Here is a 57671-nt window from a genome sequence, read left to right as displayed (position 1 = left end):
TCCGGTTAACAAATTGGGGACGCAGGGTAAAAACGGAATAGAGATGATTGAAAGGGCCTATGCAGGAGATGATGCCTTGCTGGTGTTTCCTGCAGGACTGGTTTCCAGAAAGCAAAATGGAAAGATTATGGATCTGGAATGGAAAAAGAGTTTTATAAACAAAGCAAAAAAATATAAAAAGGATATTATTCCTGTGTATATTGAGGGAAAGAATTCCAACTTTTTTTATAATTTTGCTCTACTCAGACAGAAATTGGGTTTGAAAGTGAATCTGGAGATGCTGTATCTTCCGGATGAGATGTTTGCCCAACGTAATCACCGCGTAACTATCAAGATCGGAAAAAGAATTCCCTACACGCATTTTGATACATCAAATAGTGAGAAAGTGTGGGCAGAAGAAGTGAAACAGTTGGTCTATAAAATGGCTGAGTTAAAAAAATAATCTATGCAAGAAATTGTTGCTCCTGTTGACAAAGAATTGATAAAGGCTGAACTTACTAAGGAGGCTTTTGTACGCTTTACCAACAATGGAAATAATGAAGTCTATATAATCAATCATCATAATGCACCGAATGTTATGCGCGAAATTGGACGATTGCGTGAAGTAACGTTCAGAGCGGCAGGCGGAGGTACAGGTTTATCTATAGATATTGACGAAAATGATACAAGTGAGGATTGTTATGATCAATTGATTGCCTGGAATCCCGAAGAAGAAGAAATCATTGCCGGATATCGTCTTATTAAATGTTCGGATGCAAGCTGGAAGGATGGAGTGATCAATCTTTCGACAGCTCATTATTTTAATTTTTCTGAAAAATTTATTTCGGAGTATCTTCCGTATACAATAGAATTAGGGCGTTCCTTTGTGCAGCCACGTTTTCAGCCAGCAATTGATAATCGAAAAGGTATTTTTTCACTGGATAATCTCTGGGACGGACTTGGGGCTTTGGTCATGCTGAATCCGGAGATCAAGTATTTATTTGGTAAGGTAACCATGTATCCGCACTATAATGTGGAAGCAAGAGATTTGTTACTCTATTTTATGGAACACTACTTTCCGGATCCGGACAATTTAGTAACGCCTATTCGTGCTGTTGGTTATAAAACAGATATGAGCCAGTACGAGGGAATGTTTGACGGATTGGATTACAAAGAAGGGTATAAGTTGCTCAATTCTAAAGTGAGAGCTATGGGGGAAAATATTCCTCCATTGATCAATACCTATATGAATTTATCGCCGACAATGAAGTCATTCGGTACTGCCCGCAATGATGAGTTCGGAGAGGTGGAAGAAACAGGGATTCTGGTTACACTTGATGATATTTATCCGGTTAAAAAGGAAAGGCATATGTCTACCTTTGAAAGGGATAGTGAATATGGTAATCCCAAGAAAAAGAAATAAAAAGAAAAGCGCTTGTTAAAAGCGCTTTTCTTTTTTAGTGAGGTTTTCTCAGCATCTCAATATGTGGAATACCATCTTCCAGGTATTCTTCTGAGGCTTGCTGAAAACCAAAGCTTTCATAGAATGCTTTCAGATAAAGCTGTGCACCGATACGTATATCTACTGCTCCGTATTGATCCATGATATTATCTACTGCTCTCCGCATCAGCTCGCGGCCAATTTTCTGTTTTCTGTAGGCCGGATTAGACAATACCCGCCCGATGGATACCTCTTTAAAAGATACGCCTGCAGGCACTATGCGCGCATAGGCTGCGATATCATTGTTGATCATAGCCCACAGGTGGTCACATTTCTGATCTTTATTATCACAATCCAGATACGGGCAGTTTTGCTCCACCACAAAAACTTCGTTGCGAAGTTTCAGTATCTGATAGAGCTGATTGGTCGACAGTGCATCAAATGTTTTATAAAACCAGACTGTTGTCATATCTGAACTATTTTGGAATATTAAGAAAGTAAACTTTTGACGACTTCAGAAATCGTTCTTCCGTCTGCCTGACCGGCAAGTTTCTGATTGGCTGCGCCCATGACTTTACCCATATCTTTAACAGATGAAGCTCCCGTTTCCTGAATGATCTGCCTGATGATGGACTCTACTTCCGCACGATCCAGTTGTTTTGGCAGATACTCTTCGATTACGTTTTGTTCTTCTACTTCTATCTGATACAGATCTTCGCGATTTTGTGTTTTATATATTTCTGCAGATTCTTTACGCTGTTTTACGAGTTTCTGAAGTACTTTGATTTCGGTGTCTTCTGATAAATCCTCACTACCGCCTTTTTCAGTTTTGGCGAGTAGAATAGCAGCTTTTATTGCTCTAAGACCACGAAGTTTTGCATTGTCTTTCGCGATCATAGCAGCTTTGATATCCTGATTTATTTTTTCTTCTAATGCCATATTATGTATGTTTTATTTTTTTGTATTTGTTATTCTCCTCTGTGTACGATTGTACCTGTTGCCTGTGCTGCAGGCATGATCAGCAGATCATTGATATTGACATGTGCCGGGCGCGAAAGCACAAAAGCGATGGTCTCTGCTATATCTTTTCCGGAAAGCGGTGTGATATCTTTGTATACTGCAGCAGCACGGTCTGTATCTCCGTGGAATCTTACTTCTGAAAACTCGGTTTCTACCATTCCCGGATTTATTCCAGTCACTTTAATGCCTTTGGACAACAAATCTATTCGCATTGCTTTATTCAGTGCATCTACGGCATGTTTAGTCGCACAATATACATTTCCGTTAGGATAGACCTCTTTCCCGGCAATAGAACCTAAATTGACAATATGACCTTTTTTACGGGCCTCCATGAAAGGGACTACTGTACGTGTCACATATAGCAGACCTTTTATATTGGTGTCTATCATCCGATCCCAGTCTCCTATATCTCCATTTTGAATCGGATCAAGTCCCTGGCTGAGTCCTGCATTGTTGATCAGTACATCAATGTTTTTCCATTTCTCGGGCAGATTGTTGACAGATAACTGTACTTCTTCAGCGTTGCGGACATCTAATTTGAAAATATAGATGTTACAGTCCGGATATTGAGCGGAAATATGCTGTTTTAATTCCTCTAATCTTTCTATTCTTCTTGCACATAGCAGAAGGTGGTAGCCTTCTTTTGCTAATACTTCAGCACAGGCAGCGCCGATTCCGGAACTGGCTCCTGTAATAAAAGCGATTTTTTCCATTTTTATATTATTGAAAGATCAAACTAAAATATATGTTGCGGATCAATGTTTTGTCCAGCGGGCGCATAAATTTGTTATTTACGGCCAACGGATGGTTCTGATCAAGTACATTGCCAAAACTCTGGGCGAATTTAATCTCAGGAGACACTTTGAAGTGTGTAAAGAAAATATCTGCTCCTATGCCGGCTTCCCATGAAAGATAATCCGGTTTGATGATAATAGGGTCGGGTGATTGCTGATTGCTGGCCATCAATGCATCATAATCGTTGCTGAGCTGACTCCATTTTGTCCATTTCACACCGGCTATCATATATCCTCTGTATCTGTTGAACTTATTTTTCAGAATTTTCTCATCTGACCGGAATTTGAGACTTAACGGGAATTCAAATGAATTAAAATTTGTCCCTCCCTCTGATCGTGTGGTATGTCTTGTTCTTCGGGTCAGGCTTTTCTGTGTAGTACCGTCGTCATTTGTTCCGGTATAAATGATACTTGAATTGTTTATGAAAACAAATGTCGGACTTAGGGTGGTATAGAGGTTGTCTGTGATTCTGAGATGAATCGGAATTCCTACACCCATACCGTGGCCTACTCCGGATTTGATGGATCGAAGATCTTTGATTTCATTAATGTTTCCCTCAGGATAATCTAACGGGTACCCGGACCAATCTTTTTTTAATCCCATGACATATCGTGAATTGACGTAGGAGTATTGTATACCAAACAGGAGTGTGGCATCCTCATCATATCGGGATGAAAAAGGCAATGAGATGGATTGTGCACTTACTAAAAAGGGCAGGGTAACCAGACCAATTATAAAACCGAGCTTTTTTATCATTTTGTAGAAACATAAATGGTACATACACCAAATGTCTGCGGACGTATGATTGTTTCAGAAAATCCTACTTCTTTCATGATGGTCGCAAACCTGTTTCCATCCGGAAACTTAGCCACAGATTCAGGAAGATAAGAATATGCACTGTTATCTTTCGAGAATAATTTGCCTATTAATGGTGTGACATTATGGAAATAAAAATTGTACAGCTGTTTAATCGGGAAGGATTTGGGGTTTGAAAATTCAAGAATGACCGCTTTTCCTCCCGGTTTGAGTACCCGACAAATGTCTGCAAGCCCCTGTTCCAGGTTTTCAAAGTTACGTACTCCGAAAGCGACTGTTACTGCATCAAAAGTATTGTCTTCGAAAAGCAGTTTTTCTGAATCTCCAAGTTGAACTTCAAATTGTTGCTGCAGACCTTTGCTTTTGATCTTTTCCTGCGCTACCTGTAACATTCCTTCCGAAATATCTACACCTATGATTTTTTTTGGATTTAATATCTTGATGGATTCCAATGCAAAATCTCCGGTTCCGGTTGCTACATCCAGCATGATTTGAGGTTGGATAGATCTGAGAGAACGGATGGCTTTTTTACGCCAGATAATATCAATACCTAAGGACATAAAGTGGTTCAGAAAATCGTAAGTCTTGGATATATTGTTGAACATATCTGCAACTTGTGTTTTTTTGTCGCCTTCTGCGTTTTTATATGGCTTTAAAGTGGATGATTCATTTGTCATAGTTTACAAAGATACAATATTATCTTGCAGCTAGTAAGGTCCTGTTTTAGAAATATTTTTTCATTAGTATTCTATAAGTCATTGACTGTTAATCGCTACAGAGATTAGCTGTATATGGTGCTTTAATTAGGCGAAATCGGTTTGTGTAATTTTATGTTGTTAACAAACGCTAAAGTTATCCACATTTACATAACAATTTGATAATTTAGCAGTTATAATAGTAACTCACATTTTATTCACACTTGCTGTTGATAACTAAGTCGCCTTAAGCGGTCTGTACCAACAGTTTTTAGTATGATTGTTGAGGCAACTTTTAAGGCTGTGTACAACTCTTTGTTTGGACCAAAAGTATTTTTTATACTTTTGTTATCCCCAATGCGAGAGTAACTGAAATTCTCAACAAAGGAATTCAAAATATTTAATCATCGACAAACAAACGTAGGTCCTCAACATGAGCAACGAAAACGAATTTTCAGGCAATAAATTTGACAGCAATAAGCGGGCAAATTACGGAGAGCGTCGGACGCGTCTCAATAATCTGGTCAGTGGGTTGGGCAAGTTGCCTCCGCAGGCAATTGATCTGGAAGAAGCTGTTTTGGGAGCTCTTATGCTGGAGAAGAATGCGTTGAGTGAGATCATTGATATTCTGAAAGCGGAATCCTTCTACAAGGAGGCGCATCAGAAAATTTTTGAAGCGATCTTCAATCTGTTTCAGAAAACTTCACCTATTGATATTTTGACAGTGATCACGGAATTGCGTAAAATGGGTGCTCTGGAGATGGTCGGTGGTGCGTACTACATTACGTCGCTTACGGATCGTGTGGTATCTGCTGCAAATATTGAATACCATGCCCGTATTATATCCCAAAAGTATATTCAGAGAGAGCTGATAAAAGTTTCTACTGAGATTATCAATAGCTCTTACGATGAGACGGCTGATATTTTTGATCTTCTGGATCATGCGGAGAAGAGTTTGTTTGATATCGCACAAAACAATTTAAGAAGAGACTCCCGTAAGATGGATGACATTATGCGTGAGGCGATTTCTTCTTTAGAGCTGTTAAGAGATAAGACTGACGGTCTGACGGGTGTTCCTTCGGGTCTGACGGCTTTAGACCGTATGACCTCAGGGTGGCAGCCTTCGGATCTTGTTATTATTGCGGCTCGACCGGCGATGGGAAAGACGGCATTCGTCCTTTCTGTAGCGCGTAATGCTGCTGTGGATCATAATAAACCTGTGGCGGTATTTTCACTGGAGATGTCTTCTGTTCAACTGGTGAATCGTCTTATCGCAGGTGAAACTGAAATTGAACAGGAAAAACTTAAAAAGGGTAATCTTGCGGATCATGAGTGGCAACAGTTACATTCCCGAATCGGGCGTTTGACAGAAGCTCCTCTTATTATCGATGATACACCTGCCCTTAACGTTTTTGAATTCCGTGCTAAATGTCGTCGTCTGAAAGCGCAACACGATATTCAGATGGTTATTGTCGATTATCTGCAGCTGATGCATGGTAAATCTGAAGGTAAGGGTGGAGGTAACCGTGAGCAGGAGATCGGTAGTATCTCCCGGGCACTGAAGTCTGTCGCCAAGGAGTTGAATATTCCTGTGTTGGCTCTTTCGCAGCTAAGTCGTGCGGTAGAGTCCCGTCCGGGAAACAGTAAACGTCCAATGCTCTCCGATTTGCGTGAATCGGGATCTATCGAGCAGGATGCGGATATGGTACTCTTCCTGTATCGTCCGGAATACTATGGTCTTACAGAAGATGAGGAAGGGCGTCCTACAGCGGGTGTAGGTGAGGTTATCATTGCCAAACACCGGAATGGTGAAACCGGTATTGTGCCTTTGCGTTTCGTTGGTAAATTCGTAAAGTTCGTCGATCTTGAAGACGAATTCTCGGGTATGGGAGATGCTGGTGGTTTCGGTGCTGAACCAACTTCGTTTTCTTCATCAGCCATGAATCCTTCAACTTCATTTGAAGGTTTTGGCGGCGGCGGTATCACAATGCCTTCACGTATGAATGATATGCCGGATGACGCTCCGTTTTAATCCTTTTTGATTGTACTGAAATTTTAATTCCTCAGGCAGACTGAATTTTAATATTAATTGTTCGGTATGATGATTTATGATTAAGGCTGCTCAGCAACTTCTTTCGCTTTTTGTAGTGCCTGAGGGAACGTCTTATTCATACTTTCTGTATATTCAGTCAGTGTATCTACTTTCACTATAAGCGTAGTCTTTTGTCCTTGCGGATGAAGTTCGTATATTTCGTATAACTCTCCCCATTCCGGATCGTGATTGGGTACTTCTTCAAAATTGACTATTTCACCGAGATGCTGAAAGGATATATAGTCCGGATACTCAAGCTTGTTGATCAGACTGTACATCCCGTCTCCGCGCGGAGTCAGAAAATGAATGGTATTTCCTTCTTTAAAATCTGAAATCTTATAATAACTTCCCTGGCTGAATACATTTGTCCAGACCTTGTAGTTTTCCTGATCCCAAAGTGTTTGCCAGATTTTTTCTGGAGTTGCATTGATTTCAATGCTGTAAGTCAGTGTTGTCATAGCGAAATGTGTTTTTCAATTTGATCTATTCTACCGGAAAGTTGAAGTATTCATTTGGATAAGGTTCATCTTTAAGGGTATAATGCCACCATTCTTTCTGGTAAGATTTAAAACCGTACTTTTCCATTATTGTTTTGAGAATCTGGCGATTTTCTTTCTGGCTGCCTGTGAGATCATCATAATCGTGATGGGAAGGTGTGCCGAAATAGTCAAACGGGCTTCCCATATCCAGTTCGATTTTGCTTTTGATATAGATAAGTGTAAGGTCTACGGTGCTGCCTCTGCTATGTCCTGATTTTTCGGCGATATATCCTGATTTAAAGAGGTCTCTTTTGTCGATATCCGGATAGAACTCCTGCTTTGCAAGGGTATCTTCTATCATCAAGGCCCACTCTTTGAAATTATCTACTGCTGTCTGAGGACGGTAGGCATCGAATATTTTGAGTCCCAATCCTTTTCTGTTCAGTTCCCGCTGAACATTCTTCAGCGCCCGGGCTGCGGGCTTCGAAAGAATCGCTACTTCTTTATTATAGCTGTTGATCTTTTTTCCTGTAAAGTTGTGGTTGCCGGCATAGCGAATGTCATACTGAATATTGGGAATCAGTTTATGGATATACACAAAACCCTCCGGAAGCTTTTGAACAGGATGTATGGAGGCGAAGGAAAGGGTGCCCAAAAGAAGCAGACTAAGTATAATGATCTTTTTCATTTTGATATCGGTGAACATAAATTTAAGAACTTAATGGTGAAAATATCTTATTTATAAACAAACAAAGGCTCCGTCCACAAGTGACGAAGCCTCTGTATTATGCTGTATGAAGAATATTAGCCTAGATTAGCGAGACTTTCTTCCAGGATTTTGATTTTCGCTTGTGCATCATCCTTTTTGTTTTGTTCATTCTGAACAACTTCAGGTTTTGCATTTTGGACAAAACGTTCGTTAGAAAGTTTTTTGTCTACTGAGATCAGGAAGCCTCTAAGGTATTCGATTTCTTTGCTTATACGTTCACGTTCTGTATCCACATCGATATTGTTCTCCATTGTAATATAACATTCATCACGTCCTGCAAGGAAACTCACAGCACCAGCGATCTTTTCTTTTACAAATGTCAGTTCCGATATATTAGCAAGTTTGATAATGCTGTCCTGATATTTTCTGAAATCAATATCATTTGCATTTATTGCCAGTGGCAGTGCTACCTTCGGTGAGATCTGTTTGGTATTCCGCACATTTCTTACTTCAGATATAACTTGTTTTACTGTATTGAATTCTTTGATAAGCGTTTCATCAAAAGCTGCAGTTTTAGGGTATTCCGCTACGATACAGCAGTCTTTAGCCTCGCGCGTGCCGAATAGTTCGTCGTGCCATAGCTCTTCAGTGAGGAATGGCATAAACGGATGTGCCAGTGTCAATACGCGCTGGAAGAATGTCTTGACCGTTTCAAATGTCCCGGCAGGGATCGGAGATCCGTAAGCCGGTTTGATCAATTCCAGGTACCATGCACAGAAATCATCCCAGATGAGTTTGTATGTCGCCATCAAGGCGTCTGATAATCTGTAGCTTGCAAAGTGTTCTTCGATTTCTACCAGTGCCTGGTTAAATCTGGATTCAAACCATGCTGCAGAAGTTTTGTCTGCTTCCGGTGCCGGTTCATTTGATATTTCCCAACCTTTTACCAGACGGAATGCATTCCAGATCTTATTAGCAAAGTTACGTCCTTGTTCGCAGTAGGACACATCAAACATAAGGTCATTTCCGGCAGGGGAGGACAGCAGCATACCTACACGTACTCCATCAGTACCATATTGTTCCATCAGTTCGATAGGATCCGGAGAATTTCCCAGTGATTTAGACATTTTACGGCCCAGTTTGTCGCGTACGATTCCGGTCAGATATACATTCTTGAAAGGAGCTTTTCCAGTATAATTATGTCCCATGATCATCATACGTGCTACCCAGAAGAATAGAATTTCGGGAGCCGTCACCAGATCGTTGGTCGGGTAATAATAGTTGAAATCTTGGTTTTCAGGATTACGTACACCATCAAATACAGACATTGGCCATAGACCAGAAGAGAACCAGGTATCCAATACATCATCTTCCTGACGTATGCCAGCCGCCGATTTGCCGTGGCTTGTGAATTCCTGAATGGCTTCTTCTTCCGTTTTTGCAACAACCCATTCGTTTTTATCATTATACCAGGCCGGAATACGTTGTCCCCACCATAGCTGACGGGAGATACACCAGTCTTTGACATTTTCCATCCAGTGTTTATAGCTGGCTGTAAATTTGTCCGGTATCAGGTTGACTTCACCGCTGAGTACATAATCCAGTGCCGGTTTGGCCAGTTCATCCATTTTGCAGAACCATTGCATTGACAGCTTAGGTTCGATGGCTGCATCTGTACGTTCGGAGAATCCGACCTGGGATTTATAATCATCTATTTTTTCGATCTGATCTGCTTCTTCCAGTAGTTTTGCTACTTTTTTACGGGCGATAAAGCGATCTTCACCAATAAGGATAATGGCTTTCTCGTTTAGCGTACCGTCATCATGGAGGATGTCTATTACTTCGAGATTGTGTTTTTGTCCCAGTTCGTAATCATTAAGGTCGTGTGCAGGTGTTACTTTTAAACATCCTGTACCGAATTCCATATCTACGTATTCGTCTTCGATGATTGGTATCTCACGGTTTACCAGAGGTACAAGAATTGTTTTTCCTTTTAAATGCTGGTAACGTTCATCATTCGGATTGATACATATTGCTGAATCTGCCATGATAGTTTCAGGACGTGTGGTCGCAATGACAACGTATTGGTCTGAATCTTTTACCTGATAGCGGATGTAGTATAATTTTTGGTTAACCTCTTTACGGATTACTTCTTCGTCGGACAAGGCTGTCTTTCCCTGAGGGTCCCAGTTGACCATACGTACTCCACGGTAGATATATCCTTCTTTATAGAATTTGATAAAGGTATCCAATACCGCTTCAGAAAGATCCGGATCCATTGTGAATTTAGTGCGTTCCCAATCACATGATGCCCCTAATTTTTCCAGCTGCTTCAGGATGATGCCTCCGTATTTTTCTTTCCATTCCCAGGCATATTTCAGGAAATCTTCTCTGCTGATCGATTTTTTATCAATACCCTGTTCTTTAAGCATAGCGACGACTTTAGCCTCCGTAGCAATAGATGCATGATCTGTTCCGGGTACCCAGCATGCATTTTTACCCTGCATACGTGCACGACGGATCAATACATCCTGAATCGTATTGTTCAACATATGACCCATGTGTAAAACTCCGGTGACATTAGGAGGAGGCATTACTATTGTATACGGTTCACGTTCATCTGGAGTCGAACGGAAAAATCCGTTATTCATCCAATAGCTGTACCATTTCTCTTCAGCTTCTTTAGGATTGTAAGTTTTCGCTATACTCATTTTTGTAAGTAAAAAATAAAAGAATACAAAAATAAGCATTTGTCCTTACTTATTTGAAGATTCCGTTTGTAAAAGAGTCATCATACTTTGATAATATTTTGTTAATACAGAATTAACTCACTGAATTTAGTGTACTTTTGCACCATTATTTTTATTTGACATTAACAATGAATGATATAACTAATGAGGTAAGGGCTCTGGTTCAATATTTTTTGTTTTGGCTTCTTATCACTTTTGTGGATCGCCTGTTATTCATCTGCTCTTTTTTTGAGAAGATAGGCTTTAATCATTTCGCTGATATTTTCCGGATTTATTATAACGGACTTTCATTAGATCTGTCTGCAGTATCCTATATTGTAGCGCTTCCTTTTTTGTTCTATAGTGTACTTTCTTTTTTTCCTAAAGTGCGCTTTTCGAGAAGATGGATAGATATCTATACCGTCAGTGTACTGACTATATATGCTATAGTAACCTTTATTAATATTAATATTTACAGGGAGTGGGGAGATAAAATTTCGCGGAGAGCTATTGATGCTTTCTGGGCATCTCCATCAGGAGCAGTTGCATCTGCTGAATCTACTCCTGTTTTTGTCCCTATTCTGGGGATGGTCGTTTTTATTTTTGTAGGATGGAAATTGTATCGGTGGATGCTGGGTAAGGTCCATTATTTTAACCTGAAGAAAGTATTACCCAATGTATTAAAATTTGTTGTCTGTGTTTTTATTCTGTTTACGTTTATACGCGGTGGATACGGACGAGCGACCTTAAATCCAAGTAAGGCTTATTTTTCGGAAACAACATTTTACAATCATGCGGCAGTGAATACGCAATGGGCACTTTTGCGGGATTATTTCAAAAGGAGTACTAAACTGAAGAATCCGTATAGTTTCTACGCGGACACGAATTCCCTGACGAAAGCATTGGAACCTGCTTTCGTTGCAAATCCGGATTCTACGGTGGAAATACTGACCAATAAGAGGCCTAATGTGGTGCTTATTCTTCTGGAAGGTTACGTTGGTGATCTGGTTGCTTCTATGGGCGGGGAGAAGGGTATTTCTCCAAATTTTGAAAAACTTATCCGCGAAGGGATATTCTTCGATCACATCTATTCTGCTTCGGATCGGTCCGATAAGGGGATGGTGGGTACGCTGAGTGCTTTCCCTGCTCAGGGACCTGAAAGCATTATCAAATATATAGATAAGCATGAGAATATGCCGGCTATAGGGCAGGAGCTGGATTCTGCGGGTTATCATACCTCTTTCTATCACGGAGGTCAGAGTGAGTTTTATAATTTCAAATCTTACATGTATATGCATGGGATTGCTAAGATTGTGGATAATGCCAATTTTGATAATCATGTTGACCGCGCTTCCTGGGGAGCGTATGATCATGAGGTGTTCAAACGTATGCTGTCTGATTTTGATAAAGAAAAAAGACCTTTCTTTTCGACGATCTTTACACTGATCAATCACGAGCCGTTTGAACTGAAGAACGGATATAAGTTTGGCAATAAGACGAATGCTGATAAATTCAGAAGTACCGCCTACTATACGGATTCGGTGATGTACGATTTTATTACAAAAGCTAAGCAGAAAGAGTGGTATAAGAACACACTTTTTGTGGTGATCGCAGATCACGGACACCGTTTGCCATCTGAGAAATGGGATCTTTCGCATCCTAATCGTTTTCATATCCCATTATTGTTTTTCGGAGATGTCATAAAACCGGAGTATAGGGGTAAAATTTACTCCCGCATAGGTAATCAGACTGATCTCGTAGCGACTTTATTGCAACAGATGGGGATATCCTCTCATCGCTATCACTGGAGCAGGGACTTGTTTAATAAGACTACTCCGCAGATTGCGTTTTATAATTCTAAGGATGCCTTTGGGGTAATTACTCCGGAGCAGGTCTTAAGTTTTGACAACATTGGTAAGATCATCAATTACAATCAAAACAGATCTTATCCTGTTGCGAAAAATGATAGTTTGTTAAATATAGCTAAAGCGTACTATCAAAAGGTTTACGATGAATTTTTGAAGTATTAGGTATGAAAGTATTGACATTAAAGCATCCGATAGCTCCTTTTATAGCTGTAGCGCTCCGTTTTTTACTGCTTTTATTTATTTATACATTATTGCGGATTGGTTTTTACTGGATTAACATTGGTTTGTTTCCTAATGTAAGCGCAGGTGAACTTTTTACCATGATGAAAGGTGGTGTCAAGTTTGATGTTGCTGCTTTGCTTTATCTCAATATTCTTTATATTCTACTCTATATTATTCCTGTTTCTTTCAAGTATAACAGTACTTACCAGCGGATAGCGAAATGGATATTTGTTATTACAAACAGTATCGGGATAGCGCTTAACCTGATCGACTATGCCTATTATCCTTTCACATTAAAGAGAACTACAGGTACTGTAATTGATCAGTTTGCCAATGAAAGTAATCTGCTGAAACTTACTTTTGATTTTTTGCTGGGCTACTGGTATCTGGTTGTGTTATTTGTCGGACTGGTTTATCTTCTGGCGAAGACGTATGACCTTATCAAGGTTGAAAAGCCTCAGGTGTTCAGCTGGAAAACAGCAGGTATTCACCTTATACTGATGTTGTTTTATGCTTTTCTGTTTATCGGGGGAGTACGTGGCGGATGGGCACACAGCACACGGCCTATAACCCTGAGCAATGCCGGAGATTATGTCAAAGTGCCTGAGGAAATGAATATTGTGCTGAATACACCTTTTTCAATATTGAAGACACTTAAGGCTGTCAATTTAAAGCCTGTTCATTACTTTGCAGATGAGGAACTGGATAAGATTTATCCGACTATTCATCAGCCTGCAGATACGGCTTCATTCCGTAATCTTAATGTAGTTTTCCTGATTTTGGAGAGTTATGCAAAGGAGCATATTGGCGCTTTGAACAGAGATATTCAGAACGGACAATACAAAGGATATACTCCGTTTCTGGATTCGCTGATCGGACAGGCTTATACTTTTGATCATTCTTATGCAAACGGGCGTAAATCTATAGATGCTTTGCCTTCTGTGATTACGGGCATTCCTTCGGTTGGGGAACCTTTTGTACTCTCTATCTATTCGGGTAATGAAACAACGAGTATTGCAAAACTGCTGGGTGATAAGGGCTATGAAACAGCATTTTTCCATGGTGCTCCCAATGGAAGTATGGGCTTTTCAGCATATACCCGACTGGCTGGGATCAAGAATTATTTCGGTAAGAACGAATATAATAATGATGCGGATTTTGACGGAATATGGGGAATCTGGGATGAACCGTTTATGCAGTTTATGGCAAATAAGATAAACACCTTCAAACAGCCTTTTTTTGCCAGTTTCTTTTCTTTGTCCTCACACCATCCTTTTAAGGTTCCGGAGAAGTATAAAGGTGTTTTTCCAAAAGGACCTTTAGAAGTACAGGAGCCTGTGGGATATACGGATCATGCCTTGAAGGAATTTTTTACTACAGCATCAAAAATGCCCTGGTACAAAAATACATTGTTTGTAATCTGTGCCGATCATGCTACTGTAAGTTACCTTCCGGAATATAAGACATTGCCAAATGCATATGCAATCCCGATTATATTCTATTATCCGGGCGGAAATCTCAAGGGGCGCTCATCAAAGCTCATTCAGCAAACGGATATTATGCCAACGGTACTAAGTTACCTTCATTATGATAAACCTTATTTTTCATTTGGTTTTAACGGATTTGATGAACAGCAGCATGACAACTTTGTGGTCAATAACAATTCGGGATCTTTTAATTTCTATTACAAGGATTACTTTATGACCTATGACAGCAAAGGTCCGCTGACGTTATTTAATCTGAAAGAGGACCGGTTTATGAAAACCGATCTGTTTAAGCAACATCCTCCTGTTCTGGATACAATGGAAACCAAAATGAAAGCCTTTATACAGCAATACAACAATCGTATGATCGGGAATAAGCTGACATATAAGAAGTAAATTACTGTTTGTTTACTTTTTATTTACACGAATAGCTCTGTTCAAAAGATAACGCAGTGTAAACATTTGCTGGTTGTCTATCCGGCCGGGAGTAAAATGCAAAGCGAGTTTGAGTGTACCCTGAATATTGGCCGATTGAATTGGAGACCATCCCACATCAAGCCGGTCATATGTACTGTATCTGTAATAACTGTCTGCATAAGGTGTATTTTGACTTCCTCCTTTATAGAATGTATTTTCTAATGAAAAGGACTTAAAAGCCATATAGACATTAGCAATGAACCCTTTCTTTACTCTAAAATCATATTGGGATCTTATCCGGTCTATACCCATCATTATACCGGCATCTATTATTAAAGAATCTAAAGGAGTTTTGTTTGTCAGATTGCTTCCCAGTTTGAATATGCCGACGCCATTATCCTGAATGTGTTCATCAATATTACTATTCGCGGAAAGAGCATTATGCCATAAAATGAGATCGTCCGAAAAGTAAAAATCGCCAACTGTTACTTTTCCATTCATACCGACCAAAAATTCTTCACGGTATTTGTCAGATTGTTTGCTGGTCCAGTCTATAAATAGCCTTTGCTGAAAATGATCGTTTCTGTACGCCAGCATCATTCCTTCAATATTGGGTCTGAAGTAGATGAGGGTGTCATTGAGAATAGCGCGTGGGGTATTCTTCATCAGATCGTAACGTGGAATATGGCCTATGGAGAAATCAAAGTTTTCATTTTTGTAATTATAGTAAATAATGGGTCTCAACATGGGGTTTTTATGCTCTCTTTCTCCGAATTCCTGAGCTACATGTATTCCTCCATGTACAGTATGATTGTCGCTCAGTTTGAAGTAGAGTTCAGGCGATATACGCGTTCCGAAGATTGTTTTGGATTCTGTATATGGAGCTTTAAATTCTCTGTTATCAGCGTATCCCAGAAAATCTATTTGATAACCAACATTCTGCGCATTGGAATTTGTATATAATAATAACAAGAGGAGTGACGTAATTAATCTTCTAACCATAAGTGTAGAGATTTTAGCAAGTAAGAAAATAAGGAACGGAAACAGGCTATAGTGTTAGTATAGCCTGTAGTATTGTTTTATGGAATGTGACTAAAGAACTATACTTCTAATAGTAATCTAGCAGGATCTTCCAGTAATTGTTTTACACGTACCAGGAAGCTAACAGACTCACGTCCGTCAATAATACGGTGATCATATGATAATGCGATATACATCATCGGACGGATTACTACCTGTCCGTTTTCCGCAACAGGGCGTTGGATGATATTGTGCATTCCCAGGATTGCAGATTGAGGAGCGTTGATAATAGGAGTGGACATCATAGATCCGAATACACCACCATTTGTAATGGTAAATGTTCCTCCTGTCATTTCTTCAATAGTCAATTTGTTGTCGCGGGCTTTACCTGCTAATTCTCCGATTTTTTTCTCGATTTCATGTAGAGAAAGAGATTCTGCATTACGGATGATCGGTACAACTAATCCTTTTGGTGCTGATACAGCGATAGAGATATCTGCAAAGTCAGAGTATACCAGTTCGTTTTCTTCGATACGGGCATTTACTGCAGGCCACTCTTTTAGTGCTGTTGTAACTGCTTTTGTAAAGAATGACATAAATCCAAGACCTACACCATGTTTCTCTTTGAATGTATCTTTGTATTTAGCGCGCAGATCCATGATCGGCTGCATGTTGACTTCATTGAATGTAGTCAGCATAGCTGTCTCGTTCTTCACTGCTACCAGACGTTTAGCAATGGTTTTACGTAAAGAAGTCATTTTCTCACGACGCTCGTTGCGTGCACCGGCAACCGCAGGAGCTGGTGTAGCAGCAGGAGCAGAAGTTGTTGACTGAGCTGCTGCAGGTTTAGCACCGGCCTGCGCTTTTTCAGCATCTTCTTTTGTGATACGGCCATCTTTTCCTGTACCTTTTACAGCAGCAGGATCGATTCCTTTTTCTCTTAATATCTTAGCAGCAGCGGGAGATGCAGTACCTGCAGCATATGAATTTTGATCTTCATCGTCTGAAGCCGCTGGCGCAGATGTAGATGCAGCAGGCTGTGCAGCAGCTTTGGTTTCTTCTGCTTTAGGGGCAGCATCACCACCGGCAGGTGCAGATCCTTCTTCGATTGTACATACTACAGCACCAATTTCTAAAGTATCTCCTTCTTGTGCAATTATTTTCAAGATACCGGCTTTCTCTGCAGGTAATTCGAATGTTGCTTTATCAGATTCCAATTCGGCGATGTTTTCATCCATTTCTACATAATCGCCATCTTGTTTCAACCATTGTGCTAAGGTTACTTCCGTAATCGATTCACCTACGGCTGGTACTTTGATTTCTAAGCTCATATATTCTCTTTTTGTGAACAACAGCTGATGCCAGGATCAGCTGCTGTTTATGTTTTATTTTTTTAATTCGAATGCTTTATTAATAATGGCAGCCTGCTGCGTAGCGTGTTGCTTCATATACCCCGTTGCTGTACTTCCGCTTTCTTCTCTTGCGATAACAGTCAGATTGAGATCTGAACCATTGAATTTACGCAAATAGAATGGCCATGCCCCCATATTTTCGTTTTCTTCCTGTACCCAGATAAATTCTGCTTTCGCATATTTTTTACGCAATGCTGCGATCTGATCAAAGGCCACAGGGAAGAGTTGTTCTATTCTAACAATCGCCACGTCATTTCGTTTGTCTGCTTCTTGTTTTTCCAATAATTCGTAGTAGATCTTACCTGAACAAAGGATAACACGTTTTACAGATTTCGCTGTTACGTTTGGATCGTCGATTACTTCCTGGAAAGCTCCTTCAGTGAAATCTTCTAATGTTGATACCGCTTTTGGATGACGAAGCAGACTTTTAGGGGTAGCTTCTACCAATGGTTTGCGGAAGTCTCTGTGTAACTGACGACGCAACAGATGGAAATAGTTTGCAGGAGTTGTACAGTTCGCTACGATGATATTATTGTTGGCACACAGCTCCAGATAACGTTCAATACGTGCTGAAGAGTGTTCAGGTCCTTGTCCTTCATAACCGTGAGGCAATAACATAATAAGGCCATTAGAACGTCTCCATTTTGTCTCTGCACTGGAAATATACTGGTCAAAGATAATCTGAGCACCATTTGCAAAGTCACCGAACTGTGCTTCCCAGATGGTCAGTGAATGTGGATTGACAGAAGCATATCCATACTCAAATCCTAATACGCCGTATTCTGAAAGGTGCGAGTTGTAGATGTTGAATTTGTCACCACCTTCGATATTTGCTAAAGGCACATATTTTTCTTCCGAATCTTCCAGTGTCACTACGGCATGACGGTGCGAGAATGTACCACGTTGTACGTCCTGACCCGAAATACGGACACGGTTTCCTTCATTCAGAAGTGTAGCATAGGCCATCAGTTCTCCCATTGCCCAGTCATAATTGTTATTTTCAATCATTTTGAGACGATCTTCAAACACTTTCGTGATTTTACGGAAGAATTTTTTATCGGATGGAAGTGTGCTGATTTGTTTGGCAAGTTCCAGAAATTTCTTCTTGTCTACTTTTGTATTTGCAACTTTGAAGATATCATTGGCTTTTGCCTGACGAAGTCCTTTCCATGCTCCTGAGAACATCGGTGTTTCATCATTTAATTTCTGAGATTCCTTAGCTTCATCCAGACGACTCTGTAGCAGGCTGCGGAATTCTTTTTCCATTTCTTTTGCCAGATTGGCATCTACACTGCCCTGATCCAGTAATTTTTGTGCATAGATCTCACGCGGATTGGCGTGTTTTTCTATCGCTTTATAAAGCAAGGGTTGTGTAAATTTAGGCTCATCAGCTTCGTTATGACCGAATCTTCTGTAGCACAACAGATCTATAAATACATCTGTTTTATATTTTTGACGGTATTCTACTGCCAGATTGATAGCGTATACCAATGCTTCTACATCATCTCCGTTCACATGGAATACAGGAGATAATGTTACTTTAGCAATATCGGTACAGTATGTTGATGAACGTGCATCTTTAAAGTTGGTTGTAAAACCTACCTGGTTGTTGATAACAATGTGGATCGTTCCCCCGGTTTTGTAACCATCCAGTTTGGACATCTGGATGACTTCGTATACGATACCTTGTCCCGCTACAGCTGCATCTCCATGAATCATAATCGGAGCGATCTTAGATGAATCGCCTTCATATTTCATATCGATCTTGGAGCGTACCATACCTTCGATGATAGCATCTACTGTTTCTAAGTGAGAAGGGTTTGGAGCAAGGCTTAAGTGTACGGATTTACCGTCATCAGTTTTTACATCGGATGAGAATCCCAAGTGGTATTTCACATCACCTCCAAAGTGGATTTCAGGATCCTCCTCTAACATCTTGCCTTCGAATTCAGAGAAAATCGTTTTGTACGATTTACCCATGATATTGGCCAGTACATTCAGACGGCCACGGTGAGCCATACCTAATACAAATTCCTGTATTCCGATTTCTGAACCTTTTTCAATGATAGAATCCAGTGCAGGTATCAGACTCTCTGCTCCTTCAAGAGAAAAACGTTTCTGACCCAAAAATTTGGTTCCCAGAAAATTCTCAAAAATTACAGCTTCATTTAATTTTTTAAGGATACGTTTTTTCTTATCCAAAGAGAAGTTTGGCGTACTGCGTTCTACTTCCATTTTGTCCTGAAGAAACTTGATTTTCTCCGGGTTACGGATATAACGAAATTCGGCACCGATAGATCGACAATAAGTGTCTTCGATCAGCTGACGGATATCTCTGAGTTTCGCAGGGCCTAAACCTACTTCTACACCGGCATTGAATACAGTATCCATATCAGCCTCTGAGAGACCAAATGTTTCTAATTCTTTACCTGGAAAATATTTACGACGTTCACGGACAGGATTAGTTTCGGTAAACAGGTGACCACGGTCTCTGTATCCGTTGATCATGTTCAGTACATTGATTTCTTTTAAGAAATGTTCCGGTGCAGCACCTGCTTCTCCTGAGATAGCACCTTTTTCTTCTGTCAATCCAAAATCAAATCCTTCAAAAAACTTTTGCCAACCAAAATCAACGGATTGCGGATCTTGTTTATAAGCTTGGTACATACCGTCAATATAGCTTGAATCGGCGTTGCTCAAATATGTTAAATTGTCCATTTAGAAACGTAAAAGTATAATTTTGCCAAAGTTAGGAATTATAAAAGAGTTTTGGCTAATCATTTGTCAGAAAATAGTATGTTTTTAAAGTTCATAATGAGAGTATTGACCTTTTCAACGCATGTTTTCGAAAAACTGTATTGCTCCGGTCAAATACTTTTTAAATCTGTCGGTTTTGACTCTTTTGACTTTTAGTTTATTTGTTTAAGCCACAATATTTTGATCAAAGAAAGGGATTTCCAGTCCGTTCGGATAACTATTCTTCATTTGAACTTCCCAGGATGCCGGAGTATTGTTTTTAATGCTCGTTCCTACGCCTGCATAATGTGCCCAATATCCGTATGTGGTAGCAGGAGCATAGTCTATGAGCATATCCTCAAAATAGGAAGCACCTTTTCTCCAGTCTCCCTGATATTCCTGAACAAAAAACAGGCTGACTATTTTTTTGATGTCTGACGGCAGATTGCCTGTTTGTGACAGAAACTGCATGGCTTTATCAATAAATTCATAGCCTGTCTGGCCGGATTGCCACTTTTTCAGATCTTCCGGGTTGGTTTCGACATTTGAATATTCACTCTTGCCTGTTCCGTTTTTCTTAAAGAATACATTCGGATATTTTTTAAGCATAAAACGGAAGTAGTCTCTCCACAGTAGCTGTGCAGTCAATTTTTCTGTTCTTTTTTTATTCAGGACAAGTTTTGCATCTTTTATTTTATGATAAAGATATATAGGGGATAGTGCACCTGCAGCAATGTAAGGTGACAGCATCATATAGTCCAACTGCTCATTGAATTGTCCTGATAGTACTTCTTCAACTTTTTTGAGGGCTTCATCTTCTCCTCCGCGCAGATGGATGGGGTTATTATTTGCAGTTTGTATTTCCTCGGTCGTATATCCCAGTTCCTCCAGTGTCGGTATAGTCGTTTTTTCCAGATGTGGGTGCGTTACCATTACTTCCGGAGTCGGGAAGGGTTGCCTTACTGTACTTTCTCTTTCTATTTTCTTTTTGAATACCATGAAATCATTGGGGATATCACGGATAGGAAAAGGAAGGTCTTCTTTGTGGTATAAGGTGTGTCCGATAAAATGTTTTAGATTGATCTTGAGTTTCCAGAGTGCGGTTTCTACGTTTTCAGAAATTATGGTTTCACGTGATGCGACCTCGCGATGGTGAAAAACTTCATTGACTTCGTATTTGGCAGCGAGTCTGGGGATGATTTCTTCAGGATAGCCGACAAAGCTCATTAAATCACAACCCATCGCCACAAATTTTTCCTTCAACTCTCTTACCGCATCCAGAATAAAGCGTGCTCTGTGAACCCCTGTCTTCCGATGACCACTTGATTTTTTGGAAAAATAACGGGGATCAAAGCAATAAACAGGAATAATAATAGGACTTTTACTGACTGTTTCAAAAAGAATCTCATTGTCATGAAAACGAAGGTCGTTTCTAAACCAAATAAGAGTCACTTTACTTTCCATAAAACTTTTCTTAAACACTCCAACAAGTTATGTTGAATCTTTCTAAATAACTACAAATATACATTATTTATTAGGTTATAGAGGCCAGTTTTAATTCAATTGTGCTATAATTGACAATATTCGGACATTTTTTTGTACGGGTAGTTTTTGAAGGAGTTTTGTAACATTTAAAGTTTTCCTAAACATAAATAGCCTACAGATGTTCCTTCTTTAACAAAAACTGATTGAGGAACATTCAACTAAACAAATTCAAACCGGAATGAAAGAAGTGCTGATATGCGGATTGAACAATTATCTGGGAAAGAGAGCTGCTGCACATCTTGCTAACCAAGAGCTGCATGTGACAGCTATAACCCGTAATACGGAACTCTTTTATTCCCGAACACCTGAGCCGGTGACGGCAGAATTGTATCCTGTAGACCTGATACGCAGAACAGGGGATTATGATCATTTCCAGATCAAACATCTGGATGCTGCAATTTATTTTGCTCAGGTCCCAACCTTGAACGACGCTGTCAATATAAAAATGGAAATGGTAGCCCTGCGTAATTTTATAGAACTGGTCAGAAGGCAGAGTTGTTGGCGTATTACGTATGTAGCACGTCTGATGGACAAAAAACATCTTCGTCCAATAATAGATCTTTTCAATGCACAACATATACAATATACTATTGTGCTGAATAACTGTGCGGTAGGAATGGGGTCTATGCTGGATAATATATTCAAAGTACTGGAACAACAGAAAGTGGTTGCTTACGTCGGCCGGATTGCTAAAATCCGCTTTCAGCCTATTGCCGCTTTAGACGTAATCCGTTGGTTGCAAAAAATGTTGAAAATGGATGTGTTTACAGATAAAGTAATCGAACTGGGAGGCCCTTCCGTTGTCAGCTTCCGTGACTTTTTTAATCTTTATGCACGCTTTAGCCCGGATAAGGCTCCTCCTCGAACGTTGATACTTCCCAAGCCTTTGGTCAAAGCGATATTTACAAAATTATATGATATCAACGGGGAAGATTTTGAGGAATTCAGGCAGGTTATCCGCTATGAAGATATTGTCGATAATCAGCATTGGCAGCAGTTGATGCCGCTGGAACTCACTCCGCTGGAACAAGCGATCGAACAGGATTGCTAAGTTGTCACTGTTATTTTGATAATTCTGTCAAAATAAGCCTTTACTTGGTATATTCTGCTATTTTTGTAATCTTCAAGATACGACAGTTATGGGATATAAAAGTTTAGCGGAATGTGTGCTAGATCTGGAAAGACATGGCCACCTGATACGAATAAAAGAAGAAGTAGATCCTCATCTGGAGATGGCAGCTATTCACATGCGTGTGTTTGACAAGGAAGGACCAGCTTTATTTTTTGAACGGATTAAAGGTTCTGAATTTCCTGCCGTTTCCAATCTTTTCGGTACACTGGAACGTTCAAAGTTTATGTTCCGGGATTCTTTGGATCACCTCAAAAAGCTTGTGGACGTCAAAATGAATCCTGCTGCTGTACTTAAAAATCCTTTTCAATATGTAGGTTCCTCTATGACTGCACTGGGTGCTCTCCCCTGGAAACGCAAGAGCGGAGCCCCGATTCTGTATGGTAAAACGCAGATCAGCAAGTTGCCGCAAATAGTGAACTGGCCAATGGATGGAGGTGCTTTTGTCACGATGCCTCAGGTATATACCGAAGATGTAAGCAAACCTGGTATTATGAATGCTAATCTGGGTATGTATCGCATACAATTATCCGGAAATGAATATGTACCGGACAGGGAGATTGGTTTGCATTATCAGTTGCACAGGGGAATAGGTGTACATCAGACTAAGGCAAATGAACTTGGGATACCTCTGAAAGTAAGTATCTTTGTAGGCGGACCGCCGTCTCATCCTTTATCTGCCGTAATGCCGCTTCCCGAAGGATTATCTGAGATGATTTTTGCCGGTGCCCTGGGTAACAGAAGATTCCGATATTTCTATGATGAAGAAGGCTTTTGTATCTCTGCTGATGCAGATTTTGTGATCACAGGTACAGTATATCCTAATGAAAACAAACCTGAAGGTCCGTTTGGAGATCACATTGGTTATTATAGTCTGACACATCCTTTTCCGTTGATGCGTGTACATAATGTATACCACAAAAAAAATCCGATATGGTCGTTTACTGTGGTAGGAAGACCTCCTCAGGAAGATACAAGTTTTGGAGCGTTGATCCATGAGATCACCGGTTCTGCAATTCCGCAGGAGATCAATGGATTGCATGCGGTGAATGCTGTGGATCCGGCAGGGGTACATCCTTTGCTGTTTGCTATAGGTTCTGAACGGTATACCCCTTATCAGCAAGTGGATCGCCCGCAGGAAATCCTTACTATTGCTAATCAGATACTGGGAAAGAATCAATTGAGCCTTGCTAAATATCTTTTTATTTCTGCTTATGAAGATAATCCGAAGCTGGATATCCACAATATCCCTCAGTTTTTCGGACATATATTAGAGCGTATAGACCTTACACGTGATATTCATTTTCAGACGAATACGACGATTGATACGCTGGATTATTCGGGAGATGGGCTGAATGCCGGGTCAAAGGTGGTATTTGCCGCTGCCGGAACAAAGAAAAGAACGCTGGCTACTGAGCTTCCGGCCGGATTTGAGCTGGCAAGACCTTTTCAACATGCACGTATGGCGATACCGGGAGTGCTGATGGTGGAAGGCAGTGCATTTACAAATTATGAACAGGAGCAATCCGTTATAGAGGAGTGGTGTAATCAGGTCACTCATCTGGACTGGACTGGTATACCGATGATCGTATTGACAGATGATGCCGGCTTCGCTGCAGAGACAGTCAATAACTTTGTGTGGGTAACTTTCACTCGTAGCAATCCTGCCTATGATATTTATGGTATCGGTAGTTTTACCAGATTCAAGCACTGGGGCTGTGAAGGTCCGTTTATTATTGATGCGCGAAGTAAACCTCATCATGCTCCTGCACTGATCAAAGATGAAGCGTTAGAACGCAGAGTCGATACATTGGGTGAAAAGGGAGGATCGCTGTACGGTATTATTTAAATTAGAGATATCTGTTAAGGATATGTAGAACATTAATATTTAAGAACTGTGAAACGTGTACTCTTAATCGATGACGAGCATAAATTGCGGACACTGCTTGCCCGTATTATAGGGCTTGAAGGTGAAGGCTATGAAGTGACTGAGGTGGATAGTCTCAAACCTGCACTCAAACAACTGAATAAAACAGATTATGATGTGGTGCTGTGCGATGTCAAATTGCCGGATGGGGATGGCGTAAGTTTTATTCCGCAGATCAAAGCTGTGCAGCCATTTGCAGAGGTAATTCTGCTGACTGCATATGGTAATATTCCCGATGGTGTGAAAGCGATTAAAAACGGTGCATTTGATTATATTACCAAAGGGGATGATAATCACCGGATCATTCCGTTGCTGAATAAAGCATATGATAAGGCGTCTCTGGCAAAACGTGTTCATCAACTGGAGCTTAAGATTGAGAAGAAGTATTCTTTTGAAAGTATTATCGGAAAATCCAAAGCTGTATTACAGGCGGTGTCTTTAGGAAAGAAAGTAGCTCCTATGGACACGACGGTCTTGCTGCTGGGAGAGACCGGGACCGGAAAGGAAGTATTTGCGCAGGCTATCCATTATGAGAGCAACCGAAAGAACAAGCCTTTTGTGGCTATTAACTGTTCTGCATTTGGAAGAGAGATTCTGGAAAGCGAACTGTTTGGTCATAAAGAAGGATCTTTTACAGGTGCAACCAAAGATAAAAAAGGTCTTTTTGAAGAGGCAAATACCGGCACTATATTTCTGGATGAAATAGGAGAGATGTCTGTAGATTTGCAGGCAAAGCTGTTGCGTGTGCTGGAATCCGGAGAGTTTTTGAAAGTCGGAGATACTAAACCTACACGAGTAGATGTGCGTGTACTGGCTGCTACTAATCGTAATCTGGAAGAGGAGATAGCAAAAGAACATTTCCGAAGCGATCTTTACTATCGGCTGTCTGTATTTACGATTACGCTACCTCCTTTGCGGGAACGACAAGAAGATATAGCATTACTGGCGAAGTATTATATGCAGATATATGCCCTTAAAGCCAATTTAAGTACGATGACATGTACACCGGATTACTTAGCTGCGCTGAAGAATTATTCGTGGAAAGGCAATATCAGAGAATTAAAAAATATTATCGAACGGAGCGTGATCGTATCAGATGGAAATGTGCTGGATATGACCTGTCTGCCGGATGAATTTAATAGAATAGACAGACAATTGCATCAACAGTCGCCCTTCTCTATGGCATTGGCGGAGCAGGCACATATCCAAAATGTATTACTCCATACACATGGAAATAAGGCTGAAGCTGCCCGGCTAATGGGGATCGGTATTGCTACGCTCTATCGTAAAATAGACGAGTATAAAATCAGTATATAAGATCTGTTCCGGAATATATAACCCATTTATGAAGCGTCTGTTGGGCTTTCAAATACTTACTGATCTGGGACAGTAATAACAGAAGATCAGCATACTTCCTGTACAGGAAGAAATAAATTAATCCTTCCATTTTAATAATGAGCCTATCATTTTGATAGGCTTTTTTATGTCTTAAATTTTGACAAACTCATTTTTTTAATTGATTTTCAATTGGTTGTATTTTTTATTGTTCGGTTGGTCTCTCTTTTGGCATAAGGGATTTCAAATCAGATAACATAAAATATAAATTTTATACCGATGAAAATTATTCACAAATCAGATCTGCTTCCTCTTATTTCGGCCGAGATCCCCGAAGTCAGTGAGGAAGTTAACAGACTTAGTTCGAGGGAGAATATCGCAGGTGCTATTCAGATCGTAGTCACTTTTATGAAAGATATGCTTCAGCATCATAATCTGCCTCGTGTGCGCTGGAGCATGATGTTTATGGGATGGCTTTACGGGAGAAGTGATGCTGCGGTGAAAGAGATTATCGAAAATCTCTTTGTACGTTCATTCAATGGAATGAAACGTATCTGTAATCCGCAGGAATGGCAATCGGTAGAGACTAAGATCCCTTATTCATTGCGTTCAGTTTATATCCGTCAACTTTCATCATTATAATCATGAAATCCGCATGTACTTATCAGGATAAGAGAAAGATTGTTGGCAGATGGAGCAAGGTCAGACCCTTCCGTCTGTTGATCTATCTTTTTATTTACATAATCCTGGTCGGTTCATCTTACAGATTTATGTGTCAATATCTACACTTACCCATGCTTACAGTCTTATTAATTATAGCAGGCATTATATGTTTTGCGCTGTTCTATAAATCCATCAATTTTTTTGATAAAATCTAATTATTCATTCGCGATATGGAAACTAAAGTTATTAAAACAATCCGTGAATGGCTTCCACAGGTTATCCATGAGCAGATCTGCGATGATTACACTGCTTTGCAATCACTGGCAGGTTATTTTTTGCAGCATATTCATGGTGATGAAGACCAACAGGCAATGGCTATTGAAGCCGCCCAGATTGTCAATATTCTATATCTGAACGGAAAGCTGCACGATAAAAATGCTATTGAAAATGAGTTTCTAAGCATTATAGCAAATGAGGAAACTCCAAAAAGTCTGAAGAAACACCTGGCATTTTTTCCAAAAGAACTGAGACAGGTGTATTTGAAAACAATAATTGAAAATTAACATGGCCGCATTATTTATTATCTCGATTCTGGTATTTGTATACATCTGTTATGTGTTACTCAAACCAGAAAAATTTTAAGTCAGTATTTACAGTTTGTATGTCTTATTACGCAGCAACAAATAATCTAAAACAATAATATGAACACAGAAATTTTAGGTATAGTCTTTATGTTTGCCCTGACGGTCATTCTGGCTATACCTTTTGGAAAATATATCGCTAAAGTTTTTGGAAATGAAAAAACATGGCTTGACCCTGTTTTCAATCCGCTGGAGAGATTAATATTCCGTACCAGCGGTATTGATCAGCATCAGGAAATGAACTGGAAACAGCATATGGCTGCATTGCTGACCATTAATATGCTTTGGTTTTTGGTGGGTATGCTTATCCTTATGACACAGCAGTGGTTACCTTTAAATCCGGATAACAATCCCAATATGTCAGCACATCTGGCTTTTAATACCACTATCTCTTTTGTCGTCAATTGTAATCTTCAGCATTATTCGGGAGAGACTGGTGTGAGTTATCTGAGTCAATTCTGGCTGATGTTTCTGCAATTTGTAAGTTCAGGTACAGGTATGGCTGCCGGGGTTGTCCTTTTCAAAGCATTCCGCGAAAAGAGAAGTGATACACTGGGTAATTTCTACAACTTTTTTGTTAAATCCTGTACGCGTATTCTACTTCCGCTATCGATTGTCGTGGCATTGATCCTGGTCTTTAACGGTACGCCAATGACATTCAACGGAAAAGACAGTATGACTACGCTGGAGGGCAAGACTGTAGAGGTGTCTACGGGTCCGGCTGCGGGTTTTATTGCTATCAAACATGTGGGAACTAACGGAGGTGGTTTTTTTGGTGTCAATTCTAATCATCCGTTTGAAAATCCGAATTATCTGACCAATATCACAGAGATGTTTGCACAGATGATCATTCCGTTAGCGATGATCTTTGCCTTTGGCTATTTTATACGACGGAAAAAACTTTCCTGGATGATTTTCGGGGTTATGACTATAGGATTCTTACTGCTGGTCATTCCGAATATTATAATGGAAGCAAAAGGTAACCCGGCAATAAGCGGAATGGGTATTGATATTTCTTCCGGTAATACGGAAGGAAAAGAAACCCGGTTTGGGGCCATTGCTTCCGGTTACTGGAGTATTGCGACCACGGTGATCTCTACCGGATCTATCAATGCTATGCATGACAGTACTATGCCTCTCAGTGGTATGAATGAATTGTTGGCAATGATGATTAATGCCTTCTATGGCGGAAACGGAGTGGGACTGCTGAACTTCTTTATTTTTATTATTCTGGGTGTGTTTATCAGCGGTCTGATGGTCGGAAGGACTCCGGAATTTCTGGGTAAGAAAATTGAAGCCCGTGAAATGAAGATTGCTATGATTATTGCGCTTTTGCATCCTTTCCTGATTCTGGTGGGAACAGCCCTTGCAAGTGCATTCCCTGCTTACGGATTAGCAACATTGAACAATCCGGGTTTTCATGGTTTCAGTGAAATGCTCTATGAATATACGTCTTCAGCCGCGAATAACGGTAGTGGATTTGAAGGATTGGGTGACAACACGTTGTGGTGGAATGTCAGCACCGGGTTTGTATTGATTCTGAGCCGTTTCCTGCCCATTATAGGACCTGTAGCAATTGCAGGACTGCTGGCCTCTAAAAATTATATTCCTGAGGGTTCCGGAACATTAAAAACAGATACTGCGACATTCGGACTGATGGTTTTTGCGGTAATCGTTATTGTCGCAGCCCTTGCTTTCTTTCCGGCATTGACACTGGGGCCTATCGCCGAACATTTTTCACTAAACTAAGCTATGGCTCATTTATAAATATGAATAACAATATGAACTCAACTAATAAATCTTTGTTTCAAAAAGATCTGATGAAAGAAGCTTTTGCTCAATCTTTTGTCAAGCTCAATCCTAAGCTTATGTTTCGAAATCCGGTGATGTTCACTGTAGAAGTCGGTACGCTGGTGATGCTGGTTGTCACGGCCTGGACATTGAGCGGAGACCGTTCACAGGGTAGTTTTGGATATAATGCAACGGTGTTTGTGGTCTTATTTTTTACGCTTTTGTTTGCCAATTTTGCTGAAGCTATCGCTGAAGCAAGAGGAAAGGCACAGGCGGACAGTCTTCGCAAAACCCGTGAGGAGACTCCTGCAAAGCTGGATAATGGAACTACTGTCTCTTCTTCTTCACTGAGAAAGGGTGATATTTTTATCTGCGTGGCCGGAGACGTGATTCCGACCGACGGGGAGATTATTGAAGGACTTGCGACTATTGATGAAAGTGCTATCACCGGAGAATCTGCCCCTGTTATCCGGGAAGCTGGTGGTGATAAAAGCTCTGTAACCGGAGGTACCAAAGTCCTGTCGGATCATATCAAAGTACAGGTCACTACACAGCCCGGAGAAAGTTTTCTGGATAAAATGATCGCTTTGGTAGAAGGTGCAAGTCGCCAAAAGACACCGAATGAAATTGCACTGACGATATTGCTTGCAGGATTCACACTTGTATTTATTATTGTAACGGTGACATTGAAACCTTTTGCAGATTATGCAAATGTATCTATCACTATAGCTTCTTTTATTGCCCTGTTTGTGTGTCTTATCCCGACTACCATCGGAGGACTATTATCCGCCATCGGTATAGCCGGAATGGACAGAGCACTTCGTGCGAATGTCATCACCAAATCGGGTAAAGCGGTAGAAACTGCCGGAGATATTGATGTCCTGTTATTAGACAAAACAGGGACTATTACGATCGGTAACCGGAAAGCTACTCAGTTCTATGCAGCGGATGGAATAGAAGAGAAACAACTTATCCGGGCTGCGGTTCTCAGCTCTATGGCCGATGATACGCCTGAAGGAAAGTCTATTCTAGAACTGGCTAATCCGGATCCGTTGACACTGCAGATAAAAGATCCGCATTATATCAATTTTACTGCTGAAACAAGGACTTCGGGTGTGGATTTTACAGACACACGTATCCGTAAAGGTTCTACCGATGCGATCCGCAATATTGTGCTGAAAGCCGGCCATACCTTTCCTCAGGAAATTGAAGCACGCGTCACACAGATTTCCAGTAACGGAGGCACACCGCTGGTCGTATCCCAAAATGAAAAAGTAATGGGTGTAATAGAATTGCAGGATATCATAAAACCGGGAATACAGGAGCGCTTTGAGCGGCTGAGAAAGATGGGTATAAAGACTGTAATGGTGACCGGTGATAATCCGCTTACCGCAAAATTCATAGCAGAGAAAGCAGGCGTGGATGATTTTATCGCTGAAGCTAAGCCTGAGGATAAGATGAATTACATCAAACAGGAACAAGCTGAAGGACGGTTGGTCGCCATGATGGGAGACGGTACAAATGATGCTCCGGCTTTGGCACAGGCGGATGTCGGTGTAGCTATGAATAGCGGAACACAAGCTGCTAAGGAAGCCGGTAATATGGTTGATCTGGATAATGATCCCACCAAACTGATTGAGGTTGTGGAGATCGGTAAACAACTCCTGATGACGCGTGGTACATTGACAACGTTCTCCATTGCAAATGATGTGGCCAAATATTTTGCGATTATTCCGGCATTGTTTATCACCGCTATTCCGGCCTTACAGGGACTGAATATTATGCATTTGGGAAGCCCTCAGAGTGCTATTCTGTCTGCCGTGATCTTTAATGCAATCATTATTCCGGTATTGATCCCGTTGGCATTAAAAGGAGTGACTTATAAACCTATCGGAGCCTCAGCCTTATTGCGACGCAATCTGTTTCTGTATGGTTTTGGCGGGGTGCTTATTCCTTTCGTAGCCATCAAACTCATAGACCTGGTTGTATCTCTATTTATATAATATTGAGGTTCTATCATCATCGTTTCATAATACATTGATAAAGTTAATCATCATGAAAACACATATTCTACCAGCGATTAAGCTGACTTTAGGAACACTTATTCTATTCACTGTCCTTTATCCTGCACTTATCTGGGCTTTTGCTCAGGTCAGTCCTAATCAAGGTAAGGGTGAGATTATCAACTATAATGGCCATACCTATTACAGCAATATCGGCCAGTCATTCACGGAAGACCAGTATTTCTGGTCCCGTCCTTCTGCTGTTGATTATAATGCTTCCGGATCTGGAGCCAGCAACAAGGGGCCATCTAATAAAGAATATCTGCAGGTTGTCCAGACGCGTATAGATACTTTTATGCAACACAATCCCGGTATTAAAAAATCGGATATCCCGGTAGACCTGGTTACCGCAAGCGGAAGTGGTCTTGATCCGAATATGTCTGTACAGGCTGCTAAAGTACAGATTCAGCGGATAGCTGCAGTCAGAAATCTGGCGCTATCCGAAGTGGAACAGCTGGTGGATCAACAGACCGAAAAACCTTTGTGGGGACTATTCGGTCCGGAGAAAATCAATGTTCTAAAACTGAATATAGCTTTAGATCAACTGAGTAAAAAATAACTCTACCAACTGTTCTGACATAATACATCTATAACATATGAATACAACTCTAAAATTAATAGTTATGCTGACGGGCATTTGTCTCTCGGGGATAAGTGAGATGGTCTTTGCACAGACTAATGCGCAAACAAATCCACTGCGTTTCGGGGGGTACGCGGAAGTTTACTATACACAGGATTTTAACAAACCTGGTAATCATATCCGACCCGGGTTTTTATATAGTCACAACCGGTCTGATGAGATCAATCTGAATCTTGCCTATGTGAAAGCTTCTTATTCTGCAGATCGTGTACGGTCCAATCTGGCATTGGCTGCCGGGACGTATATGAGTGCAAACTATGCTGCAGAAAATGATGTTATGAAAAATGTATATGAAGCTAATGTGGGAGTGAGGCTTTCTGCAAAGCATGACCTGTGGATAGATGCCGGTATAATGCCTTCTCATCTGGGCTTTGAAAGTGCAGTGGGTAAAGATAACTGGGCATTGACTAGAAGTCTGTTTGCCGAGAATTCTCCTTACTTTGAAACAGGAGCGAAGATTACGTACACTACAGCAGACGGACGGTGGATGATGAGTGCGCTCATCCTGAACGGATGGCAGCGGATCAGACGGGTTGACGGAAATAACACGCTCTCTTTCGGACATCAGCTGACGTTCAAACCTATGGAGAGGTTGACTTTGAATAGCGGTTCATTTGTCGGAAATGATCAGGCTGACAGCATACGGCAGATGCGTTATTTTCATAATCTATATGCTATCTATCAGGTCAGCGAACGATTTGGGCTGACTGCCGGATTTGATATAGGTGCGCAACAGCAGAAGAAAGGATCAAAGGATTATGATGTGTGGTATACTCCTGTTTTGCTCGCGCGCTATGCTGCATCAGATAAGGTAAGTCTGACAGCAAGAGGTGAATATTATCAGGATAAGAAAACTGTGATCATTGCATCGGATTCCCCAAATGGATTTCAGACCTTTGGATATTCTGCCAATATAGATTATCATATTTTGTCTGATGTGATCTGGCGTACGGAGCTCAGAAATCTGAACAGTAAAGATGCTGTTTTTACAGACCGGAATCAGCGTATGACAGACAATAGCTTTACGGCAACCACTGCTTTGGCTATTAGTTTTTAACATATTTTGCAATAAAGTATATCAACTACCGGACATGGAAAGTGAAAGAATGAATGCAGAACATTTTCTCTCTCTGATCAGGAAATCAAAACAAGGGAAGTTTAAAATCTACATCGGTATGAGTGCCGGTGTAGGTAAGACTTACCGGATGTTGCAGGAAGCACATTCGCTGCTGCGAAATGGGATTGATGTAAAGATCGGCTATGTAGAAACACACAACAGGGTGGAAACGGTAGAACAATTAAAAGGTTTGCCAGTCATTGCACGACGTACTTCTTTCTATAAAGGCAAGGAACTTGAAGAAATGGATGTTCAGGCTGTTATTAATCTTCATCCGGAGGTCGTGATTGTAGATGAGCTGGCACATTCTAATATTGAAGGGAGTAAGAATGAAAAACGCTGGCAGGACGTGTTGGAAATCCTGGAGGTCGGCATTAGTGTGATCAGTGCAGTCAATATACAACATATTGAAAGTCTGAATGAGGAAATAAAGATGATAACTGGAATAGAGGTGAGAGAGCGCATACCCGACCGGATTATTGCACTGGCGGACGAAGTCGTTAATATTGATCTCACTGCGGAGGATCTGATCGCACGCCTGAAGGAAGGGAAAATATATCCATCTGATAAGATACAGGCTGCATTGAATAATTTTTTTCAAAGTGATCACATTCTTCAGCTCCGGCAGCTTGCACTGAAAGAAGTTGCAGGACATGTGGTGAGACAGGTAGACCATGTGCTGCATAAAGGGATGATGGTCAGACATGATCGTTTTCTGGCATGTATAGGGAGTGATGCGAAGAAAGCAAAGAATGTGATCCGGAAGACGGCACGTCTGGCAAGCTATTACGGCGGAGAGTGGTATGTCTTGTATGTGCAGACTCCCCGGGAAAGTGTGGATAAAATCGCTTTGGATAAACAGCGTTTGCTGATCAATAATTTTAAATTAGCAACCGAATTGGGCGGGCAGGTATTGCAGGTGAAAAGTAAACAAATCCCCAATGCTATTCTGGAGCAGGTGAGTAAAATGAATATTACGACCGTCTGTATAGGTAAGCCGAAGTTGACCTTATTTGGGATTATTCTGGCAACAGGAGTGTTCAATGAGTTGTTAAAAAAACTGTCATCAGCAGATATTGATTTAATTATTTTATCTTGACATCTGTTATGTCAGGGACTGAAAATATTTACAGGATATGAGAACTAAAGAAAAACTGACGTTTGGAGTAGGTGTTTTATTTCTTCTGATTGTGTTGCTTGCGGGAGTAAGTACCTATTATGTGAATAGCCTGAAGAAGGATACCAAGAATATTCTGCTCGCCAATTACAATACATTGGAATATGGGCGCAATATGTTGCTTGCGTTGGATAAACTGGATTCAGATCCGCAGGCTTTAACAGATTTTGAGAAAAACCTGCGGCTACAGCGGGCTAATGAAACTGAAAAAGGGGAGAAGGAAGCCACGGAACAAATCGTAGTTCATCTGGATGAATTGAAAAAAAATCCGCAAACTGCTAACCTTAAGGACTTGATCCGCGAAGATATTGCAGAGGTCATGCGTTTAAATATGGAAGCTATAGGACGTAAGAGTGATATTGCGAATGAAACGGCCGCTTCTGCTATCATCTGGATATCCGTGACGGGAGCGCTTTGTTTTCTGATTGCCTTTGTGCTGTTTGTAAATTTGCCTGGCAATATTGCCGATCCTATACGCGAACTCACCGGTAGTATCAGGCAGATAGCCGCTCAGAATTACAGCGAACGGGTACACTTCGAAGGGCATAGCGAATTCGGTGAGCTGGCCAGATCTTTCAATACCATGGCGCAGAAACTGGAGGAATATTCAAACAGTAAACTGGCCACTATCCTTAAAGAAAAAACAAGAATCGAAACACTTATCAATAATATGCACGATCCTGTCATTGGCATTGATGAACAGAAAAAAATATTATTTGCCAATCATGAGGCTCTTAAGGTTACAGGATTGGAATGGACTGCTATACAAGGCAGGCAAATACAGGATATTGCTGTGAGTAATGATCTTGTAAGACTGTTGATCAGAGATATGATGAATCCGGGACAGGGTTCTGCCGAACCGGTCAAAATAGCTGCTGACGGAAAACAACAATACTTCGAAAAGGAAATCATTGATATAAATGTTGTTCCGACAGGAGAACAGAATTCAGAGCTGATCGGCTATGTCATTATGCTGAAGAATATTACTCCTTTTAAAGAACTTGATTTTGCAAAGACCAATTTTATTGCTACTGTTTCACATGAGCTCAAAACGCCTATTTCTTCTATCAAAATGAGCCTTAATATTCTGGCACATGAACGTACCGGTACGCTGACAAATGAACAGCAGCAATTACTGGAAAGTATCGGAGATGATAGCGAAAGATTGCTGAAGATTACGTCCGAACTGTTAAATATGTCTCAGGTTGAAACAGGGAATATTCAGTTGAATATGCAGGCTAATGACCCTGTGGAAATTCTGAAATATGCGGTAGATACGACACGTATTCCGGCAGAACAGAAAGGATTGTCAATTATACAGCAGGTGCAGCCTGACCTTCCCTTTATACAGGTAGATGCCGAAAAAACGGCATGGGTGCTGACTAATTTTATTACCAATGCTATTCGCTATTCTTCGGACCATAACGAAATCATTGTGTCACTATACAAAGAGCAGGACAGGTTGGTCTTTGCTGTACAGGATTTTGGTCGCGGAATTGATTCCAGATATCAGGAGCGTATATTCGAACGTTACTTTCAGATTCCGGGAAGCGCCAAATCGGGTACGGGACTAGGGTTGGCTATCAGCAAGGATTTTATAGAAAATCAGTCCGGAAAAATAGGAGTGGAGAGTAAGCCGGGTTTAGGAAGTACATTCTATTTCTCATTTCCTGTCGAAAGTTAGTTTGTGAGCAGGTGTCACAGATCATTAATCCGTCTTCCTGTCAGCGCAGAGAATCTTTTGTTTTTAGGTTCACCTATCATCTGCTTTCCGTAAATACTTGTGTTTCCGGAAAACAGGTAGGCCAGTATGCAGGCAATGGCGATATAGACTGCAGCCTGAGCGCCGAACAGTTCTATTCCCATGATACTGCAGGCCAGTGGCGTATTAGTGGCACCGGAAAATACAGCAACAAATCCCATTCCGGCTAATAAACCTAAGGGCAGCGGAATAAATAAAGATAGAGCACTTCCCAGAGTTGCTCCGATAAAGAAGAGTGGAGTAACTTCACCTCCTTTGAATCCTGCAGCTAATGTGAGGATCGTAAAAACCATTTTCAATGCGAAATCATAGGGTTGAGCTGTTTGCTGAAAAGAGGCCTCTATGCCCGGGATACCAAGTCCTATGTAGGCTGTAGTGCCGATACACCAGACAGCTGCCGCTACTATTATCCCACCGATAAAAGGGCGTAATGGCGGGTAACTGATATAAGATTTGAAAAGCTGGGCAGTTCGCTTCAATGTCCGACTGAATACAGTTGCACATAGCCCGAAAAGAATCCCGGCAAATACGGCTAGTGTAATGTGCCAGAATGTAAGTTCCGGAACGATGTCTATATGGTAATGGGTATGATGTGCATTCCACAGTTTAGTAATAAGATCAGCACAGATCGCAGAAGCAAATGCCGGAAAAATAGCATTATAACGAAGTCGTCCGATAAGGAAAAATTCCATTCCGAATATTGCTCCGGCGAGCGGAGTACCGAATACAGAACCAAACCCTGCTGCAACAGCTGCAATAATTAATATTTTTCGTTCTTCGGCGTTGAGTCTGAATCGTTTGCTGAACTGATCAGCAATGGCTCCTGCCATTTGCAGTGCTGTACCTTCTCTGCCTGCTGATCCACCGAATAAATGTGTAATAATGGTACCTAAATAGACAAAAGGAGCCATTTTAAAAGGGATAGTTTGTTCCGGTTTATGAATGGTATCAATCAATAGATTATTACCGGCTTCTACATCTTTACCCCAATAATAGTACAGTAATCCTACAGACAAGCCACCGACAGGAAGCAGGGCGATGATCCATTTGTGCTCCTCCCGATAATTAGTCACCCATTCCAGTGAAATAAGAAACCCTGCGGAAGCGGATCCTATGCATATCCCCAGAATAAGACTGATAAATACCCATTTAAGAATATAAGGCATTGTCGGATAGTTCCGAAAGAATAATCGGGTCCGGATCTGAGTTTTTTGACGAATGGATTTTGGTTGTTTCGTAAGCATAATTATTCCTGATTAAATAGTTTAACATTTATCAATCAGGCGTCATCAGCTTGCTAAAGCGGTTTGGTTAAGGAAGAACACCATTTCCTTTTTAATTGTCTGTGAGCAAATCTAAGAACTATCTTTCAGGAATACAAGATATGTATTTGTTTTTACAGGTAATAAGATGGTATAGTACCTGCAGACTAAACTCTCCTCCTGATAAAATCGGGATTTCTCCTTAAAAAGGAGAGAAAAAGGCCTTGCATTCTAGTTTTCTCTCCCTTTCAGAAAGTGCGGTTAATTTGGGATACATAGACAGTGAAAAAGTCTTTGCTTCAATGTTGCTGCTCAGGACAGCAGCAAATGTGTAATCAATACTGATACAAATACGGCATAACAACTCCTGCGTCAGTTGGCGTCCCCGCCAACTGTTATCCAGCCGCTCTGTATTAAAATAATACGTCTTTTATCTCCGGTGACTTGTCAAATACCGATTTGGCAAATGGACACAAGGGTAATATTTTGATATGGTTGGTACGGGCAAAATCAACTATTTCCAACACAATTTTTTTCCCAATAGATTGCCCTCTGTATTCATCGTTTACATCTGTATGATCAATAATGATTTTGGTTTCACCGGCATAGGTATAAGTGATTCGTCCTGCTTCGATATCCTGATCCATCATTGAAAAGTATCCTTTTTGTCCTTCCTGTACGTGTTTGATTTCCATTTTTTTTATGTTTTTATAAGTTACTGATCTGTATTGCAAACCTTCTACTGATAACAACCATCAGTTTTTGGTTTTGTTTTGTAGGACAAAGCTATTGCTTCAGGAAGAAGTAAACATTGATGCATGATAAGAAAATCACAAAGGTTTGAAATTTCGGGTAGCCAGATCTTTCCGTACGCGACTCAGACTTTCAGGCGTTATTCCGAGGTAGGAAGCAATGAGCGTCTGTGGAACGCGAAGTGTAAGGCTGGGATATATTTTGATAAAATCAAGATACCTTTCCTCTGCAGTAGCGCTAAGTAATAGTGTAATCCTCTTTTGTAAATGACGGATATGATTATGCAGATTCTTATTGTTGAATTCCAGAAATGAGGGGTTATCCTGTGAAAGTTTTATAATAAATTCTTCCTCTATAAGCATGACCTTGCTGTCTTCAAGTGCCTGGATGTAATAATGGGATGGAAGACCGAAATATACACTTCCTCTGTCCGATACAAACCAATTTTCCGGAGCAAACTGAAGGATGTGTTCTTTGCCTTTTTCATCTATGGAATATTGTTTAAGCAGCCCCTGTTCTACAAAATAGGTGTATTTACCAACCTCACCTTCCCGAAGAAGATAATTTCCTTTTTTGACGGCTACAGTGCGGCAATGGGATACCAGTTGTTCGACACTTGCTGTATCTATTTCAATGTTAGAAGTCAGGTAGCTTACAAAAGAAAAATTGTTCATGCGTCAATAGATGTTTATGATTTAAACTTAGACATTTTTTTTAGATCTTAATAAACCTGATAAGAGTTTAGTGAAAAATGGATGTTTAAATAGATATACATTTATCTATAAATATAGTCTGTTTAAAAACTAAATGTTACAGGTTTAGACAAGTTATACTTAAAATTGATTCTATTTTTTAATATGAATGTTTGATTTCTATTTTTTGTTTCAAAGGGATGTTTATATTGATTTTTTTTAAGGTGTTTATTTTCAGTTATTTATTATCTTTTGCTGTATTGTCTTAATGAATTGTATAAAACAGAAAGATTTAAAAAAATAAAAGTATGTTTACAACCTATTATTATTTAATTTTGAGTACTATAATTTAGCAAATAATGTCTATGATACCTAAGAACTTGTTGATTCAGGTCATCGATCAACTGGATGAATATTGTGCACAATATCCTGAAGATCTTACATATGAAGGATTTGCATCTTTTGTACATGTGAACCGTCTTTCTCAAAATACAGTTACCCGACAGGTGGGGGGGGACTATGTGCCCATTATGGAACGTGATATGCCAGCTGAAGATATCGGAAAACTATTGGTCATGTTGTACAGATATGCCAAAAATTATATAAAAATAGCATTTGCGGGTACGCCCTTGCAGACTCCTGAAGAATTCACCTATCTGATGGTTCTGTTTACCTATGACAAATTACCGCAATCGGAATTGATCCGTAAGAATATTATGGAAAAAGCCTCCGGTAATGAAGTGATCAAGAGACTGATGCGGATGGGAATGATCATGGAAGCTGAGCGATCCGGTGATAAGCGATCCAAACCGATTTCGATTTCTCCTATGGGACGGAAAGTGCTTATTGATATGCTGCCTAAGATGAGAATGGTGGGAAATGTCGTGTCCGGGAATCTTAATCAAACAGAACGCCAGCTGCTGATTTATCTGCTGGCCAAACTGGATCATTATCACCATGATCAGTACGGACATAAAGACAAGCAGGAGCTTGAAGATTATCTACACAAAGACAAGTAACTATGCTTTTACTCCAAAAAGCTCTTTAAGAGCATACAGTGAAAAAAGGAAAATCGGCAACTTGACGAAAAGTTTTAATTCTTCCAAAAAGGAAGTGTCGTTATTAAGAAAGCGAAAAACCCGGGCGGCATCATTTCGCTGAAACATACTGAATAAAATACGATGGCCTTTTTCAGGCTGATCTTTTAGGATACGTAATAATATGCAGTCATAAAAATGGAACCTGTCAAACGTTGAAGATAAAGCGTATTGATCCAGGGTTTCATTTTTGAGATGTTTAAGTATCTGCCCGATCTGCTTCTGTATAAAGTAAAAAGTATAACCAGTAGAAGCCTTACTGCATCCTGCAGCAGTACCGAGATATATAATATTTCCCTTACGTTTGGGAAAACGATATGAAGTCATCGGGATTTTGCCTTCTTCCGTTTTCGTTATTTCATAGTGATTACGGCCAATGTGCTGATCCAGATATTGTCTTAAATTTCTTTCAAAATACTCAGGAGGTTGTAAAATAGGTGTAAATAAGGTGTATTCTATCAGAGCGTTATTCGTAGCGGAAGGTAATGTATAAAAAAAAGCAACATGATTCTTTTGTTCGCCTCTGAAATCCATAATATCTGCTACCTCCTCATCGAAAGCCGCGAAATCAGTTTTAACAAAATAACCCTGAAATTGTTGCCAGAGTGTATTGACATTTGATTGCTTTAGCATATCCGGATCAAAGCGGCTGTCAAATACATAGTTGGTCATGAATCTGCCGGATTTTGTTATTACTATAAGCTCTTCTGCTTTAGATTGCATAATATCGGTTACATCATCCGTGTGCATTGTGATTTGAGGATGCGACTGAATGATATTAAAACAATAGGATCTGAAATCTTCTGAGGATACAGACTTGTATGTAAAGGGATTTGTAGGACTGATAATCTGTTTTTCATCCACATATAACCTTAGTTTCTGCCAGCGTGTATTACATAAGAAGTCAAAATTACCATGATGTTCCTCCCAGAATGACCATGTTCTGTTGGCGTAATCTTCAAAGCTGCGGTCTATCAGTAATAATTTTTTACCTGTGGAAATGAGGTAATCCTTTAGCGCTGTGACAAGACTAAGGCCGGAGAGACCGGCACCTATCACAATATAATCAAAGCTATTTTTGTGGGCTTCGGTTTCTTTCATCATCTGCCTTAATCTTATTTCTATACTTTTTTTCTACCCACAAAAATCCAAATGATTCACCGGGATCAGCATTTAAGTGCTTATGATGCATCTTGTGTCCCCATCTCATCGCTCTAATATAACTGTTTTTGGAATTTCTGAGCCATTTGATACGTTGATGGATAATAATATCATGTACGAGAAAATAAGCAATCCCATATAATAGAATTCCTGCAGCCACATAACTCAGCCACGGAGTATCAGTTGAATTTCCGCGTTCAAAGAGGATAATACAGGGTACGGCAAAGATCACCGCAAACCAGTCATTCTTTTCTAATGCTCCGGGAGTCGTCTGGTGATGGTCTTTGTGAAGGAACCATAAGAAACCGTGCATTACATAGCGATGTGTCAGCCAGGTAATGACTTCCATTAGACAGAATGTAAAGAGTGTAAGAAGAATACCCAGAATCCAGTGCATGATGTTAAGATTTAGTATTTAAATGATCCATATAATGCTGGAAAATAATTTTGAACCAGATTGTAAACGATTGAGGTTCCTGTTGTATACGGGAAGAAATGTCATCCAGAGTCAGGTAGGTGTAGGAAGATACTTCATAGGGATCAGGAGTGATAGTGCCGTCATAGATGCCCATGAATATATGATCCATTTCATGTTCTATCATGTCGTTGTCAAGATTGGCAAAATATTGGAATTTATAGAGGTAAGTTAATGGACAATTGAATCCAAGTTCTTCCTGAAGTCTTCGATGTGCAGCGTCTATAGTGGTTTCATTCGGACGTGGATGACTGCAGCAGGCATTTGTCCACAGCCCCCCGCTATGATATTTTTGATCTGCTCTTTTCTGTAAGAGCATTTTTCCTTCTGTGTCAAAGATTAATACCGAAAAAGCACGATGCAATATTCCCAGACGATGTGCTTCAGATTTGGATATTGTTCCTGTCTCTTCATCGTTGTTATTGACCGTTATTAGTTCTTGTTCCATAGGTGTTATCATGATTCTATCATATAGCTATGCCAGATTAGTGGCTAATCTGCTCCCCAGACTTATTCTAAGTAAAAGCAATAATTTTTGATAATCAGGTACTCTGATTCTCTTATTTAAAATGTTTTCGGGAGGTAATCGTTTTATTTTTTCGAACAGACACAGGTAGTAACGATAGGCCAGTAATACCCCATATCTGGATTTGGCAGGTAGTTGCATCAATCCGTCGAAGGCTTGTTCAAAATCTTTTGTGATCTGTTGTTCAATTTTGATTTTGGTATCCTTATCGAATTGGTCCATCTGTATATCATGAAAATATCTTCTCCCCAGATCGTAGGTGTCTTCCCGAAGATCCCGCATAAAATTTACTTTTTGAAAAGCTGCTCCCAATGCCTGTGCCGAAGGGGTTAGTTTTTTGATAAGTTCCTGATCTCCCTCACAGAAAATATGCAGACACATAAGGCCCACCACCTCTGCTGACCCGTAAATATAAGCATTTAGTTCATTTTGATCTTTCCAGACCTTCTTGTCCAGATCTGCATACATACTTTCAAAAAAGGCATGTATATAATGATGGTCAATATGGTATGTATTGACTACCCACTGAAAGCTGTGCAGTACAGGATTTATACTTACTCCGGACTGTATCGCCCCAAATGTATCCCTTTTGAAATCGTCCAGCAAACTCTTTTTATTATATCCGTGAAAGCTGTCCACAATCTCATCCGCCAATCTCACAAATCCATAGATGCTGTAAATTGGTCTGTGCAGATCAGCGTGTAACACAGATATCGCACTGCTAAAGGATGTGCTGTAAAGTTGGGTAACCTTTTTGCTGCACAGGCGGGATAGTTCATTGAAGATTTTGAGATTGTCCATGGGTAGATTTTTATTAGATTTTGGGGGATGATGTCTTGCTTAAATATCGGGCAACTTGATCTGCAACTATTTTTCCGGAAAGTAAAGCCGGAGGCACGCCCGGCCCGGGGACAGATAGCTGGCCACAGTATAACATATTGTCCACTTTTCGGTTTTTAAGGCTTGGTTTACCAAATGCAGTCTGGCCAAGTGTATTTGCCAGGCCGTAGGCATTCCCCTTAAAGGCATGATAATCGTCTTTGAAATCTTTAATGCTGTATTTTTTTTGATAACAGATATGCGACATAATATCGGTCTGTAGTCTTGTTTCCATTCTCCTGATTACATTTTCAAAGTAAAAGGATGCAATTTCTTCAATACCTTCCTCTAATCCTGATGCCAGAGGAATTAATACAAAAAGGTTCTCATGTCCTTCAGGTGCTACAGAAGGATCCGTAACAGAAGGAGCGCAGACATAAAACATAGGCTCTTTTGGCCACTCTTCCTTATCATACAAAGAGCGTGCATGAGCATTAAAATCACTGTCAAAAAATAAGGTGTGGTGGGTAAGGGGCAGTTTTTTGTTGATTCCCAGATAAAAGATAAGACAGGTAGGAGCCATTTGACGCTTACTCCAATAGGCCTCATTATAATTGCGGAGATGTGCAGGAAGCAACTGTTCCATGTAATGGTAGTCACCACTGGCGATGACAAAGTCAGAATGAATGATCTTATTATTAACTTTTAATCCTTTTACATGTCTTTCTTCTACATGCAACTCATTGATGTCATGATCGAAATAAAAAGATACACCCAGTTCTTTTGCTAATTTATATTGCGCTTCTATAATATTATACATTCCTCCTTTAGGATACCATGTACCAAGAGAAGCATCAGCATAATTCATCAGACTGTACATGGCCGGGATTTTATCCGGCATAGCTCCCAGGAAAAGCACCGGAAATTTCATGAGCTTCTGTAAATACGGATTTTTGAAATACTTATTGACATGAGTATCCATGTTGGAAAGCAGATCAAGACGCATCAATGCTTTGAAAATATCCGGTTGAACGTACTCCATGACACTTAAAGAAGGAAATGTAGCGTATTTCTTAAGGCCCATCTCATATTTGACAGCTGCATTTTGCATAAACTGTCTTAGTTTTTGTTTACTGCCCGGCTCTATAGATTCGAATAGATTTTCCAGTTCAGTCATATCAGCCGGTACAGGTAACTCCATGTCATCAAAGATGATCGTATAGGACGGATCTAAGCGTTGTAATTCATAGTAATCTGAAACTTCGTGACCAAAATCCTGAAAGAATGAAGCAATGATATCCGGCATCCAATACCAGCTCGGGCCCATATCGAATACAAATCCTTCTTCCCGAAATTGACGGGCACGGCCTCCCGCTGTGCTGTTCTTCTCAAAAACGGAAACCGTGTGACCTTGCTTTGCCAGATAGCAGGCTGCAGCCAGACCTGATATTCCTGATCCTATTACTGAAACATTCATATAGTTTGATAAAATTCAAATCTTATCAAATATAGTATTTTTTAATTCTATTTTTATTGATATTTTAATTTAAAAAGTTTTAAAACAAACATATTTTAATAAATTTAGTTTGTTATCATATATTTGGTTTTTATGTAATGGAGTGTTTAGAAGAAGTTAGATGCTTTTTAATAGGGTTTGTGTAGATAGAAGAATGATGACAGAGTAGAACAATGAGATACAAACAGGACAAGATGTATTTTTCTATATGGAATCAGCGTTGATTCAGAGAAAATAGATGGGTTGAAATCCGGATGATATTGATTATCGTAAATAAGGAAAAACAGAAGAAATTAAACTATGTGCTGCATCGCCTTTTTATGGCTTTAACTTATAATGAAACCTTTATTTAATATAGTTTATAGTTAGTGTAGTGGAGTGGTAAACGTAAGTTTACCACCCATTCTTATTCAACGGAATAGTTCCATTCTTCTTTTAGCATAGAAAACACCACCAGATCCAGGAATATACCATTTACAAGTTCGGATTGCCGTAAAATGCCTTCCCTTTGAAAACCAAGTCTCTGAGGTATAGCCTGACTTTTGGTATTTTCTACGGCTGCTTTTATTTCTATGCGGTTTAATCCAAGTTCGTTAAATGCAAGATCAATAATCTGCCTGCAGGATCTGCTGATTATCCCTTCTCCTTCCATATCTCTGTTCAGCCAATATCCGATAGCAGCACTTTTGTTCTGTTGATTTATATGATGTAGTCCGATTCTGCCTACGATCGTCTGGCCGTAGAGAATAACGAAACTTATCTCTTGTCGTTGATCGTACAGATCCATACAATATTGTATATACTGATCAAAGTCTGCCACTTCCTGCATATTGCCTACCCATGGTAAAAATCTGGAGAGATGATCCCGGTTCCGATCGACAGCTTCAAGGAGTCCCTCCGCATGTTCGGGAGATGTTTGTTGCAGTTTGATATGTTCATCTATTCTAATTTCCATTTTTGGCTAATTTTTTCAGTTGTGTTTGTCTTATATTTTTATGGAATTTATATAATTTTATTCGGTTTATTAGAAAAATATATTACTTTTCGATCAGGAATTATTATCTGCAGCAGGATCTTATTTTGATGTTATTAACATAAAGAAATGAAGAAAAGAAATTTTTGGATTTGTAGTGTTGTTTTGCTTCTTTTAACGTCTTGTGCTTCGAGTCGTTCAAAGACTATAAACAGCAATATTCTGACATTGAGAGACAGCTACTGTAAGTCCCCTTTTATCTATGATTATAAGAATGTAGTACCGTCTTATAACTCAGATTCTATTCTGAATGCCAATATTTCGCTGCGTAAATCATTCTCTGATCAGAGTATCTTAATATTAAATGCCTTAGGGAATTTAGATGAAGTGGAAGCCATTATAAAACTGAAAAGTGATTCGACAATGGCATCTCAGTTGAAAATTCTTCAGCTCAAAAATGTAATTAACAATAAGATTAGTATTTCATTGACAGAACTCGATGCTGTTGCTGCTGAATATGACTGTGAAGGAGAACGTGTGGCGCAGATGGGAAATTTTGTAGATAATATAAATGCCGGTAAATCCAATAAACTGATATTATATTCCATCGTAGCAGGAGCTGCAACCTCTATTGCAGGCGGAATAGTCAAAAATGATATGTGGAGTGATATTATAGGTATTGGCGGTGGCGTGTTGGGAGCGGGGTTTGGATTGGCAACCTTCAATCCTAAGGGTAGAAAAGTGGAATTTATACATGGAAGAAATCTGCTTCGTGATGTATGGCATGAAAAGCTGGAATCCCCTAATTTTCCTCCTTTTATCTGGTATATGTTTACGGAAAAGAAATTTTCCAACAGGGGTGAAAAATCGTTGATTCAGAATATGAAAGACCGTTGGTTGAAATATCAGTTTGCCGGCGATACAGAATCTGCAGATAAATCAGTTATCTTTAGTGACGGAGGTCAATACCTTGCGGAAGACTTACACAACAGAGCGACGATGCTTAATCAAATGCAATCAGCTACACGTACAATTAATCAGAATATTAGTTATCTATTGCTGGAACTGGACAAACTGATTATTTAGAATAGTTGTATATGACAAGAAAATTTGTTTTCTTGTCATATGAAAAGCAAATCAGACAGGGATGCCATTATATTTGGTTACTGTTAACAATAGAAATTAATCTAATATAGATAAATAACACATATGTCCTTTCAAGCTTATATAGAAAATATTGAGACCAAAACGGGGAAAAGTCCGGAAGATCTGCAAGCCTTAGCCACAGGAAAGGGTTTCGTAGAAAATGGAAAACTAAAATCTGATGTGAAAGCTGCACAGATAATAGAATGGCTCAAAGCAGACTTTGATCTTGGACATGGACATGCGATGTCTATATACGCTTATTTTAAAGGAAAGAGATCTTAATCTAACTTAGGTTAGGGAGGTGCAGGTTTTCCCAAAAAACCTGCTTATTAAGGAGATATTATACTCCTATGAAAAACAAAAAAACCGGCAGTAGCATCGTAAATCGGATGAAGCTGTCGGTTTTGATTTTAATAGAGTTTGTTGTTCATATAAACTGTAATTTTGCTTCGATATTTTAAATGTGATTCCAGCTATGTACAGTTTTAAAAATGATTACTCAGAAGGTGCGCATCCCCATATTATTGATCAGCTTGTCCGGACCAATCTTATTCAGCAGAACGGCTACAGTGGAGATGATTATTGTATCGAAGCTAAAGAAATTTTAAGACGTGAACTGGATAATCCAGGTGCTGCTATTTATTTTGTATCCGGCGGTACACAGGCAAACCTTATTTCTATAGCTTCCTTATTACGTACTCATGAGGCTGTCATCAGTGCGACTACCGGACATATCTTTGCTAATGAAACAGGAGCAATAGAATCTACAGGACATAAGGTAATTGCTGTAGATAAATCGGATGGAAAGCTAGAGCCTGCGGATATAGAGCGGGTGCTATCCGCACATTCGCTTGCTCCGCATATGGTCAAACCCAGACTGGTTTATATCTCTAATTCAACAGAAATAGGAACACACTACACGAAAACAGAATTACAGCAACTATCGGTATGCTGTCGCAAAAATAGTTTACTTCTATATATGGACGGAGCCCGGCTGGGTCATGCACTTACTGCAGCTGAAAATGATCTGACACTGGCGGATATTTCCCGTCTTGCAGACATATTCTACATCGGCGCCACTAAAAACGGCGGATTGCTGGGAGAAGCGATAGTGTTGCCGGATCCTACTCTTCATCCGGATTTTGACTTTGTGATCAAGCAAAAGGGAGGGCTGCTTTCCAAAGGCAGGTTGCTGGGAATTCAATTTAGGGAACTGTTCAGGGACGGGCTATACTTTAGGCTGGCGCAGCATGCTAATGCTATGGCAATGAAAATAGCTCATGCGGTGAAAGAATGTAAATATGATATGCTTACGGTATCATTCACCAATCAGATTTTTCCTATTCTTCCTTTACATGTAATCGAAGAACTTAGTACGAAGTATGATTTTTATGTATGGAAGCAGATCGATGAATCACAGTCGGCTGTCCGACTGATTACCTCGTGGGCTACAGAAGAATATTATGTAGACGAATTTATCAAAGACCTGAAGCGTATATCATCATAATACCAGAAGAATGATATAATACGGATATTCTTGATGTGTCCGGAACTTGTTTTCGGACAGCACTACAACTTGTAACTTCTTTTTCCTTGGTTAGCGCAAATGATACCAGAAATGGAGTTGATTTTCATAATCAAAAATCTCTTTTGCTTCAAAGCCCAGTTTTTCCAGCACTTTTTTTGAATCCAGATTATTAATGTCTGATATGGCGTGGATAGAATAGTTTGTCAGGTGCGTTTTGGCATATTGCAAACAGGCTTTTCCGCTTTCTGTGGCATATCCTTGGCCCCAGGCTTCCTGAACAAAACGGTAACCGATATCCAGATAGTCAATATGATTATTCGTCATTACTTTGATCAGTTTAAAACCAGACCATCCGATAAATTCATTTGATTCTTTTTGAATCACAGCCCATCTTCCGATTCCATGTTCCTGATATTGCTTTCGTATGAAGGCAATAACTTCAGATGCCTGTTTTTCGGTCGTCAGTGGCTTCCCTCCGAGGTACCTGTGAACTTCCGGATTGGAATCTAATCTGAAAATACCTCTGCAATCAGAATCCTCCAGTTCCCTGATTATTAACCTTTCCGTTTCAATTATTACTTTTTCCATGTTAGTTATGTCCTAAATTAAAAAAAGTCTCGCTTTACTGCAATACACAGATTTCAAAAAATGAAAGATTAATGTGAGTTTTCTTAAATATGGGAGTAATAGTCTGTAAATAAAGGTGGAAACGTTGTTAACATACCTGTTGCTGAAGAAATATGTTACGCTTAGCTGACAATTTTTTGCATTTTCCATTGTCAGAAGATAATATAATCTGTTAGTGTCTGGGAGAGGGCATGATTTGATGAAAACAGGTGGGATTAAAGACAGCTATGGCTTATAATCACCCTTGTTCCATAGCTTATCTGTTATTTCCTTGATCCCGTATTCAAAGTAGTTTCCGTTTTTATCCTTGTTGCGCTGAAAAAGTCTGGGATCATAGGATTTGAAATTTAATTTTAAGAATTTATCGAAGTATCCGTTGCCAAAGGTAAGATGTAAGTGGAACGTAGACCGGAATGAATTTGTACTGTCCTCATACTCTTCATAGGTCTTTAACCGGCGTACTATTTCGGAAAGCTCTTCCATAGTTATATGATCTGTTTTTTCAGGATCCGGAAGGCTGATATCAAAAGCCAATGCTTCGGCTCTGCTTTCTTCCCACCATTCCCAGAGATTGAATGAAGACATTTCTTTGCCGGTAAGAAGGTGTAAGTGCTGTTCAAGCCTTTTGTATTCAACCAGTTCTCCATCTCCATGCTCATCGCAATAGTCTGTGTAGTCTAGTATGAGTTTTAGTACTTCCGGATAAAGTTTTTCTGCGATATCCAGACGGGGCTCTATTTCTTTTCTCAATTCCATAAATTCAGGATTTAATCTTTAATGATATTACCCGATAAGAATTCTTTCACTATCGGAATATCCGCTTCTGCCCAGTCATAGTTCATTAATTGTTGTCTGGAGACCCATATAGCCTGTGCATGTTCCTGAGGTGTAAGTTCTCCGGCTATTACTGTGCACACAAAGGGAAATAATTGGAGGGAAAAATCAATATAATGGTGCTCCACCATTTGCAACGGCTCATTAACCTCAATATCGAGATGAAGCTCTTCTTTTATTTCCCGTATGAGACAGTCTTTTTTACTTTCTCCGGCTTCTATTTTTCCTCCGGGAAATTCCCATTTTAAAGGTAGTTTCATCTTCTCTGACCGTTGACAGATCAGAATTTTCTCCTGATGGATAATGAGTGCACAAGTAACATATAACATATGAAGTGAAGATACACAAATCTGAATGCAGGGTCAATAAGAAAAGTATGGAATGTAAGAGGCTGAAGAGAGGGAAGGGGGGATTGTCTGAAAATTAACAGACCATGTACAACGCACTTAACATGGTCTGTTAATTCTGTTTATTTTTTAGCGTGATCGCGTTCAAATTTACCTGAAGCCTCATTCACACCATTCGCCATTACTTCGAGCGCATTGTTGATGTTATTTAGTAACTGCTGTTCTGTAGCCGGATCCTCTTTTTTGTTTTTGCGCAGATCAATTAGTTTAGGATAATCTTCTGCAACAATTTTTTTGTATCCTTTTAGTCCTGTAAGAATTGCGGTCTGCAGGTTGGCATCTCCGTTGAAGTCTCCAATTTCCTCTACTTTTTTGATGTCTTTATCCAGAGCTGTGCTCCATTCCTGTTGTACTTTTCCTGCTTTGTCGAAGTCTCCCGCCTGCATTGCACTGTTCATTTCTGTGATGTTTTTTTCCCCTCCATTGATGACAGTCATGAGCTCATTGTTATACTCTGCAGGATCTTTTTTTGCACCACAGCTCATAATCAGCAGAACCGGTAACATCAGCAAACTTTTTGAAATAATGTTTTTCATGTTTTTTAAAATTAGTTTATACATATGATAGCCTCATTCATTCAGGCACTTTACAAAAGTAGAGCTAAATGAAAAAGGATAGTATCCCCAAAATCAGTGATTTTGATTATGGAGATATTATTTTCTGATCAATCCGTATTCTAAAGCTAATCCGATAACTGAAGCTATGTTTTTTACCTTAAATTTTTCAATCAGATTTTTCCGATGACTTTCTACGGTATGTGAACTGATAAAGAGTACATCTGCAATTTCTGTTGAGGTAAGACCTTTGGCTGCTTCCTGTAGTATTTCTTTTTCCCGACGTGTTATTTTAGGGACATTGCGCAGACCCTCTGCTGTCTTCTTATCCATGATCAGCTTTGATTGCGCACATAGAAAACGCCCTCCGGCATATACCGTCTGAATGCCTGTAATGATTTCGGCTCCGGAAGCATTTTTCTGAATATAACCCGATGCACCTTCGGTCAGCATACTGTTAATAACTGCAAATTCGTTATGTACACTAAGAGCAATAATCTTCATGTCCGGGTGTGCCGATTTGAGCCTGGCCACTAATTCTATACTGTTGATATCGGGAAGATTAATATCCAGCAGCAGAATATCCGGTTGTTTTTCTTTCAGTCCGGCTACCAGAGATGCTCCGTCGGTGAAGCAGGCTGCAAGATTCAGATCTTCTTCTGTAGCCAGTACATTTTTCAAACCTTCCAATACCATTGGATGGTCATCTGTGATCATAATTTCTATCATACGTCTTAAGTGTTGGAATCCAGTGGGAAATCCAGTTCTATTGTTGTACCTATATTATGTTGAGAGTGAATATTTATTTTTCCTTTTAAAAATGAAAGCCGGGTTTCTACATTATGCATACCTGCAGATTTTTTTCCGTTTAGTTTTTGCGGATCAAATCCTTTTCCATCATCTTCAACAGTAATGTGTAGTCTGTTGTCATTTTCGGATAGCTGCACGATAATCTGACTTGCTTCTGCATGTTTAATGGCATTATTGACCAGCTCCTGAATAATTCTGTACACCAGTATCTGCCGCTCCTGATTAAGTTGAGTAGTACAATTTACAAACACTGCTGAAACCTCCAGTTTTTCACCTGACATTCGCTCCGTATATTCTGTGATTGTTTCCTGCAGACCGTATTTTATCAGCAATTCCGGCATAAGGTTATGCGCTACCCTTCTTAGCTCCTGTACTGCAATATCGATCTGATCCAGAGAGGAGTTGATCGCTGTTTTGAGTTCGGGTTTTTCAGCTTTTTCACTTGCACGGGAGAGTCCTATTTTTGTTCCGGACAACAGCCCTCCCAGTCCGTCGTGCAGATCTCTTGCTAATCTGGATCTTTCAGCTTCCTGGCCTTCCAGCATGGCTGTCAGATTGGATATTTTACTGTTTTGTTTTTCTCTGGCCAATTCCAGCAAATGCATATTTTCGTTTTGTTTCAGTGTTTTTGATCGCTGTCTGTATGCATATAACAGAAGGAGGGCACTAATGAAAAATGCGCAGACTAACAGGAAATAAAACGTATTGATCCGGTTTTTATAGTCCAGTTGCTGTTTAGAAGAAAAAAGTTCATTAGCTCTTTGCTGTGTTTCAAGACGTGAAAGCCGGAGTTCCTGTCCTCTTTTTTCAGCTTCCAGCTGTACGACCTCCAGTTGCTGCCTTTGGTTTTCTTCATTCAGCTTCATGTTTTCCAGTTGTTGCATTTGCTGTCCGGACAGGGCGTGCATAAGGGATAATTGCTGTTCCTTTTTGTCCGCCTGCAACTGCATCTGAATAAGTAATTGCTTCTGCCTTTCTTTTTCAAACTGAGCTTCCAGACGGCGGCCCTGTTCCATTTTTTCAGTATTGTATACGGCTTCGAAAGCTGCAATGTATTGCTTGTAGTAGTGTATAGCCTGTTTGTAATCTCCTTCTTCTTCGTAGAGTTCAGTCAGCTTATGAAACAAACTCATAGCCACACCCTGATCGATGAAATTCTCCTTCATTAATGCTGCTAACGATGCCAGAAGGTAATCTTTAGCCTCGTCACGTTTATTGGCCTGAAGGCTGAATTCCGAAAGGATTCCGTAGGCTGCTGCGACATGTGTGTACTGCTGCGTTTCCTTCCCTTTTTCCAGGGCCATTTTTGCATAATTCAGGGATTTTTCTTTATAGGAGTCCGGGTAAAACTCCATATACAGATTGGCCAGATTTATAGCTGCAAAGGACAGATCTGAAGGGATCGCCATTTTATTTTTTTGCTGTTGATAGGTGTTAATGGCAGAGAGGTAGTATTCTTCAGCAGCTTTTAATGCTTTCTGATCTGTACGATTTTCCTTATGTTGTTGCTCATACATATATCCCATCAGCATATAAGCATCAAAGATACTCATGGGATCTTGTCTTATCTTGGCCACCTCAAGCGTTTTTTCAGCATACTGTTTTTGAAGATCATATGCTTTCCAATTCGAGTAGATGGTACACAGTTCTTTATATATCGCCGTTTTGCGGTTAAGGACCAGTTCTGTATCAGGTGCTTTGTCAAGCAACGTTAATGCATTCTGAAAACTTTTCACAGCTAAAGCCTCCTGCTCATCCCGCACTTGCAACCAGCCTTCACAATATATCACATATCCTTTTGTAATGATATCGCTGGTCTCATTGGCATAGTGTTTCGCTTTTTTAATATATTGATCTGAAGCTGTTTTATTGTTTAAGATCCGGCTGTTCATTGCCGCTATACTATTCAGATATGCCGCATACTGACCGTCTTTCTTCTTTTCAGCCACACGTATATTTTTTTCCAATAAACGGAAAGCTTCTTCCTGACGATTATTGAAGAAAAGTGTCTGGGCATATTTTCCGGCCAGCATAAGTTGCTCTGTACTTTCTGGAACAGCCTTTCTGTAACGGATTTCAGCTTCATCTATTGCAGATTGTGCACCACATATATGGGATACAAAGAGTAAGAATATACATAATATACTACTGACAAGATAAATAGAAATCGATTTGTTCATTACGAAACTGGCTTGACTGTCTGTTGAAACGGTTAAAATATAAAAATGACGTGATTTTCGGGTAAAGAAATCTTAAAAATAAGAAAATACCCAACATTTGCTTTGGAAGACAGTGTCTTATTTGAACAGACAGAAATTATCTGTTATTGCCTGATCCGGGAATACAATACATGGCTTTACCGGTTGTAAAAATGCTGTGATTCTATTTTTTGTCCTTCTTAGATAGTTTGATTCTCTTTTTAGATCTGGTTTCCTTAGAAGTTGGATCATAGGTACGTAGTGAATCTGAATAGTTAACCATTTTAAACGGATTGAAACTGTACTTTTTCTGATTAGACGGAGATATTTCCGGAAGCAGTAAATTACTCTGCAACAAATTCAGTGAACCATTCTCATGTAGTGGGTAAACTCCCTGTACTACTGAAATAGTTCCACTGTTCATATTGATAATATGACTGCCATGTATTGCAGAAATTGTTCCGTTTGAATTTACAATATGATTTCCATGGATTGCAGAAATGCTGCCATCTGAACTGATGATATGGTCGCCATGGATGGCAGAAACGGTTCCGTTTGAATTTATAATATGACTTCCGCTTACAACAGAATGTGTTCCGTCAGGATTGACTACGATCTGTGCAGACACTGTAGCTAAGCATGTAAGTAATAATCCGGTGAATATGAGCTTTTTCATAAGAACAGACTTTGATATAAATATAACATATTTTTCTGAGTTTCTGTTTTTCAGCTGCTTCTATGATTTACTTTTTTTGCAAAATATGTGCTGTATTTCATTTCTCTTTTGCTAAAATTGTATTTTTCATTTACCATATCATATAGCATGAGCGATACCCTAATATTACGTCCGGCCGGAATAGCAGATACAGATAGAATCTGGGCCATTTTACAACAGGCTATTGAATTGAGAAAGCAGGACGGAAGCCGTCAATGGCAGGATGGATACCCTAATCCCGATACGATCCGGCAGGATATTGAATCCGGATATGGGCACGTTTTACTGCTGGATAATAGTATTGTCGGTTACGTTGCCGTTATTTTTGACGGTGAACCTGCGTATGACTCATTGGAAGGCAAATGGCTGAGTGAACAGGAATATGCTGTCGTTCACCGTCTGGCGGTAGCACAGGATATCAAGACCAAAGGTACTGCAACATTTATAATGCAGCAGGTCGAAAGTATTGCCACTGGCCGTAAAGTATATAGCATCAAGGTCGATACGAATTATGACAATCTGGCTATGCTGCGTATTTTTGAAAAGCTTGATTACAGTTATTGCGGTGAAGTATATTTTAGAGGAAGTGCGCGAAAAGCATTTGAGAAATTGCTGCCGGTAAATTAGAGCGTGATTGAAATTTAGATAGTCATTAATTTTGAATATGAAGAATATCAGGATATTGTTGTTTGCCATGTTGGTCTGTAGCGTGCAGTTAGGATTTGGGCAGGTTAAGTCGGGCAACGAAAAGGAAACATATGAGAAACCCTATCATCCGGAAGCGGATGCCCGGAAAGACATAGATGCTTTAGTTGTAAAAGCACAAAAAGAGGATAAGACCATTATCATTCAGGCCGGTGGTAACTGGTGTATCTGGTGCCTGCGCTTTAATACCTACATTCATGAAACCCCGGAGATCAAAGAATTGCTGGATAAGAATGTATTGTATTATCACCTTAATTATTCCCAGGAGAATAAAAATGAAGCCGTATTTCAGAAATATGCTCCTGAAGGCAGTAAATTGGGATATCCTTTTTTCATTGTACTGAATAAGAATGGTCAGGTGTTGAATGTACATGACAGCGGAAGCCTGGAAGCCGGAAAAGGATATGATAAAGAAAAAGTCCTGACTTTTTTCCGGAAATCAATTAGCCAGTAATCGGGTTGCTGTTACTTTTTAGTACCCGGCCTTTTTTTCATTATCGCGAGATAGCTTGAACTAAAGGCTGCGGCACTTTTGTAGCCCACCATATGTGCGATCTGCTTGAGTGTATATTTTCCGGAATCACTCCATTCTATACTTTTAATGACCCGTATCAGCTGAATGTATTTCTGTACGGTAATCCCTGTTTCCTGTTTAAAAATTCTTTCTAAAGTACGTACGGACAGATGAGCGATCTCGCTCAATTGCTGAATCTGTACCTGTTCATGGAAGTGCATATTGATATACGCACATACGGGCAGTAAACGTGTGTCTGAAGGTATGGGAATCTGAAGACTATCAGCTTCTTGGCAAAAGTAAGGGAGACTAATGAGCAATGCATTTAAGAAAGCTTCTTCCTCCTGGTCGGGAGCCATTTGCTGACTCCACTTTTGTGCATACAAAAGCATTTCCTTCAGAATAGCTGGGGCTGCAAATACATGAATATCTTTGTAAAACGCTTCGGTCTGCTTTTCATGGAACAATATTGTCATTAAATTGACTGTCTGTGCTGCAGATGTGGTGCGATGACTGATAGAAGAAGGAATCCACATTACGTGATTCTGTGGTAACAGATAGATTTTCTGTTCCAGATGAACATATTGGTATCCCTCTTCAACATAAAGCAATTGGGCACGGCTGTGAATATGCTCATAATCATCATGTTTCCAATCTTTTTCATACCAGACATATGCATGCTTGCTGATTGTGTCAGACAATTCGCCCTGCTTTTGCTCCAATAAGCCACATTTCATGTCGTTTTGCATATCTTTTTTGGCAAAATTAATAAAAACGTCTGCTTTATCTTTGCATCATATTTTTATTTTACAAACAGATTAAAGAACAAATTGTATTAATATGAGAATAGCAAGAGTGGTTTTCTTAATGATATGGGTTATGATTATGACTAATGGTATAGAAGCACAACAGGACAGGACGAAAGTTTTGGTATTATTCTACTCTGATAGCGGAGGGACGTATGAATTAGCTAAAGAAGTCGCTAAAGGTATAGAAAAAAACGGTCAGGCGATTGCCGTAATCAAACAGACAGCTGTTTCTGCTCACCCGTTATTAAAGGATATTCCGGTAGCATCTGCAGATGAACTGTCTGCTTATGATGGTATTGCCTTCGGCTCGCCGGTTTATTTTGGTAATATCAGTACGGGTATGAGTGCATTTCTGTCAAAGACGGTAGACATCTGGCAACGTCATGCCCTCGAAGGTATTCCTGCGACTGTTTTTATGTCTGCAGGAAGCGGAGCCGGGAGAGAGCTTGCTATTCAGGGGTTCTGGAATAGTCTGGCCGTACATGGGATGATTATTGTACCCAGCGGTATCCGGGGTTATGAACATATCGATAAAACTACTCCTCAGGGAAATACGGTGCTGGGTACGACCAGTCTGGCTTCTCTGAAGAATGTGGCAAGACCCAGTGAAAGTGAACGTTATCTGGCGCAGTTGCAGGGAGAGGCTATTGCAAAGGTCGCATCTGCAATGAAAGGAACATTTGTGAAGGCAGAAAAAACATTGCCGGTAGCTAAAGCTGACCATAAAAATATGTTGAAAGATCTGGGTATTATCCTGCCTGAGGTACCTGCTCCGGCGGGCAATTATCAGCCTTTTGTAAGATCGGGCAATCTGATATTTATTAATCAGGTTGCTTTACAGGATGGAAAGATAGTACATCCGGGCAAAATAGGTGCAGATATAGATGAAAATCAGGCCAGGCAGGCCACAGAAGTGACCATGCTAAATGTATTGGCCGTATTGAATAAGGCTGTTGATGGTGATCTGAAAAAAGTAGTCCGTTGTGTGCAATTAACTGGTATTTTTAATACAAAAGAGGGATACAGCAAGCATGCGGATCTGATGAATATAGCTTCAGATCTTACAGTCAAAGTATTTGGAGAAAGAGGAAAACATGCGAGAGGTACCTTGGGGGCGTCGTCTTTGCCGGTCAATTCTGCTGTGGAAATACAGGCGATATTTGAAGTTGAGTAAATTCCTGTTACCCGGTTTAAAAAGTTAAGATTTCTGTATTCTGCTCAGATCCTGTAAGGTCTTAGCAATACGATCTATTTTTTCTGCTTCTTTTTTAGCAGAACAGATTCTGGTAATAATGGATTTTCTCTCTTTTTCGGGAAGATCCATAAAGCATTTGTATAGATCAGGTTCATCCATAAGACAGTCTTTAAGTTCTTCCGGAATTTCTAATCCCGAACTATCCCGAAAGAGTCGGATATGTACCTGATCTCCATCTTTTTTGTTTATCTTTTTTCTAATATCAGCTTTAACGGGTAAAAACAGTATACCGTTTCCCATGGCCTGAAGATTGTAGTTTCTGATCTCATAATGATCAATAGTACCCCTAACGCTGACCCAGCCAAATTTAGCATTTCGGTCCTGCGCTATTTCCGGAAGACGTACATAATACCAGCCACCTTTTCCTTCAAATTTTTCTATAGTATATACTTTGTCAACAAGAAGATCAGAACCTCTTTTGCTTGTCTGTTGATTTTTGGTCATTATGCAAATGTAAAGATACTTGTGACAATACTATGTCAACAGTGAAACCGAAGGTAAACAAAAAATGAAGATAACAGGAATGTGGAAAATTGATAATTAAAATGTTTTGATATAGCTAATATAATTAGTAATATTGCTAATATAATT

Annotated in this window: 54 protein-coding genes and 1 riboswitch (1 of these 55 cut by a window edge); of the genes, 24 read left to right on the top strand and 30 right to left on the bottom strand. The window is 39.9% G+C overall.

The window, feature by feature from the left end:
• Both glsA and glsB read left to right on the top strand, forming a co-directional pair.
• Positions 1 to 442, top strand: the 3' portion of a protein-coding gene (gene glsA, locus HMPREF0766_RS15965; protein WP_002999421.1) for a lyso-glycine lipid O-acyltransferase GlsA. Its footprint begins 392 nt before the window's first position; the window shows 442 of its 834 coding nt (coding positions 393-834); its start codon lies beyond the left edge, outside the window; its stop codon occupies positions 440 to 442.
• A gap of 3 nt (positions 443 to 445) precedes the next feature.
• A complete protein-coding gene (glsB, locus tag HMPREF0766_RS15960) occupies positions 446 to 1402 on the top strand; it encodes a glycine N(alpha)-acyltransferase GlsB (protein ID WP_002999419.1) in 957 nt (318 codons plus the stop codon).
• Between the two features lie 34 nt (positions 1403 to 1436).
• Here the strand turns inward: glsB and HMPREF0766_RS15955 are convergent, their stop codons facing one another.
• The 5 genes from HMPREF0766_RS15955 to ubiE are packed head-to-tail and all read right to left on the bottom strand — an operon-like array spanning position 1437 to position 4728.
• Positions 1437 to 1889, bottom strand: a complete 453-nt coding sequence (locus HMPREF0766_RS15955) for a GNAT family N-acetyltransferase (protein WP_002999416.1) — start codon at positions 1887 to 1889, stop codon at positions 1437 to 1439.
• A 20-nt stretch (positions 1890 to 1909) separates the two neighbouring features.
• Positions 1910 to 2359 (bottom strand): GatB/YqeY domain-containing protein, encoded by a 450-nt coding sequence (locus HMPREF0766_RS15950; RefSeq protein WP_002999414.1) that lies wholly within the window; start codon positions 2357 to 2359, stop codon positions 1910 to 1912.
• 29 nt (positions 2360 to 2388) lie between these two features.
• Positions 2389 to 3153 (bottom strand): SDR family oxidoreductase, encoded by a 765-nt coding sequence (locus HMPREF0766_RS15945; RefSeq protein ID WP_002999412.1) that lies wholly within the window; start codon positions 3151 to 3153, stop codon positions 2389 to 2391.
• A 7-nt stretch (positions 3154 to 3160) separates the two neighbouring features.
• Positions 3161 to 3991: a hypothetical protein gene (locus HMPREF0766_RS15940; RefSeq protein WP_002999410.1), complete on the bottom strand. Its 831-nt coding sequence runs from the start codon at positions 3989 to 3991 to the stop codon at positions 3161 to 3163.
• Positions 3988 to 4728: a bifunctional demethylmenaquinone methyltransferase/2-methoxy-6-polyprenyl-1,4-benzoquinol methylase UbiE gene (ubiE, locus tag HMPREF0766_RS15935; protein ID WP_002999408.1), complete on the bottom strand. Its 741-nt coding sequence runs from the start codon at positions 4726 to 4728 to the stop codon at positions 3988 to 3990. The genes HMPREF0766_RS15940 and ubiE overlap by 4 nt, the downstream gene beginning before the upstream one ends.
• Before the next feature lie 451 nt (positions 4729 to 5179).
• Here ubiE and dnaB point away from each other — a divergent pair, with 451 nt between their 5' ends.
• Positions 5180 to 6778, top strand: coding sequence for a replicative DNA helicase (gene dnaB / locus HMPREF0766_RS15930; RefSeq protein ID WP_002999406.1), 1599 nt, complete (start codon positions 5180 to 5182; stop codon positions 6776 to 6778).
• Between the two features lie 80 nt (positions 6779 to 6858).
• Here dnaB and HMPREF0766_RS15925 read toward each other — a convergent pair whose 3' ends face one another.
• From HMPREF0766_RS15925 to HMPREF0766_RS15915, 3 genes are all read right to left on the bottom strand, one after another.
• The gene (locus HMPREF0766_RS15925; RefSeq protein WP_002999404.1) at positions 6859 to 7296 is read right to left on the bottom strand and encodes an SRPBCC family protein; all 438 of its coding nucleotides are present in this window, start codon (positions 7294 to 7296) and stop codon (positions 6859 to 6861) included.
• A 25-nt stretch (positions 7297 to 7321) separates the two neighbouring features.
• Positions 7322 to 8005 carry a M15 family metallopeptidase gene (locus HMPREF0766_RS15920; RefSeq protein WP_236590429.1) on the bottom strand — a complete coding sequence of 228 codons (684 nt, stop codon included), beginning with the start codon at positions 8003 to 8005 and terminating at the stop codon, positions 7322 to 7324.
• A gap of 116 nt (positions 8006 to 8121) precedes the next feature.
• A complete protein-coding gene (locus HMPREF0766_RS15915; RefSeq protein ID WP_037460531.1) occupies positions 8122 to 10737 on the bottom strand; it encodes a valine--tRNA ligase in 2616 nt (871 codons plus the stop codon).
• A 167-nt stretch (positions 10738 to 10904) separates the two neighbouring features.
• On the opposite strand from HMPREF0766_RS15915, the gene HMPREF0766_RS15910 reads away from it, so the two are divergent.
• On the top strand, positions 10905 to 12785 hold the full coding sequence (locus HMPREF0766_RS15910) for an LTA synthase family protein (protein WP_002999398.1): 1881 nt from the start codon (positions 10905 to 10907) through the stop codon (positions 12783 to 12785).
• Positions 12786 to 12787: 2 nt separating this feature from the next.
• Entirely contained in the window at positions 12788 to 14725 is a 1938-nt protein-coding gene (locus HMPREF0766_RS15905) for an LTA synthase family protein (protein WP_002999397.1), read from the top strand.
• A 12-nt stretch (positions 14726 to 14737) separates the two neighbouring features.
• Here the strand turns inward: HMPREF0766_RS15905 and HMPREF0766_RS15900 are convergent, their stop codons facing one another.
• The 4 genes from HMPREF0766_RS15900 to HMPREF0766_RS15885 form a co-directional block, all read right to left on the bottom strand.
• Complete coding sequence (locus HMPREF0766_RS15900; RefSeq protein ID WP_002999395.1) at positions 14738 to 15748, bottom strand: hypothetical protein; 1011 nt, start codon at positions 15746 to 15748, stop codon at positions 14738 to 14740.
• A 98-nt stretch (positions 15749 to 15846) separates the two neighbouring features.
• A complete protein-coding gene (gene odhB / locus HMPREF0766_RS15895; protein WP_002999393.1) occupies positions 15847 to 17097 on the bottom strand; it encodes a 2-oxoglutarate dehydrogenase complex dihydrolipoyllysine-residue succinyltransferase in 1251 nt (416 codons plus the stop codon).
• A 54-nt stretch (positions 17098 to 17151) separates the two neighbouring features.
• Entirely contained in the window at positions 17152 to 19896 is a 2745-nt protein-coding gene (locus HMPREF0766_RS15890) for a 2-oxoglutarate dehydrogenase E1 component (protein WP_002999391.1), read from the bottom strand.
• 204 nt (positions 19897 to 20100) lie between these two features.
• Complete coding sequence (locus tag HMPREF0766_RS15885; protein WP_002999389.1) at positions 20101 to 21378, bottom strand: deoxyribodipyrimidine photo-lyase; 1278 nt, start codon at positions 21376 to 21378, stop codon at positions 20101 to 20103.
• Positions 21379 to 21637: 259 nt separating this feature from the next.
• On the opposite strand from HMPREF0766_RS15885, the gene HMPREF0766_RS15880 reads away from it, so the two are divergent.
• The 12 genes from HMPREF0766_RS15880 to HMPREF0766_RS15825 all read left to right on the top strand — a co-directional run bounded on the left by HMPREF0766_RS15880 (position 21638) and on the right by HMPREF0766_RS15825 (position 35626).
• Positions 21638 to 22510, top strand: a complete 873-nt coding sequence (locus HMPREF0766_RS15880; protein ID WP_002999387.1) for a Rossmann-fold NAD(P)-binding domain-containing protein — start codon at positions 21638 to 21640, stop codon at positions 22508 to 22510.
• An 88-nt stretch (positions 22511 to 22598) separates the two neighbouring features.
• Positions 22599 to 24437, top strand: coding sequence for a UbiD family decarboxylase (locus HMPREF0766_RS15875; RefSeq protein WP_002999385.1), 1839 nt, complete (start codon positions 22599 to 22601; stop codon positions 24435 to 24437).
• A gap of 48 nt (positions 24438 to 24485) precedes the next feature.
• Positions 24486 to 25832 carry a sigma-54-dependent transcriptional regulator gene (locus HMPREF0766_RS15870; RefSeq protein ID WP_002999383.1) on the top strand — a complete coding sequence of 449 codons (1347 nt, stop codon included), beginning with the start codon at positions 24486 to 24488 and terminating at the stop codon, positions 25830 to 25832.
• Between the two features lie 297 nt (positions 25833 to 26129).
• Positions 26130 to 26492 carry a DUF7674 family protein gene (locus tag HMPREF0766_RS15865; protein ID WP_002999379.1) on the top strand — a complete coding sequence of 121 codons (363 nt, stop codon included), beginning with the start codon at positions 26130 to 26132 and terminating at the stop codon, positions 26490 to 26492.
• Between the two features lie 251 nt (positions 26493 to 26743).
• A complete protein-coding gene (locus tag HMPREF0766_RS15855; RefSeq protein WP_002999376.1) occupies positions 26744 to 27076 on the top strand; it encodes a DUF7674 family protein in 333 nt (110 codons plus the stop codon).
• A gap of 1 nt (position 27077) precedes the next feature.
• Positions 27078 to 27155 (top strand): potassium-transporting ATPase subunit F, encoded by a 78-nt coding sequence (locus tag HMPREF0766_RS22740; protein ID WP_115172024.1) that lies wholly within the window; start codon positions 27078 to 27080, stop codon positions 27153 to 27155.
• Between the two features lie 59 nt (positions 27156 to 27214).
• Entirely contained in the window at positions 27215 to 28903 is a 1689-nt protein-coding gene (gene kdpA / locus HMPREF0766_RS15850; protein ID WP_002999375.1) for a potassium-transporting ATPase subunit KdpA, read from the top strand.
• Positions 28904 to 28923: 20 nt separating this feature from the next.
• Entirely contained in the window at positions 28924 to 30948 is a 2025-nt protein-coding gene (gene kdpB / locus HMPREF0766_RS15845) for a potassium-transporting ATPase subunit KdpB (RefSeq protein ID WP_002999373.1), read from the top strand.
• A 52-nt stretch (positions 30949 to 31000) separates the two neighbouring features.
• The gene (locus HMPREF0766_RS15840; RefSeq protein ID WP_002999371.1) at positions 31001 to 31567 is read left to right on the top strand and encodes a K(+)-transporting ATPase subunit C; all 567 of its coding nucleotides are present in this window, start codon (positions 31001 to 31003) and stop codon (positions 31565 to 31567) included.
• Between the two features lie 37 nt (positions 31568 to 31604).
• The gene (locus HMPREF0766_RS15835; protein ID WP_002999369.1) at positions 31605 to 32705 is read left to right on the top strand and encodes a porin; all 1101 of its coding nucleotides are present in this window, start codon (positions 31605 to 31607) and stop codon (positions 32703 to 32705) included.
• A gap of 34 nt (positions 32706 to 32739) precedes the next feature.
• A complete protein-coding gene (locus tag HMPREF0766_RS15830; RefSeq protein WP_002999367.1) occupies positions 32740 to 33864 on the top strand; it encodes a sensor protein KdpD in 1125 nt (374 codons plus the stop codon).
• 37 nt (positions 33865 to 33901) lie between these two features.
• The gene (locus tag HMPREF0766_RS15825) at positions 33902 to 35626 is read left to right on the top strand and encodes an ATP-binding protein (protein ID WP_002999366.1); all 1725 of its coding nucleotides are present in this window, start codon (positions 33902 to 33904) and stop codon (positions 35624 to 35626) included.
• A gap of 14 nt (positions 35627 to 35640) precedes the next feature.
• On the opposite strand, the gene HMPREF0766_RS15820 is transcribed toward HMPREF0766_RS15825, so the two are convergent.
• From HMPREF0766_RS15820 to HMPREF0766_RS15810, 3 genes are all read right to left on the bottom strand, one after another.
• Positions 35641 to 36948 (bottom strand): voltage-gated chloride channel family protein, encoded by a 1308-nt coding sequence (locus HMPREF0766_RS15820; RefSeq protein ID WP_201680366.1) that lies wholly within the window; start codon positions 36946 to 36948, stop codon positions 35641 to 35643.
• A 29-nt stretch (positions 36949 to 36977) separates the two neighbouring features.
• Positions 36978 to 37045, bottom strand: a riboswitch (Fluoride riboswitch).
• A gap of 334 nt (positions 37046 to 37379) precedes the next feature.
• Positions 37380 to 37661, bottom strand: a complete 282-nt coding sequence (locus HMPREF0766_RS15815) for a GNAT family N-acetyltransferase (protein WP_002999360.1) — start codon at positions 37659 to 37661, stop codon at positions 37380 to 37382.
• Between the two features lie 135 nt (positions 37662 to 37796).
• Positions 37797 to 38393, bottom strand: coding sequence for a Crp/Fnr family transcriptional regulator (locus HMPREF0766_RS15810; protein ID WP_002999358.1), 597 nt, complete (start codon positions 38391 to 38393; stop codon positions 37797 to 37799).
• Positions 38394 to 38776: 383 nt separating this feature from the next.
• On the opposite strand from HMPREF0766_RS15810, the gene HMPREF0766_RS15805 reads away from it, so the two are divergent.
• A complete protein-coding gene (locus HMPREF0766_RS15805) occupies positions 38777 to 39430 on the top strand; it encodes a MarR family winged helix-turn-helix transcriptional regulator (protein ID WP_002999355.1) in 654 nt (217 codons plus the stop codon).
• Here HMPREF0766_RS15805 and HMPREF0766_RS15800 read toward each other — a convergent pair whose 3' ends face one another.
• The 6 genes from HMPREF0766_RS15800 to HMPREF0766_RS15775 form a co-directional block, all read right to left on the bottom strand.
• Entirely contained in the window at positions 39431 to 40612 is a 1182-nt protein-coding gene (locus HMPREF0766_RS15800) for a lycopene cyclase family protein (protein ID WP_002999353.1), read from the bottom strand. It abuts the gene before it with no gap.
• Positions 40581 to 41066: a sterol desaturase family protein gene (locus HMPREF0766_RS15795; protein ID WP_002999350.1), complete on the bottom strand. Its 486-nt coding sequence runs from the start codon at positions 41064 to 41066 to the stop codon at positions 40581 to 40583. The genes HMPREF0766_RS15800 and HMPREF0766_RS15795 overlap by 32 nt, the downstream gene beginning before the upstream one ends.
• A gap of 4 nt (positions 41067 to 41070) precedes the next feature.
• On the bottom strand, positions 41071 to 41592 hold the full coding sequence (gene idi, locus HMPREF0766_RS15790; protein WP_236590430.1) for an isopentenyl-diphosphate Delta-isomerase: 522 nt from the start codon (positions 41590 to 41592) through the stop codon (positions 41071 to 41073).
• 27 nt (positions 41593 to 41619) lie between these two features.
• Positions 41620 to 42471, bottom strand: a complete 852-nt coding sequence (locus tag HMPREF0766_RS15785; protein ID WP_002999347.1) for a phytoene/squalene synthase family protein — start codon at positions 42469 to 42471, stop codon at positions 41620 to 41622.
• Positions 42472 to 42484: 13 nt separating this feature from the next.
• On the bottom strand, positions 42485 to 43966 hold the full coding sequence (locus tag HMPREF0766_RS15780) for a phytoene desaturase family protein (RefSeq protein ID WP_002999345.1): 1482 nt from the start codon (positions 43964 to 43966) through the stop codon (positions 42485 to 42487).
• Positions 43967 to 44411: 445 nt separating this feature from the next.
• Positions 44412 to 44960, bottom strand: a complete 549-nt coding sequence (locus HMPREF0766_RS15775; RefSeq protein WP_002999343.1) for a GNAT family N-acetyltransferase — start codon at positions 44958 to 44960, stop codon at positions 44412 to 44414.
• Positions 44961 to 45107: 147 nt separating this feature from the next.
• On the opposite strand from HMPREF0766_RS15775, the gene HMPREF0766_RS15770 reads away from it, so the two are divergent.
• From HMPREF0766_RS15770 to HMPREF0766_RS15760, 3 genes are all read left to right on the top strand, one after another.
• On the top strand, positions 45108 to 46064 hold the full coding sequence (locus HMPREF0766_RS15770; RefSeq protein ID WP_236590431.1) for a hypothetical protein: 957 nt from the start codon (positions 45108 to 45110) through the stop codon (positions 46062 to 46064).
• Between the two features lie 123 nt (positions 46065 to 46187).
• A complete protein-coding gene (locus HMPREF0766_RS15765) occupies positions 46188 to 46406 on the top strand; it encodes a DUF4287 domain-containing protein (RefSeq protein ID WP_002999339.1) in 219 nt (72 codons plus the stop codon).
• Positions 46407 to 46599: 193 nt separating this feature from the next.
• A complete protein-coding gene (locus HMPREF0766_RS15760; RefSeq protein ID WP_002999337.1) occupies positions 46600 to 47631 on the top strand; it encodes a threonine aldolase family protein in 1032 nt (343 codons plus the stop codon).
• A gap of 90 nt (positions 47632 to 47721) precedes the next feature.
• On the opposite strand, the gene HMPREF0766_RS15755 is transcribed toward HMPREF0766_RS15760, so the two are convergent.
• The 7 genes from HMPREF0766_RS15755 to HMPREF0766_RS15725 all read right to left on the bottom strand — a co-directional run bounded on the left by HMPREF0766_RS15755 (position 47722) and on the right by HMPREF0766_RS15725 (position 53758).
• Positions 47722 to 48240, bottom strand: a complete 519-nt coding sequence (locus HMPREF0766_RS15755) for a GNAT family N-acetyltransferase (protein ID WP_002999335.1) — start codon at positions 48238 to 48240, stop codon at positions 47722 to 47724.
• A gap of 264 nt (positions 48241 to 48504) precedes the next feature.
• The gene (locus HMPREF0766_RS15750; RefSeq protein WP_002999334.1) at positions 48505 to 49035 is read right to left on the bottom strand and encodes a hypothetical protein; all 531 of its coding nucleotides are present in this window, start codon (positions 49033 to 49035) and stop codon (positions 48505 to 48507) included.
• An 11-nt stretch (positions 49036 to 49046) separates the two neighbouring features.
• Complete coding sequence (locus HMPREF0766_RS15745) at positions 49047 to 49442, bottom strand: (deoxy)nucleoside triphosphate pyrophosphohydrolase (RefSeq protein WP_002999332.1); 396 nt, start codon at positions 49440 to 49442, stop codon at positions 49047 to 49049.
• Between the two features lie 140 nt (positions 49443 to 49582).
• Complete coding sequence (locus HMPREF0766_RS15740; protein WP_037460645.1) at positions 49583 to 50056, bottom strand: LIC11966 family surface protein; 474 nt, start codon at positions 50054 to 50056, stop codon at positions 49583 to 49585.
• A 117-nt stretch (positions 50057 to 50173) separates the two neighbouring features.
• Positions 50174 to 50803 carry a response regulator transcription factor gene (locus HMPREF0766_RS15735; protein ID WP_002999327.1) on the bottom strand — a complete coding sequence of 210 codons (630 nt, stop codon included), beginning with the start codon at positions 50801 to 50803 and terminating at the stop codon, positions 50174 to 50176.
• Positions 50804 to 50808: 5 nt separating this feature from the next.
• Positions 50809 to 53064, bottom strand: a complete 2256-nt coding sequence (locus tag HMPREF0766_RS15730) for a sensor histidine kinase (RefSeq protein ID WP_002999326.1) — start codon at positions 53062 to 53064, stop codon at positions 50809 to 50811.
• A 202-nt stretch (positions 53065 to 53266) separates the two neighbouring features.
• Entirely contained in the window at positions 53267 to 53758 is a 492-nt protein-coding gene (locus HMPREF0766_RS15725) for a hypothetical protein (protein WP_002999324.1), read from the bottom strand.
• 147 nt (positions 53759 to 53905) lie between these two features.
• Between HMPREF0766_RS15725 and HMPREF0766_RS15720 the strand changes: the two genes are divergently transcribed.
• Positions 53906 to 54424 carry a GNAT family N-acetyltransferase gene (locus HMPREF0766_RS15720; protein WP_002999321.1) on the top strand — a complete coding sequence of 173 codons (519 nt, stop codon included), beginning with the start codon at positions 53906 to 53908 and terminating at the stop codon, positions 54422 to 54424.
• 37 nt (positions 54425 to 54461) lie between these two features.
• The gene (locus HMPREF0766_RS15715; RefSeq protein ID WP_002999317.1) at positions 54462 to 54956 is read left to right on the top strand and encodes a thioredoxin family protein; all 495 of its coding nucleotides are present in this window, start codon (positions 54462 to 54464) and stop codon (positions 54954 to 54956) included.
• A gap of 11 nt (positions 54957 to 54967) precedes the next feature.
• Here HMPREF0766_RS15715 and HMPREF0766_RS15710 read toward each other — a convergent pair whose 3' ends face one another.
• Positions 54968 to 55765, bottom strand: a complete 798-nt coding sequence (locus tag HMPREF0766_RS15710; RefSeq protein WP_002999314.1) for an AraC family transcriptional regulator — start codon at positions 55763 to 55765, stop codon at positions 54968 to 54970.
• Between the two features lie 91 nt (positions 55766 to 55856).
• Between HMPREF0766_RS15710 and HMPREF0766_RS15705 the strand changes: the two genes are divergently transcribed.
• Complete coding sequence (locus tag HMPREF0766_RS15705) at positions 55857 to 56999, top strand: NAD(P)H:quinone oxidoreductase (protein ID WP_002999312.1); 1143 nt, start codon at positions 55857 to 55859, stop codon at positions 56997 to 56999.
• A gap of 24 nt (positions 57000 to 57023) precedes the next feature.
• Here the strand turns inward: HMPREF0766_RS15705 and HMPREF0766_RS15700 are convergent, their stop codons facing one another.
• Positions 57024 to 57524, bottom strand: a complete 501-nt coding sequence (locus tag HMPREF0766_RS15700) for a YdeI/OmpD-associated family protein (RefSeq protein ID WP_002999309.1) — start codon at positions 57522 to 57524, stop codon at positions 57024 to 57026.
• Positions 57525 to 57671: the final 147 nt, after the last annotated feature.

This window comes from Sphingobacterium spiritivorum ATCC 33861, from assembly GCF_000143765.1.
GTDB lineage: Bacteria > Bacteroidota > Bacteroidia > Sphingobacteriales > Sphingobacteriaceae > Sphingobacterium > Sphingobacterium spiritivorum.
Note: the sequence above shows the minus strand (reverse complement) of the source record. Positions and strands in the feature narration are given on the sequence as shown.

Coding starts and splice junctions, on each gene's coding strand:
- glsB (WP_002999419.1), top strand. CDS start 446: ATGCAAGAAATTGTTGCTCCTGTTGACAAAGAATTGATAAAGGCTGAA.
- HMPREF0766_RS15955 (WP_002999416.1), bottom strand. CDS start 1,889: ATGACAACAGTCTGGTTTTATAAAACATTTGATGCACTGTCGACCAAT.
- HMPREF0766_RS15950 (WP_002999414.1), bottom strand. CDS start 2,359: ATGGCATTAGAAGAAAAAATAAATCAGGATATCAAAGCTGCTATGATC.
- HMPREF0766_RS15945 (WP_002999412.1), bottom strand. CDS start 3,153: ATGGAAAAAATCGCTTTTATTACAGGAGCCAGTTCCGGAATCGGCGCT.
- HMPREF0766_RS15940 (WP_002999410.1), bottom strand. CDS start 3,991: ATGATAAAAAAGCTCGGTTTTATAATTGGTCTGGTTACCCTGCCCTTT.
- ubiE (WP_002999408.1), bottom strand. CDS start 4,728: ATGACAAATGAATCATCCACTTTAAAGCCATATAAAAACGCAGAAGGC.
- dnaB (WP_002999406.1), top strand. CDS start 5,180: ATGAGCAACGAAAACGAATTTTCAGGCAATAAATTTGACAGCAATAAG.
- HMPREF0766_RS15925 (WP_002999404.1), bottom strand. CDS start 7,296: ATGACAACACTGACTTACAGCATTGAAATCAATGCAACTCCAGAAAAA.
- HMPREF0766_RS15920 (WP_236590429.1), bottom strand. CDS start 8,005: ATGAAAAAGATCATTATACTTAGTCTGCTTCTTTTGGGCACCCTTTCC.
- HMPREF0766_RS15915 (WP_037460531.1), bottom strand. CDS start 10,737: ATGAGTATAGCGAAAACTTACAATCCTAAAGAAGCTGAAGAGAAATGG.
- HMPREF0766_RS15910 (WP_002999398.1), top strand. CDS start 10,905: ATGAATGATATAACTAATGAGGTAAGGGCTCTGGTTCAATATTTTTTG.
- HMPREF0766_RS15905 (WP_002999397.1), top strand. CDS start 12,788: ATGAAAGTATTGACATTAAAGCATCCGATAGCTCCTTTTATAGCTGTA.
- HMPREF0766_RS15900 (WP_002999395.1), bottom strand. CDS start 15,748: ATGGTTAGAAGATTAATTACGTCACTCCTCTTGTTATTATTATATACA.
- odhB (WP_002999393.1), bottom strand. CDS start 17,097: ATGAGCTTAGAAATCAAAGTACCAGCCGTAGGTGAATCGATTACGGAA.
- HMPREF0766_RS15890 (WP_002999391.1), bottom strand. CDS start 19,896: ATGGACAATTTAACATATTTGAGCAACGCCGATTCAAGCTATATTGAC.
- HMPREF0766_RS15885 (WP_002999389.1), bottom strand. CDS start 21,378: ATGGAAAGTAAAGTGACTCTTATTTGGTTTAGAAACGACCTTCGTTTT.
- HMPREF0766_RS15880 (WP_002999387.1), top strand. CDS start 21,638: ATGAAAGAAGTGCTGATATGCGGATTGAACAATTATCTGGGAAAGAGA.
- HMPREF0766_RS15875 (WP_002999385.1), top strand. CDS start 22,599: ATGGGATATAAAAGTTTAGCGGAATGTGTGCTAGATCTGGAAAGACAT.
- HMPREF0766_RS15865 (WP_002999379.1), top strand. CDS start 26,130: ATGAAAATTATTCACAAATCAGATCTGCTTCCTCTTATTTCGGCCGAG.
- HMPREF0766_RS15855 (WP_002999376.1), top strand. CDS start 26,744: ATGGAAACTAAAGTTATTAAAACAATCCGTGAATGGCTTCCACAGGTT.
- HMPREF0766_RS22740 (WP_115172024.1), top strand. CDS start 27,078: ATGGCCGCATTATTTATTATCTCGATTCTGGTATTTGTATACATCTGT.
- kdpA (WP_002999375.1), top strand. CDS start 27,215: ATGAACACAGAAATTTTAGGTATAGTCTTTATGTTTGCCCTGACGGTC.
- kdpB (WP_002999373.1), top strand. CDS start 28,924: ATGAATAACAATATGAACTCAACTAATAAATCTTTGTTTCAAAAAGAT.
- HMPREF0766_RS15840 (WP_002999371.1), top strand. CDS start 31,001: ATGAAAACACATATTCTACCAGCGATTAAGCTGACTTTAGGAACACTT.
- HMPREF0766_RS15835 (WP_002999369.1), top strand. CDS start 31,605: ATGAATACAACTCTAAAATTAATAGTTATGCTGACGGGCATTTGTCTC.
- HMPREF0766_RS15830 (WP_002999367.1), top strand. CDS start 32,740: ATGGAAAGTGAAAGAATGAATGCAGAACATTTTCTCTCTCTGATCAGG.
- HMPREF0766_RS15825 (WP_002999366.1), top strand. CDS start 33,902: ATGAGAACTAAAGAAAAACTGACGTTTGGAGTAGGTGTTTTATTTCTT.
- HMPREF0766_RS15820 (WP_201680366.1), bottom strand. CDS start 36,948: ATGCTTACGAAACAACCAAAATCCATTCGTCAAAAAACTCAGATCCGG.
- HMPREF0766_RS15815 (WP_002999360.1), bottom strand. CDS start 37,661: ATGGAAATCAAACACGTACAGGAAGGACAAAAAGGATACTTTTCAATG.
- HMPREF0766_RS15810 (WP_002999358.1), bottom strand. CDS start 38,393: ATGAACAATTTTTCTTTTGTAAGCTACCTGACTTCTAACATTGAAATA.
- HMPREF0766_RS15805 (WP_002999355.1), top strand. CDS start 38,777: ATGATACCTAAGAACTTGTTGATTCAGGTCATCGATCAACTGGATGAA.
- HMPREF0766_RS15800 (WP_002999353.1), bottom strand. CDS start 40,612: ATGATGAAAGAAACCGAAGCCCACAAAAATAGCTTTGATTATATTGTG.
- HMPREF0766_RS15795 (WP_002999350.1), bottom strand. CDS start 41,066: ATGCACTGGATTCTGGGTATTCTTCTTACACTCTTTACATTCTGTCTA.
- idi (WP_236590430.1), bottom strand. CDS start 41,592: ATGGAACAAGAACTAATAACGGTCAATAACAACGATGAAGAGACAGGA.
- HMPREF0766_RS15785 (WP_002999347.1), bottom strand. CDS start 42,471: ATGGACAATCTCAAAATCTTCAATGAACTATCCCGCCTGTGCAGCAAA.
- HMPREF0766_RS15780 (WP_002999345.1), bottom strand. CDS start 43,966: ATGAATGTTTCAGTAATAGGATCAGGAATATCAGGTCTGGCTGCAGCC.
- HMPREF0766_RS15775 (WP_002999343.1), bottom strand. CDS start 44,960: ATGGAAATTAGAATAGATGAACATATCAAACTGCAACAAACATCTCCC.
- HMPREF0766_RS15770 (WP_236590431.1), top strand. CDS start 45,108: ATGAAGAAAAGAAATTTTTGGATTTGTAGTGTTGTTTTGCTTCTTTTA.
- HMPREF0766_RS15765 (WP_002999339.1), top strand. CDS start 46,188: ATGTCCTTTCAAGCTTATATAGAAAATATTGAGACCAAAACGGGGAAA.
- HMPREF0766_RS15760 (WP_002999337.1), top strand. CDS start 46,600: ATGTACAGTTTTAAAAATGATTACTCAGAAGGTGCGCATCCCCATATT.
- HMPREF0766_RS15755 (WP_002999335.1), bottom strand. CDS start 48,240: ATGGAAAAAGTAATAATTGAAACGGAAAGGTTAATAATCAGGGAACTG.
- HMPREF0766_RS15750 (WP_002999334.1), bottom strand. CDS start 49,035: ATGGAATTGAGAAAAGAAATAGAGCCCCGTCTGGATATCGCAGAAAAA.
- HMPREF0766_RS15745 (WP_002999332.1), bottom strand. CDS start 49,442: ATGTTATATGTTACTTGTGCACTCATTATCCATCAGGAGAAAATTCTG.
- HMPREF0766_RS15740 (WP_037460645.1), bottom strand. CDS start 50,056: ATGAAAAACATTATTTCAAAAAGTTTGCTGATGTTACCGGTTCTGCTG.
- HMPREF0766_RS15735 (WP_002999327.1), bottom strand. CDS start 50,803: ATGATAGAAATTATGATCACAGATGACCATCCAATGGTATTGGAAGGT.
- HMPREF0766_RS15730 (WP_002999326.1), bottom strand. CDS start 53,064: ATGAACAAATCGATTTCTATTTATCTTGTCAGTAGTATATTATGTATA.
- HMPREF0766_RS15725 (WP_002999324.1), bottom strand. CDS start 53,758: ATGAAAAAGCTCATATTCACCGGATTATTACTTACATGCTTAGCTACA.
- HMPREF0766_RS15720 (WP_002999321.1), top strand. CDS start 53,906: ATGAGCGATACCCTAATATTACGTCCGGCCGGAATAGCAGATACAGAT.
- HMPREF0766_RS15715 (WP_002999317.1), top strand. CDS start 54,462: ATGAAGAATATCAGGATATTGTTGTTTGCCATGTTGGTCTGTAGCGTG.
- HMPREF0766_RS15710 (WP_002999314.1), bottom strand. CDS start 55,765: ATGCAAAACGACATGAAATGTGGCTTATTGGAGCAAAAGCAGGGCGAA.
- HMPREF0766_RS15705 (WP_002999312.1), top strand. CDS start 55,857: ATGAGAATAGCAAGAGTGGTTTTCTTAATGATATGGGTTATGATTATG.
- HMPREF0766_RS15700 (WP_002999309.1), bottom strand. CDS start 57,524: ATGACCAAAAATCAACAGACAAGCAAAAGAGGTTCTGATCTTCTTGTT.